At 31.6% G+C, this 57,671-nt stretch carries 50 protein-coding genes and 1 tRNA gene (1 of these 51 running past the window's edge); 32 read left to right on the top strand and 19 right to left on the bottom strand.

Annotation, left to right across the window (positions count from 1 at the left end):
- The 4 genes in view from QVZ41_RS11005 to QVZ41_RS11020 are tightly spaced (at most 20 nt apart) and all read right to left on the bottom strand, a layout consistent with a single transcriptional unit that may run on beyond the window.
- Positions 1-79, bottom strand: the start of a protein-coding gene (locus QVZ41_RS11005; RefSeq protein WP_302884627.1) for an AGE family epimerase/isomerase. Its footprint begins 1,100 nt before the window's first position; the window shows 79 of its 1,179 coding nt (coding positions 1-79); it begins with the start codon at positions 77-79; the stop codon falls past the left edge of the window.
- Positions 80-82: 3 nt separating this feature from the next.
- Positions 83-1,249, bottom strand: coding sequence for a glycoside hydrolase family 130 protein (locus QVZ41_RS11010; protein WP_302884628.1), 1,167 nt, complete (start codon positions 1,247-1,249; stop codon positions 83-85).
- A 20-nt stretch (positions 1,250-1,269) separates the two neighbouring features.
- Positions 1,270-3,108 (bottom strand): sodium:solute symporter family protein, encoded by a 1,839-nt coding sequence (locus QVZ41_RS11015; RefSeq protein ID WP_302884629.1) that lies wholly within the window; start codon positions 3,106-3,108, stop codon positions 1,270-1,272.
- A gap of 10 nt (positions 3,109-3,118) precedes the next feature.
- Positions 3,119-4,207 carry a glycoside hydrolase family 26 protein gene (locus QVZ41_RS11020; protein WP_302884630.1) on the bottom strand — a complete coding sequence of 363 codons (1,089 nt, stop codon included), beginning with the start codon at positions 4,205-4,207 and terminating at the stop codon, positions 3,119-3,121.
- A gap of 210 nt (positions 4,208-4,417) precedes the next feature.
- Between QVZ41_RS11020 and QVZ41_RS11025 the strand changes: the two genes are divergently transcribed.
- The 5 genes from QVZ41_RS11025 to QVZ41_RS11045 all read left to right on the top strand — a co-directional run bounded on the left by QVZ41_RS11025 (position 4,418) and on the right by QVZ41_RS11045 (position 12,820).
- Positions 4,418-5,296 (top strand): AraC family transcriptional regulator, encoded by an 879-nt coding sequence (locus tag QVZ41_RS11025; protein ID WP_302884631.1) that lies wholly within the window; start codon positions 4,418-4,420, stop codon positions 5,294-5,296.
- Positions 5,297-5,673: 377 nt separating this feature from the next.
- Positions 5,674-8,868 carry a SusC/RagA family TonB-linked outer membrane protein gene (locus QVZ41_RS11030; protein WP_302884632.1) on the top strand — a complete coding sequence of 1,065 codons (3,195 nt, stop codon included), beginning with the start codon at positions 5,674-5,676 and terminating at the stop codon, positions 8,866-8,868.
- An 11-nt stretch (positions 8,869-8,879) separates the two neighbouring features.
- The gene (locus tag QVZ41_RS11035) at positions 8,880-10,475 is read left to right on the top strand and encodes a RagB/SusD family nutrient uptake outer membrane protein (protein ID WP_302884633.1); all 1,596 of its coding nucleotides are present in this window, start codon (positions 8,880-8,882) and stop codon (positions 10,473-10,475) included.
- A gap of 13 nt (positions 10,476-10,488) precedes the next feature.
- A complete protein-coding gene (locus QVZ41_RS11040; protein ID WP_302884634.1) occupies positions 10,489-11,544 on the top strand; it encodes an IPT/TIG domain-containing protein in 1,056 nt (351 codons plus the stop codon).
- Positions 11,545-11,617: 73 nt separating this feature from the next.
- The gene (locus tag QVZ41_RS11045) at positions 11,618-12,820 is read left to right on the top strand and encodes a glycoside hydrolase family 27 protein (RefSeq protein ID WP_302884635.1); all 1,203 of its coding nucleotides are present in this window, start codon (positions 11,618-11,620) and stop codon (positions 12,818-12,820) included.
- A gap of 52 nt (positions 12,821-12,872) precedes the next feature.
- Here the strand turns inward: QVZ41_RS11045 and QVZ41_RS11050 are convergent, their stop codons facing one another.
- The gene (locus QVZ41_RS11050) at positions 12,873-13,898 is read right to left on the bottom strand and encodes a LacI family DNA-binding transcriptional regulator (protein ID WP_302884636.1); all 1,026 of its coding nucleotides are present in this window, start codon (positions 13,896-13,898) and stop codon (positions 12,873-12,875) included.
- Positions 13,899-14,080: 182 nt separating this feature from the next.
- Here QVZ41_RS11050 and QVZ41_RS11055 point away from each other — a divergent pair, with 182 nt between their 5' ends.
- The 10 genes from QVZ41_RS11055 (at position 14,081) to dusB (ending at position 24,941) form a co-directional block, all read left to right on the top strand.
- A complete protein-coding gene (locus QVZ41_RS11055; RefSeq protein WP_302884637.1) occupies positions 14,081-15,088 on the top strand; it encodes a zinc-binding alcohol dehydrogenase family protein in 1,008 nt (335 codons plus the stop codon).
- 40 nt (positions 15,089-15,128) lie between these two features.
- Positions 15,129-16,163 carry a sugar kinase gene (locus tag QVZ41_RS11060; protein ID WP_302884638.1) on the top strand — a complete coding sequence of 345 codons (1,035 nt, stop codon included), beginning with the start codon at positions 15,129-15,131 and terminating at the stop codon, positions 16,161-16,163.
- Between the two features lie 92 nt (positions 16,164-16,255).
- Complete coding sequence (locus tag QVZ41_RS11065; RefSeq protein ID WP_302884639.1) at positions 16,256-16,924, top strand: bifunctional 4-hydroxy-2-oxoglutarate aldolase/2-dehydro-3-deoxy-phosphogluconate aldolase; 669 nt, start codon at positions 16,256-16,258, stop codon at positions 16,922-16,924.
- A 23-nt stretch (positions 16,925-16,947) separates the two neighbouring features.
- Complete coding sequence (locus tag QVZ41_RS11070) at positions 16,948-18,600, top strand: UxaA family hydrolase (RefSeq protein ID WP_302884640.1); 1,653 nt, start codon at positions 16,948-16,950, stop codon at positions 18,598-18,600.
- A gap of 129 nt (positions 18,601-18,729) precedes the next feature.
- Complete coding sequence (locus QVZ41_RS11075) at positions 18,730-20,166, top strand: tagaturonate reductase (RefSeq protein WP_302884641.1); 1,437 nt, start codon at positions 18,730-18,732, stop codon at positions 20,164-20,166.
- Positions 20,167-20,433: 267 nt separating this feature from the next.
- Positions 20,434-21,270 (top strand): amidohydrolase family protein, encoded by an 837-nt coding sequence (locus tag QVZ41_RS11080; RefSeq protein WP_302884642.1) that lies wholly within the window; start codon positions 20,434-20,436, stop codon positions 21,268-21,270.
- A gap of 9 nt (positions 21,271-21,279) precedes the next feature.
- Entirely contained in the window at positions 21,280-22,071 is a 792-nt protein-coding gene (locus QVZ41_RS11085; protein ID WP_302884643.1) for an SDR family oxidoreductase, read from the top strand.
- Positions 22,072-22,095: 24 nt separating this feature from the next.
- Positions 22,096-23,430, top strand: coding sequence for an L-fucose:H+ symporter permease (gene fucP / locus QVZ41_RS11090; protein WP_302884644.1), 1,335 nt, complete (start codon positions 22,096-22,098; stop codon positions 23,428-23,430).
- Positions 23,431-23,766: an L-rhamnose mutarotase gene (locus QVZ41_RS11095; protein ID WP_302884645.1), complete on the top strand. Its 336-nt coding sequence runs from the start codon at positions 23,431-23,433 to the stop codon at positions 23,764-23,766. It begins immediately after the preceding gene.
- 170 nt (positions 23,767-23,936) lie between these two features.
- Entirely contained in the window at positions 23,937-24,941 is a 1,005-nt protein-coding gene (gene dusB / locus QVZ41_RS11100; RefSeq protein ID WP_302884646.1) for a tRNA dihydrouridine synthase DusB, read from the top strand.
- 70 nt (positions 24,942-25,011) lie between these two features.
- Here the strand turns inward: dusB and QVZ41_RS11105 are convergent, their stop codons facing one another.
- Together QVZ41_RS11105 and rbfA are read right to left on the bottom strand one after the other, a co-directional pair.
- Positions 25,012-26,211 carry an ABC transporter permease gene (locus QVZ41_RS11105; protein WP_302884647.1) on the bottom strand — a complete coding sequence of 400 codons (1,200 nt, stop codon included), beginning with the start codon at positions 26,209-26,211 and terminating at the stop codon, positions 25,012-25,014.
- 4 nt (positions 26,212-26,215) lie between these two features.
- Positions 26,216-26,611, bottom strand: a complete 396-nt coding sequence (gene rbfA, locus QVZ41_RS11110) for a 30S ribosome-binding factor RbfA (RefSeq protein WP_302884648.1) — start codon at positions 26,609-26,611, stop codon at positions 26,216-26,218.
- A gap of 161 nt (positions 26,612-26,772) precedes the next feature.
- On the opposite strand from rbfA, the gene QVZ41_RS11115 reads away from it, so the two are divergent.
- Genes QVZ41_RS11115 through truB form a run of 4 tightly spaced genes read left to right on the top strand, consistent with a single transcriptional unit; the run spans position 26,773 to position 29,404 of the window.
- Positions 26,773-27,651, top strand: coding sequence for a cell division protein FtsX (locus QVZ41_RS11115; RefSeq protein ID WP_302884649.1), 879 nt, complete (start codon positions 26,773-26,775; stop codon positions 27,649-27,651).
- A gap of 3 nt (positions 27,652-27,654) precedes the next feature.
- Complete coding sequence (locus QVZ41_RS11120; protein WP_302884650.1) at positions 27,655-27,891, top strand: DUF3098 domain-containing protein; 237 nt, start codon at positions 27,655-27,657, stop codon at positions 27,889-27,891.
- A 4-nt stretch (positions 27,892-27,895) separates the two neighbouring features.
- The gene (locus tag QVZ41_RS11125) at positions 27,896-28,690 is read left to right on the top strand and encodes an undecaprenyl-diphosphate phosphatase (RefSeq protein ID WP_302884651.1); all 795 of its coding nucleotides are present in this window, start codon (positions 27,896-27,898) and stop codon (positions 28,688-28,690) included.
- The gene (truB, locus tag QVZ41_RS11130; RefSeq protein ID WP_302884652.1) at positions 28,691-29,404 is read left to right on the top strand and encodes a tRNA pseudouridine(55) synthase TruB; all 714 of its coding nucleotides are present in this window, start codon (positions 28,691-28,693) and stop codon (positions 29,402-29,404) included.
- Between the two features lie 17 nt (positions 29,405-29,421).
- Here truB and QVZ41_RS11135 read toward each other — a convergent pair whose 3' ends face one another.
- Complete coding sequence (locus QVZ41_RS11135; protein ID WP_302884653.1) at positions 29,422-29,898, bottom strand: ABC transporter ATPase; 477 nt, start codon at positions 29,896-29,898, stop codon at positions 29,422-29,424.
- Positions 29,899-30,059: 161 nt separating this feature from the next.
- On the opposite strand from QVZ41_RS11135, the gene QVZ41_RS11140 reads away from it, so the two are divergent.
- Positions 30,060-30,611 (top strand): hypothetical protein, encoded by a 552-nt coding sequence (locus QVZ41_RS11140; protein WP_302884654.1) that lies wholly within the window; start codon positions 30,060-30,062, stop codon positions 30,609-30,611.
- 9 nt (positions 30,612-30,620) lie between these two features.
- Here the strand turns inward: QVZ41_RS11140 and QVZ41_RS11145 are convergent, their stop codons facing one another.
- From QVZ41_RS11145 to QVZ41_RS11170, 6 genes are all read right to left on the bottom strand, one after another.
- Positions 30,621-31,094, bottom strand: a complete 474-nt coding sequence (locus QVZ41_RS11145; protein ID WP_302884655.1) for a regulatory protein RecX — start codon at positions 31,092-31,094, stop codon at positions 30,621-30,623.
- A gap of 74 nt (positions 31,095-31,168) precedes the next feature.
- Positions 31,169-31,759 carry a porin family protein gene (locus QVZ41_RS11150; RefSeq protein WP_302884656.1) on the bottom strand — a complete coding sequence of 197 codons (591 nt, stop codon included), beginning with the start codon at positions 31,757-31,759 and terminating at the stop codon, positions 31,169-31,171.
- 104 nt (positions 31,760-31,863) lie between these two features.
- Positions 31,864-35,316: an efflux RND transporter permease subunit gene (locus QVZ41_RS11155; RefSeq protein ID WP_302884657.1), complete on the bottom strand. Its 3,453-nt coding sequence runs from the start codon at positions 35,314-35,316 to the stop codon at positions 31,864-31,866.
- 7 nt (positions 35,317-35,323) lie between these two features.
- On the bottom strand, positions 35,324-36,457 hold the full coding sequence (locus QVZ41_RS11160) for an efflux RND transporter periplasmic adaptor subunit (RefSeq protein ID WP_302884658.1): 1,134 nt from the start codon (positions 36,455-36,457) through the stop codon (positions 35,324-35,326).
- A 21-nt stretch (positions 36,458-36,478) separates the two neighbouring features.
- Positions 36,479-37,816: a TolC family protein gene (locus QVZ41_RS11165; protein WP_302884659.1), complete on the bottom strand. Its 1,338-nt coding sequence runs from the start codon at positions 37,814-37,816 to the stop codon at positions 36,479-36,481.
- Positions 37,817-37,818: 2 nt separating this feature from the next.
- Complete coding sequence (locus QVZ41_RS11170) at positions 37,819-38,424, bottom strand: TetR/AcrR family transcriptional regulator (RefSeq protein WP_302884660.1); 606 nt, start codon at positions 38,422-38,424, stop codon at positions 37,819-37,821.
- Between the two features lie 145 nt (positions 38,425-38,569).
- Here QVZ41_RS11170 and QVZ41_RS11175 point away from each other — a divergent pair, with 145 nt between their 5' ends.
- Positions 38,570-39,541 (top strand): polyprenyl synthetase family protein, encoded by a 972-nt coding sequence (locus QVZ41_RS11175; protein WP_302884661.1) that lies wholly within the window; start codon positions 38,570-38,572, stop codon positions 39,539-39,541.
- Positions 39,542-39,602: 61 nt separating this feature from the next.
- Positions 39,603-39,676 (top strand) — tRNA-Ile (locus QVZ41_RS11180).
- A gap of 45 nt (positions 39,677-39,721) precedes the next feature.
- On the opposite strand, the gene QVZ41_RS11185 is transcribed toward QVZ41_RS11180, so the two are convergent.
- Positions 39,722-39,883 carry a hypothetical protein gene (locus QVZ41_RS11185; protein WP_302884662.1) on the bottom strand — a complete coding sequence of 54 codons (162 nt, stop codon included), beginning with the start codon at positions 39,881-39,883 and terminating at the stop codon, positions 39,722-39,724.
- 253 nt (positions 39,884-40,136) lie between these two features.
- On the opposite strand from QVZ41_RS11185, the gene QVZ41_RS11190 reads away from it, so the two are divergent.
- From QVZ41_RS11190 to QVZ41_RS11220, 7 genes are read left to right on the top strand one after another with little or no spacing between them, the layout of a single operon-like run.
- The gene (locus QVZ41_RS11190) at positions 40,137-40,550 is read left to right on the top strand and encodes a response regulator (RefSeq protein ID WP_302884663.1); all 414 of its coding nucleotides are present in this window, start codon (positions 40,137-40,139) and stop codon (positions 40,548-40,550) included.
- Positions 40,551-41,093 (top strand): heme NO-binding domain-containing protein, encoded by a 543-nt coding sequence (locus QVZ41_RS11195; RefSeq protein WP_302884664.1) that lies wholly within the window; start codon positions 40,551-40,553, stop codon positions 41,091-41,093.
- A complete protein-coding gene (locus QVZ41_RS11200) occupies positions 41,090-42,682 on the top strand; it encodes a PAS domain-containing sensor histidine kinase (protein WP_302884665.1) in 1,593 nt (530 codons plus the stop codon). The genes QVZ41_RS11195 and QVZ41_RS11200 overlap by 4 nt, the downstream gene beginning before the upstream one ends.
- 7 nt (positions 42,683-42,689) lie before the next feature.
- Positions 42,690-43,823, top strand: a complete 1,134-nt coding sequence (locus QVZ41_RS11205; RefSeq protein ID WP_302884666.1) for an FIST signal transduction protein — start codon at positions 42,690-42,692, stop codon at positions 43,821-43,823.
- Complete coding sequence (locus QVZ41_RS11210; protein ID WP_302884667.1) at positions 43,823-44,875, top strand: sensor histidine kinase; 1,053 nt, start codon at positions 43,823-43,825, stop codon at positions 44,873-44,875. The genes QVZ41_RS11205 and QVZ41_RS11210 overlap by 1 nt, the downstream gene beginning before the upstream one ends.
- Positions 44,876-45,193, top strand: a complete 318-nt coding sequence (locus tag QVZ41_RS11215) for an Hpt domain-containing protein (protein WP_302884668.1) — start codon at positions 44,876-44,878, stop codon at positions 45,191-45,193.
- A 9-nt stretch (positions 45,194-45,202) separates the two neighbouring features.
- Entirely contained in the window at positions 45,203-45,931 is a 729-nt protein-coding gene (locus QVZ41_RS11220) for a LytR/AlgR family response regulator transcription factor (RefSeq protein ID WP_302884669.1), read from the top strand.
- Here QVZ41_RS11220 and QVZ41_RS11225 read toward each other — a convergent pair.
- A complete protein-coding gene (locus QVZ41_RS11225) occupies positions 45,926-47,989 on the bottom strand; it encodes a tetratricopeptide repeat protein (RefSeq protein ID WP_302884670.1) in 2,064 nt (687 codons plus the stop codon). The genes QVZ41_RS11220 and QVZ41_RS11225 overlap by 6 nt on opposite strands.
- A 166-nt stretch (positions 47,990-48,155) precedes the next feature.
- On the opposite strand from QVZ41_RS11225, the gene QVZ41_RS11230 reads away from it, so the two are divergent.
- Positions 48,156-49,415 (top strand): oligosaccharide flippase family protein, encoded by a 1,260-nt coding sequence (locus QVZ41_RS11230; RefSeq protein WP_302884671.1) that lies wholly within the window; start codon positions 48,156-48,158, stop codon positions 49,413-49,415.
- Positions 49,416-49,519: 104 nt separating this feature from the next.
- Positions 49,520-50,719 carry a glycosyltransferase gene (locus QVZ41_RS11235; RefSeq protein ID WP_302884672.1) on the top strand — a complete coding sequence of 400 codons (1,200 nt, stop codon included), beginning with the start codon at positions 49,520-49,522 and terminating at the stop codon, positions 50,717-50,719.
- On the opposite strand, the gene QVZ41_RS11240 is transcribed toward QVZ41_RS11235, so the two are convergent.
- The 3 genes from QVZ41_RS11240 to QVZ41_RS11250 form a co-directional block, all read right to left on the bottom strand.
- Complete coding sequence (locus QVZ41_RS11240; RefSeq protein ID WP_302884673.1) at positions 50,709-52,229, bottom strand: glycoside hydrolase family 2 TIM barrel-domain containing protein; 1,521 nt, start codon at positions 52,227-52,229, stop codon at positions 50,709-50,711. The genes QVZ41_RS11235 and QVZ41_RS11240 overlap by 11 nt on opposite strands.
- The gene (locus QVZ41_RS11245) at positions 52,229-53,350 is read right to left on the bottom strand and encodes a hypothetical protein (RefSeq protein ID WP_302884674.1); all 1,122 of its coding nucleotides are present in this window, start codon (positions 53,348-53,350) and stop codon (positions 52,229-52,231) included. The genes QVZ41_RS11240 and QVZ41_RS11245 overlap by 1 nt, the downstream gene beginning before the upstream one ends.
- Before the next feature lie 78 nt (positions 53,351-53,428).
- Positions 53,429-56,512 carry a hypothetical protein gene (locus tag QVZ41_RS11250; RefSeq protein WP_302884675.1) on the bottom strand — a complete coding sequence of 1,028 codons (3,084 nt, stop codon included), beginning with the start codon at positions 56,510-56,512 and terminating at the stop codon, positions 53,429-53,431.
- A 177-nt stretch (positions 56,513-56,689) separates the two neighbouring features.
- Between QVZ41_RS11250 and QVZ41_RS11255 the strand changes: the two genes are divergently transcribed.
- The gene (locus QVZ41_RS11255) at positions 56,690-57,439 is read left to right on the top strand and encodes a dolichyl-phosphate beta-glucosyltransferase (protein WP_302884676.1); all 750 of its coding nucleotides are present in this window, start codon (positions 56,690-56,692) and stop codon (positions 57,437-57,439) included.
- Positions 57,440-57,671 lie beyond the last annotated feature (232 nt).

Below are 57,671 nucleotides of genomic sequence, written 5' to 3' on the forward strand. Positions count from 1 at the left end.
AAGTATGGCGAGTCCAGTAGTCTAAAACATTTTTTAGTTCTGTTTGTAACTCCGATTTAAGTTGGTTGTATGCGTTCATTTTTTAGTAAAGTCCTTTGTTCTTGTTAATTAGATCAATAATGGTGTTTACGGATCCTGCTGATGTAAATGTGTCTTTTGGTGTGTTTATGCAATAATCCAATAGCAAATCTATGGTTGAGGTGGCTACATGCATTCTAGTGTCTGAGGAAGCGTAATAAATAAAGACTTTTCCATTCTCATCTGCAATCCATCCGTTAGAGAACAATACATTGGATACATCACCTATTCTTTCTTCGTTTTCTGGAGCCATAAAATGTCCAGCTGGCTGATGGATGACTTTAGAAATATCATTTAGATCAGTCATAAACATATACAAAGTATAACGTAGTCCTGCAGCAGTGTTTCTAACTCCATGAGCAAGATGCAACCATCCTTTGTCTGTTTTAATAGGAGCTGGTCCTAACCCGTTCTTTAATTCAAATATGGTGTGATATATTTTATTGTTGATGATTTTTTCATCTTTTACGGTTGGATTTGTCATGTCATCAATATATCCTAAACCAATTCCCCCACCATTTCCTACGCTAATAAAACCATCTTGAGGTCTTGTGTAAATAGCATATTTTCCATTTACGAATTCAGGATGTAGAACCACATTACGTTGTTGTCCTGAATTTGAAATTAAATCAGGTAATCTTTCCCAATTCACTAAATCTTTAGTTCTAACAATTCCTGCATTGGCAATGGCAAAACTTGTGTTTTCTGGCGGAGCATTAGGATCTTTTCTTTCGGTACAAAAAACACCGTAAATCCATCCGTCTTCATGTCTAATTAATCGCATATCATAAGCATTGGTGTCGGGCTCGCCTTCTATTTGAGGAATCACACAAGGTTTGTCCCAAAATTTAAAGCCATCAATACCATTTGTACTTTCTGCAATAGCAAAAAATGATTTTCTATCATTTCCTTCCACACGAACACACATCACATAATTGTTGTTCCATTTAATAGCTCCTGCATTAAACGCTGCATTAAATCCAATACGTTCTAGTCCATTAGGATTTGTTTCTGGATTTAGATCATATCTCCAGTGTAAGGGAACATGTTCGGCAGTAATTACTGGGTTCTTATATCTTTGATAAATACCATTTGATTTTGAAATAGGAGTATTTTTTTTACCAATTAAATCTTGATAATTTTTTTTAATTTGATTTAAATATTGATTCATCTTAATTATTTTCAAAGGGGTTAATTTATTTTTTCTTCAAGTGAATTCCACCAGTATTTTTTTAGTAAGAATAGGCAAGCAGCCAAAACCACTAGAGAAATATATACAGGAGTGTTTTGTCTAAAAACTAAATACATTGGAATGATAACCAAAGCGGTTTGTGCTATAATTCCAATGGTAACATTAAACATGTCTTTACCAAACTCTTTGTTTTTCTCAAAGGTTGGATCTTCTAATTGTAATTTTTCATGAATAGGTTTCCAAAACCCCCAAGGTCTTACGTTTTTGTAGAATTTTTTTAGCACTTCTTCTTCCGTAGGCGGGGCGGAATAAGTTCCGATAATAGAACCAATGATTGAAGCTAACAACAGCAAAGGAAAAAGATATAAACCTAATACGTTTGGAAAAATTTCTGGAATAATGGCTGCTGCCAATAATCCTGATGCCATTCCCCAAAAGAATCCCTCACCATTAAAACGCCACCAGTGCCATTTTAAAATATTGGCTCCAACGTAACTTCCGTATAAAACAGAAACGATCCACTGTAATACTGAGTTTACATCTTTGGCAAATAACCCTAAAACTATACTGATGACAACCACTGCAATTCCTGTGATATAATTCATCATTTTTATTTGTTGAGTTGATGCATTAGGTTTTTGATATTTTAAATAAATATCATTTACCAAATAAGCTTGAGCAGCATTTAAAGTTCCTGCAAAAGTTGACATAAATGCAGCAATCAATCCTGCTAACAACAATCCTAATAAACCAACAGGGACAAATTCTTTAATGGCAGTTGGTAAAATTAATTCAAAATCAATATCACCAGAAACGGTTAACAAATCTAGTCTTTCATAATAAACCAAAGCCAGTGCAGCAAAACCAGCAATCATTAAATATCTAATCGGCATAAGAATTACCGATACAAATCCACTCATTTTAGAAGCTTCGGCAGGAGATTTTGTAGATAATATTTTTTGCATATCATAAGTAGGAGCGGGTCCTGCAACACTTACTAATACTCCTTTAAAAACCATCATCATAAAAAAGATAGAGAATAGGTTAAAACCATCTTCTTGTATTTTCTGATTTACTTCTGGAATAATTTTACTCCAATCCATATTTAACTCCCAATTAAAGAAAGGACTCATCCAGCCATCGGGAACATTTAAAGTGTTTTCTCCTACAGCCATAAAACCTAAGTAACCAATTACCAAAGCAGCAATAGTCATAATGGCAAATTGAACTACATCAGCCCAAACAATTCCAGACATTCCTCCTAGAAGAGAATAAAAAACAGCAAAAAGAGTGAAAATAATTCCGTAAAAATGAGGAACAAACTCAGGAGACACGGCAAAAGGAATATAATTGCTAACGACTTCCCAAGGAATAAAAATTTCGATAAATTTTCCCAATCCTATAAAACCATATGCCAAATAACCCAAGCAGACAATTAAGGCAAAAAAGACGACAATGACATGTGATAGTTTGGCTCCTTTTTTAAATCCAAATCTGGTTCCAATCCATTCTGCTCCAGTAGTTGCGTTAGATTTTCTTAACCATTTAGACAAATAGACCATTAAAAAAATCTGATTAAAAACAGGCCAAAGCCATGGAATCCAGGCACTTTTAATTCCATAAACAAACATAATAGTTACCAACCAGATGGTTCCAGAAATATCAAACATTCCAGAGGCGTTAGACAAACCTAACATGTACCACGGAATGGATTTTCCACCTAACAAATAATCATCTTTGCTTTTGTTTGCACCTTTTCTAAGTAACAAACCAATAACAATAATAGTTATTAAGTAGGCGGCTATGATGAGTAAATCAACAGTGTGAAGTAATTTCATAAAGTCTTATTTATAGTTTTAGTTTGTTAATGTCTTGTAAGAATAGCGTTTTAGGTAGGTTTTTAAATTTTTTAAAATCCTGTTCGCTACTATGTGTTTTGTATGGCATGTAATGATGTGTTTTAGAGTAGTTTCTCCAAAACAAAATCCATGAAATTCCTGAATCTTTAATTTTTGGATATAAAATTTCTGTGTACCAATTATTGGTAGTAATAGCTTCTTGTCCGGTTTCAGTAAAAGCATATAATTTGTTTCTTTTTATAGCTAGTTCTTTCACTATTTTTAAATCATTTACAACTGATTTTGCGTAAGTTTTAGAATCTTTAAAATCATAAATATCAATTCCTAATACATCTACAAACTCATCACCAGGGTAGTAGTCTAAATAATGATCTTTGGGTTCTAATCTGTTGGGTGAATACACGTAAATTAAGTTGTGTAATTGATGTTGGTCTCTTAGAGAAGAGACTGTTTTTTGCCATAATAATTTGTAGTCTTCAGGATTGCAGTTTGGGTTTCCCCACCAAAACCAACTTCCGTTCATTTCGTGTAAGGGTCTAAACACAATAGGGATTTGTTTTCCTTTGTACATAATGGTTTTTAAATAATCTGCAACAAGTTTTAACCATCGGTCGTATTTTAAGGTAACTTCAGGATTGTTTAAAATGTCGGATACAGCAGGAGTTTTGTCCCAAGAATTTCCATCGGTAACAGGGTTGTTAGCATGCCAACTTACGGTAATAATTCCTCCTTTGCTATAAGCATCAATCATTAATTTTCGCATGGTCACAAAAGGAACTGTGTCTATATTGTACTCGTTTTGATATTCAATACCACTAATGTCAAAACCATAAACAGCAGGAAAATCTCCCACTATATCATTTACATCACTTTTAATAGTTTCAGGAAAATCAGATTGTTTCCAACCGATGCCATAAGAGGTGCCGTCTTGATGTCCAACGGCAAAACCAGTTTTAGAAATATAAAATAGTTTTTTATGTAGTTTTTTTAATTCTTTAGAAGGTTTGTAATCTACCAAGTTTGGTTTTGTATACACAGAATTGTAAAAAGGTTTACAAGAATGTAAAAATATTACCATAAGCAAAAAGGAGAACTGTTTATATGTGGGTAATATTTTATTTATAAAAATCATTTGCTTTATTTTTTAATTATTTGATAGTTTTGTATCGTTAAAGGTATTAAATATGTATTTTTGTAAAGCAATATTGTGAATTTCAAAAATAGCAATTACCTGTTGTATAAATATGATATTATTTTATCATTATATTAAAATATAATTACATCTATTATGAGTTTGTTAGATAAAGTCCATAGAGAAATCACCCCATTATCTCCAGAAGATAGTTTTTTGGTTTTTGACAGGGTTAAAAAAGAATTTGATTTTCCTATCCATTTTCATCCTGAATATGAGTTGAATTGCATTATTAATGGAAAAGGGGTAAAGAGGGTTGTTGGAGATCATATAGAAGAGATAGATCAGGTAGAATTGGTATTTGTTGGGCCAAATTTACACCATGGCTGGTTGAATCATAATTGTAAGAGTGAAGAGATTAGAGAGATTACAATTCAGTTTCACGAAGGACTTTTTAATGATGAGTTTTTGTCCAGAAAAATTATGAAGCCAATAAAAGATATGTTTGAAAGGTCTATACATGGAGTGCTGTTTTCTAAAAAAACGAGTTTAGAGATATGTGATAGAATTTCTAGTTTATCAAAGTTAGATAGCATGGATTATTTTTTAGAGATTATGTCAATCTTGTTTGATTTGGCTAATTCTAGAAATCAAAAATTGCTTTCAACCTATACAAATAATAGGGATAGTTTTGAAAATAGTGATAAGATTAAAAAAATATATGAGTATGTTCAGGAGAATTATGATCAAAAAATAACATTGGCAGAAGCTTCTGAATTGGTAAATATGAGTCAGGTTTCTTTTAATAGATTTATGAAAAAGAGAACTGGGAAAACTTTTGTGGATTATGTGAATGATGTAAGAATTGGTTATGCGGCTATGAGGTTAGTGGAGAAAGATGTGAGTATTTCTGAGATTGCTTTTAGTTGTGGTTTTAATAATATAGCCAACTTTAATAGGGTTTTTAAAAAAGCTAAAAACTGTACCCCTAGTCAGTACAAGAGTGATTTTTCAGGGATCAAAAGGATTCTGTAGTTGTCTTAAATTTTTGTCTTGTTGGTTTAAGTGTTGTACTGAATCTAATCTAATCTTTTTTGAAATATTTTACCTTAAGATTGCTTTCAGTGCTTTAATTAATATGATTTATATAGTAATAATAATTTGTCTTTTTTGTTACATATAAATCTGTATTTTTTCTTTTAGTAAGTTCTTTTTTTAGTGATGAGCTGTGTTTAAGTATGTAAAAATCAATACTTCGAAAAAATTTTATTGGTAAATGACAAAATACTATTAACGTAAAATTAACAATTCACTTAATTTCGAATATTGTAATAAAACTTATTTTTTTTAGCAAAATGTTAAATAAAACACTTTAAATACAAATAAATTAATACTATTTAAACTAAAAGAACATGCGAAAGACAATTTTAAAAAATATCCATAGCGGTTTAAAATACAACTACTGTATACCGTTATTGATGTTTTTCTTAGTAAGCCAAGTTGCTTTAGCTCAAGTTGAGGTAAAAGGAACTGTAAAAGATTCTAAGGGAACAACATTACCAGGGGTTAATGTACTTCAAAAAGGGACTAATATTGGTACGATGACTGATTTTGATGGTAATTATACCCTAACAGTTGCTGACAATGCAGTATTAAGTTTTACTTATTTAGGTTTTGAATCTCAAGATATTAAAGTGGGAAGTAAAACAACAGTTAATGTTGTTTTAAAAGCTAGTAGTGAATCTTTAGATGAAGTAGTTATTATTGGTTACGGATCTCAAAAAAGGAGTGATGTAAATAGTGCGATTTCTTCTATAAAAGCTGAAGATATTCAAAACAGTAAGGCTACTTCTTTTGATCAAATGATGCAAGGAAAAGCTGCTGGGGTAACTATTAATAGTAATTCAGGTCAGCCAGGAGGGAATGTGTCGGTTAAAATTAGAGGTATTTCTTCTTTAACAGGAACCAATGAACCTTTATATGTTATTGATGGTATACCAATGTCTGGAGATGCTAGAAACTCTTCTACTTCGGGAAGAAGTGCTACTGGAGAATCTAATTTTTCTAATGCGGGAAATATTTCTATCAGTCCATTGTCAATGATAAATCCTAGTGATATTGAGTCTATTGATATTTTAAAAGATGCATCGGCAACAGCTATTTATGGATCAAGAGGAGCTAATGGAGTTATTATTGTAACTACCAAATCTGGAAAACAAGGAACGGGAAAAATTAGTTATGATAAATCTTATGCAATTAGCAATTTACCAAAAATGTTAGATGCGATGAACTTGAGAGAGTATGCTGCGCATCAAAATGCATTGGCTGATGTGTATGATCCTACTCAGAAAAGACCTGAGTTTGCAATTCCGTCCTTACTTGGAGAGGGAACCAACTGGCAAAAAGAAATTTTTAGAACAGGTATTATGGAATCTGATCAAATCTCTTTTTCAGGAGGTAAAGATGGTATAAATTATTACTTGTCTGGAGGTAGAGTTCAACAAGATGGAATTGTTATAGAATCTAGATTTAAAAGATATAACCTAAGAGCTAATATTGATGCTAGACTTAATAAATCTATCAAGGTTGGGTTGATTGCAACGGGATCTATGACAGATGAAAAATTAACATTAAATGGTCAGTTTGATGGTGTAGTTGCTAGGTCTTTATTAAGTACCCCAGATGTTCCTGTAAGAGAATTTAATGGTGATTTTGCAGGTCCTAAATTAGGGACTGTAACATTTGTAAATCCAGTAGCAGAAACTCTTTTAGGGTCTAATAAACTAGAAAGGAAAAATTATTCTGCTAACTTTTACACAGATATTAAATTGTTTAAAGGTTTAGAATATCGTTTTGAAGTTGGGGGATATAAGTCTGACAATTTAGGTCGACAATTTGTACCTATGTATTCTTTGGGGAATGCAGTTAAAAACTTTGCTAATTTATATTACAGACCTCAGACATCTTATTCATGGAACTTAAAAAACATGCTTACTTATAGGAATACTATTGGTAAACACAATTTTACTTTATTGGCAGTTCAAGAAGCTAACAAAGCGCATTGGGAAGGACATTCTTTAACGGCTAATGGATATAAGGATAATTCAGATAAAAGCTTATCAGGTTCAGATCTTTCTAAAGCTGAATTAAGTGGTGTTTTTATAGGTACACAAGCTTTGTCATCATATTTGGGTAGGGCAGTGTATGATTATGATAACAAATATGGTTTTACAGCTGCCATCAGAACAGATGGTTCTTCTAAGTTTTTTAAAGGGAATAAATGGAGTGTGTTTAGATCTATAGGTGCTTCTTGGAAAGTATCTAACGAAAGTTTTATGGAGAGTTTTAAGCCTTTTGTTGATAATGTTAAAATTAGATTTGGTTATGGAGAGACAGGAAACAATCAAATTGGAAACAATTTATATGATTCTAACTTAGCATTAACTAATAGTTCAATGGGAACTTCATTTTTGCCAGCAAATGAATCAAATCAATTGTTGACATGGGAAACTCAAAAACAAACCAACTTAGGTTTAGACTTTGCTTTGTTTAATTCTAAATTGTCCACTTCTATTGATGTATATAGAAAAGTTTCAGAATCTTTTTTATATAAATTACCGCTTCCAAACTTTTTATCTGGAGGAGCTTCTTACGAAGGAGGAGTTGATCCACCATTCTTCAACCTAGGAAGTATGGTTAACAAAGGAGTTGAAATATCTGTTAACTACAATACAAATATCACAGATGACTTTTCTTGGAATTCAAGTTTAAACTTCACTAAATATGTAAACGAAGTAACAGATATGCTTGGATTAAATATCGATAGATCGGTTAATAATTTAGCATACCAGTCATTGTCTGTTTCTAGAACTCAAGAAGGGGTTTCAATAGGTTCTTTTTATGGATATGAAGCTTTAGGGATTTATAGAACTGATGAAGATTTAATCAAGTATGGTCATACAAATGATACCGGTACTAAGGAAGTTTTAAAAGATGGAACCAATTCATTATTACCAGATTTTCAAAAAGGAGATGTAATTTATAAAGATCAAAATGGAGACGGTATTATTAATACTAAAGATAAAACCAATATAGGAAATCCAAATCCAGATTTCACTTATGGATTTACAAATTCTTTTAAGTATAAAAATTTAGAGTTATCGGTATTTATTCAAGGTTCATATGGAAATAAGTTGATGAACATAACGCGTTTGTCGGGAACTTTAAATAGTTATTTAGGAACAAATTATCTAAATGAAGCCTCAGATTTTTATTCTGCGACCAATTTAGATGCTAAATTACCAAGACCATCAGATTATAGTCATATAAACAATGGTATTTCCTCTCGACTTGTTGAAGATGGTTCTTATTTAAGAATACAAAATGTAACCTTAGGATATTCAATTCCTAAAGAGTTATTATCAAGCATTCATTTGTCTAAACTTAGAGTATACGTAACAGGGCAAAACCTTTTCACATTTACTAATTATTCTGGATACGATCCAGAGGTAGGATCTTTTAATCAAGATGCATTGTTAACGGGAGTAGATAGTGGACGTTACCCAACACCGAGAGTTTTGTCGTTAGGACTTAATGTTGAATTTTAAAAATTAGAAAAATGAAAAAAATAATAAACATAAAATTTGTTGTAATACTAATTTCAGTATTTACATTTACAACATCATGTTCGGAAGATTTTATTGATATTCCAGCTGAAGGAGCTCCAACATTAGGGAATTATTACGATTCTGATGAAAAATTAGACAACGCAGCCAATGGTTTGTATGGTTTGGTATGGTTTAATATTAATAAGTCTGGTTTTTACGGTATTACAGATGTAATTTCTGGGAATATGTACGCCGGACCTTATAACGAATTTGGGAAATTTACAGATTTAAGTTTCACAAATTCTCAAGCTTATATATCAGATTCTTGGAAATCTTGTTATGCGGGTGTTGCAAATGCCAATATCTATATTAATAACTTGCCTTTAGTTGTAGGGCCAAATGTGAGTGAAGAGGCATTAAATAATGCATTGGGAGAGTGTCATTTTATTAGAGCATTTTCCTATTTCATGCTAGTAAGATTATGGGGGAATGTACCTATTATAGAAGATGCCTCTAAATACACACAGAACTTTGTGGTGCCTAGTAACCCTATTGCTGATGTTTATAAATTTATAGAAAATGATTTATTATTTGCAATTGATAATTTAAGATCAAAAACAAGAGGATCTAATTATGCAGAAAATGCACATGTGTCAAGTGGTTCTGCAAAAGCAATGTTAGCAAAAGTGTACTTGTATCAAAAAAAATACGATGAGGCTAGAATTTTAGCTAAAGAAGTTATTGATAGTAAGGAATTCAAATTGATGGATAACTTTTCTGATTTGTTTTTACAGGTAAATAACAATAACGAGGAATCTATTTTTGCTTGGCAATGGAATGGATCTGGAACTTATTTTGATGGGAACTTTTGTAATACTTTGTTTGCTCCAGAGAACAGATTGGTAGAAACTACATACTCTGGTCAAATGGCTCCATCACAAGATTTAATTAACAATGTTTTTGAACCAAGTGATTTAAGAAGAAAGGAAACTTTTATGTTGCCAGGAGATTTTTATCCTAATTTAACTTTTGCAGAAACATTAGATGTAGATTCTCCGTTGTCTTTAGGGTATACATTTGAAATCAATAATGGTTTTATAGAAAACGGAGTTCAAAACTCTGGAGCAGGATTAAAAAAATATGTAATTGGAAAAGAAAATCTTCCAATTACAGGTAAAATGAATCAACAGTTTAACGGAGCTTGTTCCATGAATAGTTATATGATGAGATATGCAGAGTTATTGTTAATTCATGCAGAGGCAACTATTGGTTCTCAGTCAGGTTCAACCTCCGATCCAGATGCTTTAGCTTCCTACAATGCAGTTCGTATCAGAGCAGGTTTACAGCCTAAAGCTTCAATCACTTTTGAGGATGTATTTAAAGAAAGACGTGCTGAATTAGCTTGTGAAGGAGATTATTATTTTGATTTGGGAAGATTACCTTTTAGTCAAGCAAAAGCTATTTTAGAAGCTCAAAATAGAGGAGATGCTACCACAGAAAAACACATAACAATTTCTGCTACAAACCTTTTCTTACCCTATCCAGAAGATGATTTAATTAAAAACCCAAAATTAACTGAAGTTGAACCTTATGATTTTAATCAATAAAATAGTTATTAACATGAAAAATTTAAAAAGAATATACTCGTTGAGTCTCGCTGTGGTGAGTTCGGTAGTTTTCAGTTTTGTGTCTTCATGTAGCAATGATGATAATGATATTTCTTCATCTTCTTCAGCTACGCCAGAAATTACAAAGGTGTTTGAGGCAGGAGATGTTGATTTTACTCCTGTAGATTTAGGGTATCCAAATAAAACCTATGTAATTCAAGGATCTGGATTGTCAGGAATTAATAAAATTTATTTTAATGGGGTTGATACTTATTTTAATCAAACTTTTGTAACCGATAACAATGTATTTGTAACCATAGATTTAGATACGCCTTATGCGGGTGATGAAATTACCAATGAGTTAAAAATTGTAAGTGCTAACGGAAAAGAAGCAAAAATTCCGTTTGTAATAGCTCCTCCTGCACCACTTATCATAAAAGGATTTAATCCTATTAATGCAGCAGAAGGGGATGAGATTACCATTTATGGTAATTTTTTCCTGAATCCTGAAGTTGCAATTGGAGATGTTGATGTACCTGTAGTGTCAAGTACTTTAACGGAAATTGTGGTAAAGGCTCCAGCAAATTCAGAAGACAAGAAAATTACTGTAACTACAATTTCTGGAGAGGCTGTTTCTACTCAAGCCATAGGATCTGCATTGTATGACGATGAATTAAGAGGAGATGCTGGACATTGGACATGGGATGGTTCTGCAATTATAAAAGATTATTCAGAAGATAGTGCTCAAGGGGTTAATAGTATGAAATTTGAATTAGGAGGATGGAGTGGTGCTGACTTCAAGTTTAATTCAAGAGATGTCTCAAAGTACAAAGCGTTTAGGTTAAGAGTAAAAAGTCTTACAGATAATGCAGGAGCTAGTGTCAACCTTGTTTTTGGAGGTTGGGCTTATCAAATTCCAACAGCTATGACATCAGCTTGGACATATTTAGAGGTTCCTTTTTCTGCAATTGGAAATCCAACTACTTTTGACCAACTAACCATTCAAGAATCTGGTAATTTCGGAGGAAATACTTTCTTGTTTGATGATATGGGATTTGTATTAAAGTAATAGTTGAGTTAGTTAATAGTAATCAAGGCCCTATTTTTGTTTGTTTAAATAGGGCCTTTTTAAATGTTAAAAAATGAATAAAAAAATCGTTTTATTTTTGTTTCTATTATCATTAAATATCAATGCACAAAAGTTTGATGGTTTGGCAGAAACTCCTCCAATGGGATGGAATAGCTGGAATACCTTTGGTACGGATATAAATGAAAAATTGGTAAAAGACATTGCTGATCAATTTATAGAATTAGGACTTAAAGATGCAGGATATGAATATATTGTTTTAGATGATGGTTGGATGTCTAAAGAACGCGATGTTAATGGTGATTTGGTAGCAGATCCAATAAAGTTTCCTAGCGGTATGAAAGTCTTAGCAGATTACATTCATTCAAAAGGTTTAAAATTTGGTTTATATAATTGTGCAGGTTCTAAAACTTGTGCAGGTTATCCAGGAAGTCGTGGACATGAGTATCAAGACGCAAAATTGTATGCATCGTGGGAAGTAGACTATTTAAAATATGATTGGTGTAATACAGGGAAAATTAATGCAGAAAGTGCTTACATAACTATGAGAGATGCTTTGAAAGCTGCTGGGAGGCCTGTGGTATTTAGTATTTGTGAGTGGGGTGATAATGAACCATGGAAATGGGGGAAAGAAGTTGGCCATTTATGGAGAGCTACTGGAGATATTATTAATTGTTGGGATTGTGAAATAGGACATGGTTCTTGGAGTTCTTCGGGTGTTTGGACAATTATCAATATGAGAAAAGACATCAGAGAATCGGCGGGTCCTGGACATTGGAATGATTTTGATATGATGGAAGTTGGAAATGGAATGACTGCTGCTGAAGATAGAAGTCATTTTGTAATGTGGTCTATGTTGGCTTCTCCTTTAATTATGGGGAATGATTTAAGAGAAATGTCTAAAGAAACTTTATCAACGCTTATTAATAAAGAAGTGATTTCTGTGAATCAAGATAAATTAGGGATTCAAGGGTTTAGATTTTCTAATGAAAATAAGATGGAAATCTGGATAAAACCTTTAGATAATAATCAATGGGCATTGTCTTTTGTTAATATGTCAGATGATGCTGTAGATTTTGTTTTTGATTGGCAAAAACATCCTTTGTCAGATGATGTGAATGGAAGGTATTTAGATTTAAATAAAGAGGTGTATGAGGTTAGAGATTTAACTCACCATCAAAACTTAGGAGATACTTCTAAAAAATTAAAAGCAAAAATTGCTTCACATGATGTTGTAGTGGTTAGAATTGGTAAGTAAATTTAGTATTTATATAAACAAAAACAGCATCAATTTATTGATGCTGTTTTTGTTATTTTCTTTTAGAAGAGTCTCTAACAATAAGTTCTGCTTTTAAAATAGTTTTATTTAGAACAGGTTTCCAGTTTTTGTCATTCACTCTTTTTAAAAATTGTTGAGCTACTAATTTTCCAATTTCTTTGTTATGTTGAGAAATGGTGGTAATTGTTGGTCTTATTAATGAGGTAAAAGGTTCGTTACTAAATCCAACCAAAGCAATTTCTTCGGGAACTTTAATATTGTTTTCTTGTAATATTTGTAAAGCTCCTAAGGCAGCATAATCACCAGCAGCATAAATAGCATCGGGTCTATTAGGTAGTTTTAGTAATTCTTTAGTTTTTTCTCTTCCATTTTCAAGAGTAAGATTACTTTCTTTAATAAGATTGGTGTCTAAAGGTAGATGATGCTTTTCTAAAGCATCAACATATCCTCTAATTCGATTCTTGTAGATCCTTGTTTGACTCAAACCTGCTAAATGAGCAATTCTTTTACATCCTTGTTCCACCAAATGTTCTACAACCAAGTGACTACTTTCATAATCATCAATACCAATATAATCTACCCCAATGTCATTTTCACCTCTATCATATAGTATTAAAGGGATTCCTTTTGATTTTATTTTTTCATAATGACTAAAGTCAATGGTTTCATTAGCCAAAGAAGCAATAATTCCATCTACTTGTGTTTGAAGTAAGGTTTGAATATTTCTACATTCTTTATCATAAGATTCGTTTGATTGAGTAATGATGACATTATATCCTTCCTTGTTTAGTTCGTTTTCTATGCTTTCTACCACCGTAGAAAAGAAATAACTATTTGTTTTAGGCACAATAATTCCAACCAAATTACTTTTACCACTTCTTAAAGCAGAGGCTAGTTGATTGGGTTGGTATTCTAACTCCAAAGCTACTTTTTTAACAGCTTCTTTGGTTTTGTCGCTAATTCTGGGATTATCGTTTAAAGCTCTAGAGACTGCTGATGGGGTAATCTTCAAAACGTTAGCAATATCTTTTATGGTAGTTTTTCTTTTGTTTTTCAAAATATTACTTATATTTGTTCAATCGTTTGAGCAAATGTAAATATAAATACGTTTTTATTCAATATTTACAAGTTTTATTTTTAAATTTCTAACTTTATGACAATCAGTGGGTTTTTGAGGTTAGATTTTTTAATTAGAACCTGTTCAATCGTTTGAACAATAGTGAGAAATTTTAATATTGAATGAAATATATAGTTTGTGAAGAACCTGGTGTTTTTCTGTTAAAAGAAAAGCAAGTGCCTGTTCCAGAAGAGAATGAGGCTTTGTTAAGAGTTAAAAAAGTAGGGATCTGTGGTACAGATTTACATGCATACTCTGGAAATCAAGCTTTTTTTACATATCCAAGAATTTTGGGGCATGAATTGGCTTCTGAAATTGTAGAAATTGGAGAGAATGATAAAGGATTAAAATCTGGAGACAGAGTTGTGATTATGCCATATGTAAGTTGTGGAAAATGTGTAGCCTGTCGTAACGGAAAAACCAATTGTTGTACCGATATTAGTGTTTTAGGAGTTCATTCCGACGGAGGAATGCAAGAGTACATTACGGTTCGTAAGGATTTGCTATTGCCTGCTAATCAATTAAGTTATGATCAAATGGCTATTGTAGAGCCTTTAGCTATTGGAGCGCATGCCATTCGAAGGGCTAATGTGCAAAAAGGAGAAACAGTTGTGGTAGTAGGTTGTGGTCCTATTGGAATTGGAATGGTAAAATTAGCACAAATTGCCGGAGCAAAAGTTATTGTTTTAGATGTAAATGATGACCGATTAAAATATACCAAAGAGGAAATAGGAGCAGATTATGTTATTAATGTGAATGATCAACCTGTTGAGAAAATTATTGAAATTACGAACGGAGACATGGCAACTGCTGTTTTTGATGCCACAGGTTTTAAAGGAGCTTTAGAAGTAGGAGTTGATTATATGTCGCATGGAGGAAGGTATGTTTTGGTGGGGTTGTCTAAAGGAGATTTAAATTTTAATCATCCAAAAATTCATGCCAAAGAAACAACTATTATGTGTAGTAGAAATGCAACTACTGAAGATTTTGAACATGTTATCAATGTTTTAAATCAATTTCCAACAGAGTCATTTATTACTCATAATGTTCCGTTTACAGAAATGATATCACATTTTGATAGTTGGACAAAGCCAGCTACAGGAGTAATCAAAGCAACGGTAGATTTTTAATAAAAAATAATATAATAGAAATAAGATTCAAATCATAAACATGAAGAAAAAGGATCACAAAGTCATCACCTTTGGTGAAATTTTAGGAAGATTGTCTCCTCAAAATAATTTAAGATTTAGTCAGGCTACAAATCTTGAAGTTAATTACGGAGGAGGTGAGTTTAATGTTGCTGCATCATTAGCAAACTACGGGATTAGGACTCAATTTATTACAGCTATTCCAGATAACGCTATTGGAGATTGTGTTATTCAAAGCATTAGAAGTAGAAATGTGGGGGCTAAGCATATTCTTAGACAAGGAAAAAGATTAGGTCTTTACTTTTTAGAAAATGGAGCCTCTGGTCGTAATAGTAGCGTGGTTTATGATCGAGAAAATTCTTCTATTTCTGAAGTACAATTAGGACAATTTGATTGGGATATTATTTTTAAAGATGCTACAATTTTTCATTGGAGTGGAATTACACCAGCTTTGTCTCAAACAGCAGCGGACGTTTGTTTGGAAGCAATTAAAGCAGCATCAGAAAGAGGTTTAACCATTTCTACAGACTTAAATTATAGAAGTAAACTTTGGAAATATGGTAAACAACCTAAAGAGGTGATGCCAGAATTATTAAAATATAGTAATATTCTTTTGGCTGACGTAGATACGGCGATGTTTATGTTAGGAAAAGAAAAAATTAACCCTGATTATAGTAAAGATGAAGAGATCAAACTTCAGTTTGATAAAATCATGGAAATGTTACCTAAAGTCCATACTATTGGAATGACTTTTAGAAATTCAGTAAACGCATCACACCAAAGAATAGGTGGTTTGTTATATAAAAATAATGAACTTTATAGAGCTCGTATTAAAGAAATTACACCTGTGGTAGATAGGGTAGGAACTGGAGATGCTTTTATGGGAGGATTGCTTTATGGATTAATTGGTTATGAGGATAATTTACAAAAAGCAGTAGCTTTTGCAACAGCAGCATGTGTTATTAAACATACCATTTTTGGAGATGTAAACAGAGCATCAAAACAAGAAGTAATTGATTTTATGGAAAGTGATGGATCTGCTTTGGTAGATAGGTAGAGAGATGTTGAATTGGTTCATCGATGATCTGATAAACAAACGATTAAACAGCTAAGCAAACAAACAATAAAAAGAATAAACGTTAAATAAAAATGGCACAATATTCAAGAATAGAAGTAGCTCAGGTGATGAAAGAAACAGGAATGGTTCCTTTGTTTTATCATCCAGATGTAGAATTAGGAAAAAAAGTATTAAAAGCGTGTTATGATGGTGGAGCACGTTTGTTAGAATTTACAGCAAGGGGAGATTTTGCTCACGAGGTTTTTGCAGCATTAACCAAATATGCCATTGCTGAATTACCAGGAATGATTATGGGAGTAGGATCTATTACAGATGCTGCTGCTGCTTCATTATATATGTCTTTGGGGGCAAACTTTATTGTGACTCCAGTTTTTAGAGAAGATATTGCCATTGCTTGTAACAGACGTAAAGTAGCTTGGAATCCAGGATGTGGAACCTTAACAGAAATTGCTAGAGCGGAAGAACTAGGGTGTGAAATCGTAAAATTATTCCCAGGAAATTTATACGGACCAGATTTTGTAAAAGGAATTGTAGGACCACAACCATGGACATCAATTATGCCAACAGGAGGAGTTACTACAGAAGAAACTAACTTAAAAGAATGGTTTGATGCTGGAGTGGTTTGTGTTGGAATGGGATCTCAATTAATCAGTAAAAAAGTATTGGCTGATAGAGATTTTGAAGGATTAAAAAAGACAGTCGCTAAAGCATTAGAGACAATTAAAAAAGTTAGAGGTTAAAAAATAATTAATATTTATATCATATGTCAGTTCAATACGCTCAAATAGATCCAAGAGATAATATTATTGTAGCTATTCAAGCCTTAGCAAAAGATACTTTTGTAGAGGTGGCAGGTAAAAGTTTAATGTTAAAAGAAGATATTAAACAAAAACATAAATTTGCTTTAAATGATTTTGCTGTTGGTGATGAAATTATCATGTACGGTGTTTTAATTGGTAAAGCGGTAAAAGAAATTCCTGCAGGGTGTGCCATTACGATTGATAACGTAAAACATGCTTCTTCAGAATTTAAAGAAACTAGTGAGAAGTTTACATGGAAAGCTCCAGATGTATCAAAGTTTAAAGACAGAACTTTTAACGGTTACCACAGAAAAGATGGTAAAGTTGGTACAGGTAACTATTGGTTAGTCATTCCATTAACTTTTTGTGAAAATAGAAATGTAGATGTTTTAGAAGGGGCACTTTCTGAAAAGTTAGGATATGAAACTAAAAAAGATTTTGCTGTTGATACTGATGCTTTAATTCAACAATACAAATCGGGAGCAAGTGCAGACGATATTTTTAATACTCCTATTATTACTACTAAAGAAGAAATGTCTAAAAACAGAGTATTCCCAAATGTAGATGGTATTAAATTTTTAAAACACGATGGAGGTTGTGGAGGTATCCGTCAGGATTCTGAAACTTTATGTAGATTGTTAGCAGGTTACATTACAAACCCTAACGTAGCAGGAGCAACTGTGTTTAGTTTAGGATGTCAAAATGCACAGATAGAAATGTTACAAAATGCGATCAAAGCCATTGATCCTAATTGTGAAAAAACAGTTCACTATTTAGAGCAACAACAAAGTGAAAGCGAACGTGCTTTGATAGAGGAAGCGGTAAAACATACTTTTATTGGTTTAACTGAAGCAAATAAAGTGACTCGTCAACCAGCTCCATTAAGTAAATTGGTTCTAGGTTTAGAGTGTGGTGGTTCTGATGGATTCTCAGGAATTTCAGCAAACCCAGGTTTAGGATATGCATCAGATTTATTAGTGGCTTTAGGAGGGTCGCCAGTATTGTCAGAATTTCCGGAATTAAACGGAGTAGAGCAAGAAATCATCAACAGATGTGTAACTGAGCACGATGCTAAAAAATTCTATGATTTAATGAGAGCTTATTCTGCAGCAGCAGTTGCGGTAGGATCAGGATTTGAAAACAATCCATCTCCAGGAAACATTAAAGATGGTTTAATTACAGATGCTATGAAATCTGCCGGAGCAGCAAAAAAAGGAGGGACTTCTCCAGTAGTTGCTGTGTTAGATTATACTGAGCAAGTAACTAAGCCAGGATTAAACTTATTGTGTACACCAGGAAACGATGTTGAATCTACTACAGGTTTGGTAGGATCAGGATGTAATGTGGTGGTGTTTACTACAGGTTTAGGAACGCCAACAGGAAATCCAGTAGCTCCAGTATTAAAGATGTCTAGTAACACAAATTTATACGAGCGCATGAATGATATCATCGATATCAACGCTGGAACCGTTATTACTGGTGAAGATACTATTGAAAGTATGGGAGAAAAAATCTTAGATCATGTAATTAAAGTAGCGAGCGGAGAAGTAGCTTCAAAAGCGGTTTTACATGGTAATAATGACTTTATTCCATGGAAAAGAGGGGTTTCTTTATAATATAGTGTCAAGTACAAAGTATTGAGTACAGAGTATTCAGTATTTTGTATAAACAATAAATAATTAAAATTAAAATAAAAGAATGAGTAGTACTCCGTACTTAATACTCATTACTCAATACTAAAAAAAATGAATTCATTAAATAGAAAAACAGCAGACGTAAAAACGTACACAGAAAGAATTATCCAATTTGGTGAAGGTAACTTTTTAAGAGCCTTTGTAAACTGGATGTTTCATGAAATGAATCAAAAAGCGGGATTTAACGCAGGGGTAGTTGCGGTTCAGCCAATTGATCAAGGGTTAATTAAAATGTTAAACGATCAAGATGGATTGTATACATTATACTTAAATGGTATTAAGAATGGTAAAGCCATTAGCGAGCACCAAATTATTGATTGTATTCAAAGAGGAATCAATCCTTATGAGAATTATGCTGATTATTTGGCTGTTGCAGAAAATCCTGAATTACGTTTTGTGATTTCTAATACTACAGAAGCAGGTATTTCTTACAATGCTAATGATAAATTAGACGATGCACCTCAATCTAGCTATCCTGGGAAATTAACCGCTTTATTGTATAAAAGATTTCAAACTTTTGATGGAGCATCAGACAAAGGATTGATTTTGATTCCTTGTGAGTTAATCGACAAAAACGGAGATAACTTAAAGAGAATTATTTTACAATATGCAGCTGACTGGAATTTAGGAGATGCTTTTGTTGATTGGATTAACAATGACAATATTTTCTGTAATTCTTTAGTGGATAGAATTGTACCAGGATATCCAAGAGATAAAATGGATGCGATTACTGCAGAATTAGGATACAAAGATAACTTGGTTGTTGAAGGAGAGCAATTCCATTTATGGGTAATTGAAGGACCAGCATCTGTAAAAGAAGAAATTCCTGCAGAAGCTTGTGGATTAAATATTGTGTTTACAGACAATATGGAACCTTACAGAACTCGTAAAGTAAGAATCTTAAACGGAGCGCATACAACTTTAGTGCCTGTGGGTTATTTATATGGAATTGATAAAGTACGTGAGTCTTTAGAGGATGAAGTAGTAGGAACATATTTAAAAAATACAATTTTTAATGAAATTTGTCCAACTTTAGATTTGCCAGAGGCTGAATTAAATCAATTCTCAAACGATGTTTTAGATCGTTTTAGAAATCCTTATTTAGAACATGCTTTAATGAGTATTTCATTAAACTCAACCTCTAAGTTTAAAACAAGGGTTTTACCATCAGTATTAGAGTATATCAAAAGAAAGAATGAGTTGCCAAAAGGTTTGTTATTCTCTTTAGCATCTTTAATAGCTTTTTACAAAGGAGATAGAGATGGTGAAAAAATTGCTTTAAATGATGATCAATCTGCTTTAGACTTTTTTGCAGCACAATGGGCAACAGGTGATATTGTAGAAATTGTAAAAGCAACTTTATCTAACACAGATTTTTGGGGTACAGATTTATCAACTATTGATGGTTTACAAACAACAGTGACTACTTATTTACAGGCAATTGTTGATAATGGAATGAAAGCTAGTTTAGAAGCTTTTATCAAATAAGAATCCTTAACATAAAAATTAAAAAAGGCTCTTAATGTAACAATTAAGAGTCTTTTTTGTATCTATACGTTAAATATTAAAAAGATAAATTTGGAGTTTGAATTTTATTAATTATGTATTTATTTACCAATAAATGTATAATATTTATCATTTGTTCCAAAAAAAGTATCATAAAAAAAAGTTCTATATGATTAGTTTTAAAAATTAAGAATATAGAGTATTTACTTACAAGTAAAGAGGTCTAACGTTATATGTTTGTAGTTTAAAATGAAAGATTTAGTAATAGATTCACATCAGCATTTTTGGAATTACAATTCCGAAAAACACAGTTGGATAGATGATGAAATGGCAATCATCAGGAAAGATTTTTTACCAGAAGATTTAAAAGTCGTTTATCAAGAAAATAAGGTTGATGGCTGTGTGGCAGTTCAAGCAGATCAAACATTAGAGGAAACAAATTTTTTGATAGACTTAGCTTCCCAAAACAATTTTATCAAAGGAGTTGTTGGGTGGGTAGATTTTAGGGCTGATGATATTGAGGAGGTTTTAAAACATTACAGTCAATATAATATTGTTAAAGGATTCCGCCATATAGTACAAGGAGAATTAGATCATAATTTTTTATTAAGACCTGATTTTATCAACGGAATTTCTAAACTAGAAAAGCATCATTTTACTTATGATATATTGGTGTTTCCACATCAGCTAGGAGCCGTTTTAGAATTTGTAAAACAATTCCCAAACATTAAATTTGTGATAGATCATATTGCCAAACCTTATATAAAAGATGGTTTTTATGAGGGTTGGGCAGCTTTAATGACTGAAATAGGAAAATGCCCAAATGTGTATTGCAAAATTTCGGGAATGATTACAGAAGCTGATTATAAAACATGGACTTACAATCAATTAGAACCATATATGCAATTGGTTTTAAATGCTTTTGGATCAAATAAAATCATGTTTGGTTCTGATTGGCCAGTTTGTTTGGTCGCTGGGAATTACACAAGAGTAAAAGAAATTGTAACCACATTTATTTCAAAATTAAGCACTCAAGAACAAGCAGCAATTATGGGAAATAATGCTGCAAATTTTTACAATTTATAATTAAGAAAAATGGATTTAAAACTAACAAATAAAGTAGTTGTAGTAACAGGAGCAGCTGGAGCAAAAGGAAGTATTGGTGAAACCATTGCACAGGCTTTGGCAAATGAAGGAGCGATTCCAGTAATTGTAGATAGAAACGATAGAGGTTTTACTTATGTTGAAGAGTTTCAAAAAAGAGGAATTGATTCCATATTTATCAAAACAGATTTGTCAGATTATACACAAATAGAAAAAGCAGCTAAAATTATTGAGGAAAAATATGGTAGAGTAGATGCTTTAATCAATAATGTTGGAATTAATGATGGGGTAGATTTAGATGGCTCTATGGAAGATTTTATGTACTCTTTAAAAATAAACATGGTTAGCTTTTTTGCGATGACTAAATATTGCTTGCCAATGATTAAAAAGGCAAAGGGTAATATTCTAAATATTGGTTCTAAAGTAGCCTTAACAGGTCAAGGAGGAACTTCTGGTTATGCAGCTGCTAAAGGGGGCGTGTTTGGATTGACTCGTGAATGGGCGGTAGATTTAATAAAATTTGGAATTCGTTCAAATGCTATTGTAATTGCAGAAAGTTGGACCCCAGCTTACGATACATGGATTAAAACTTTAGATAATGCCGAAGAAAAATTAAAATCTATTGTAGAAAAAATTCCATTGGAACATAGAATGACTACTCCACAAGAAATAGCAGATCAATGTTTATTTACCATTTCTTCAAAATCATCTCATACAACAGGACAATTTATTACGGTGGATGGTGGATATGTACATTTAGATAGATCGTTACTTACCGAATAATCTTCATCATCCTAAAAAACAGATATGAGTCAAACTATAAAAAAGCCCATAGTTAGTAAGGAATTATTATTTCCTTTTATCATTATTACTTCTTTGTTTGCTCTTTGGGGTGTTGCAAATGATTTAACCAATCCAATGGTTTCAGCATTCAAAAAAGTAATGCCAGAATTATCTAATATGCAAGCATCATTAGTGCAGTTTGCCTTTTATTTTGGATACTTTTTTATGGCTTTACCAGCAGCACTGTTTATTAGAAAATATAGTTATAAATCAGGAATTATATTAGGATTAACATTGTATGCTATCGGAGCTTTTTTGTTTTATCCTGCAGCAGCATTTCAAGAGTTTAATTATTTTCTAGTGTCTTTATGGGTAATTACCTGTGGTTTAGCATTTTTAGAAACCACTTCTAATCCTTTAATATTAGCTTTAGGAGATGCCGAAACAGCAACGCAACGTTTAAATTTAGCACAAGCTTTTAATCCTGTTGGGTCTTTAATGGGAATGATTGTAGCTCAGCAATTTGTAATCTCAGCCTTAAAATCCGATGACAAAGATGAGACAGGTACATTGGTTTATGATACTTTATCGGAAACTGCAAAAGCCGCTGTTCGTGAGAATGATTTAGGGGTAATTAGTGTGCCTTATATTGTTTTAGGATTGGTAGTTTTGGCTATTATGGTGATTATTATGGCAACCAAAATTCCTAAAACCGATGATAAAGATAAAATGGAGCTAGGAGCTTCATTTAAAAAATTATTTGCAAATAAAAATTATGTTCAAGGAGTTGTTGCTCAGGCTTTTTATGTAGGAGCACAAATTATGTGTTGGACGTTTATATTCCAGTATGTAGACAATATCAATGCAGGGTTGCCAGAAAGTGAAGCCTTAACAGCAACATGGTATAATGTAGCGGCCATGATTATCTTTTTGTCAGGAAGATGGATAGGAACAGGTTTGATGAGAACCATGAATCCATCAAAAGTATTAATGATGTTTGGAATTGGTGGCGTTGTTTTTTGTACCGGAGCTATTTTATTGCCAGGAATGATTGGTTTGTATTCTTTGGTAGGGGTTTCTATGTTTATGTCCATCATGTTCCCTACTATTTATGGAATCGCTTTAAAAGATATGGGTGATGAAGCCAAAATTGGTTCAGCTGGTTTGGTTATGGCTATTGTCGGTGGTGCTTTAATGCCAGTTTTACAAGGAAGTATTTTAGATTGGGGAGGTGAGGGTTTTTCTGATGTAGAAATATTAGGATACATTCCAGAAGTGAATTTCTCATTTATTTTACCTTTAATTTGTTTGGCAGTAGTGGCTAAATATGGACACACAACTTATAAAAAATCAATGTAAATGACTATAACAAGATATTGTTTCACTTGTGATTTAAAAGATGATGACGTGTTAATAGCAGAATATAAAGCGCATCATAAAAACGTTTGGCCAGAAATTATCGCAAGTATCAAAGAGGCAGGAATTGTAGATATGCAAATCTATCTATCAGGAAACAGAATGTTTATGATTATGGAATGTGATGAAACTTTTGATCCTGTTCAGAGAGCTAAAAAGGATGCAAACAATCCAAAAGTGCAAGAATGGGAACAATTGATGTGGAAATATCAACAAGCCATTCCTTGGGCAAAACCAGGAGAAAAATGGATAGCATTAGAGAAAATATTTCAATTGTAAGATTGTTGAGCCTATATAAATTAAAACCTGTGATTTTTTAATTACGGTTTTTTTTGTTTTTAGGTAGTTATTATAATGACTAAAATTTCTTGATTTGTTATGGCAAATTGCTAATTCTTATGTTGTATCTTTGCAGTCCAAATTTTTTGGAACTTTAAAATCAGTACGTTATGGTGAAAATTGGTGATATAGAATTGTGTGACTTTCCTTTATTATTGGCTCCTATGGAAGATGTTAGTGACCCTCCGTTTAGAGCATTGTGTAAAGAGCAAGGAGCAGATTTGGTGTATACTGAATTTATATCATCAGAAGGATTGATTCGTGATGCAGCCAAAAGTGTAAAAAAACTAGACATTTACGAAAAAGAACGTCCGGTTGGAATTCAAATTTTTGGTGCAAACTTAGAATCTATGCTACGTACGGTGGAGATTGTTGAGCAATCTAAGCCTGATATTATTGATATCAATTTTGGATGTCCAGTTAAAAAAGTAGTAAGTAAAGGTGCTGGTGCGGGGATTTTAAAAGATATTGATTTGATGGTTTCTTTAACCAAAGAAATGGTAAAACATACCAAATTACCAGTGACTGTGAAAACACGTTTGGGTTGGGATGAAAGTTCTATTATGATTGAAGAAGTTGCAGAACGTTTACAAGATGTTGGGTGTGCCGCTATTTCTATACATGGACGAACTCGTGCTCAAATGTATAAAGGGGATGCAGATTGGACCAGAATTGCTGCGGTAAAAAACAATCCAAGAATGCACATCCCTGTTTTTGGAAATGGAGATGTTACTTCTCCAGAACGTGCCATTGAAATGAGAGACGATTACGGTTTAGATGGTTGTATGATTGGTCGTGCTGCGATTGGAAATCCTTGGTTTTTTAAAGAAGTAAAACATTTTATGGCTACAGGGGAACATTTGCCAATAGCTTCAATTGAAGATAGAGTAGAAGTTGCTCGTAGACATTTAGAAATGGAAATTGCTTGGAAAGAAAATGAAGTACAAGCGGTGATGGAAACACGTAGACATTACGCAAACTACTTTAAAGGGATTAAAGATTTTAAAGATTATAGAATTCGCTTAGTGACTGAAGAATCAGCTCAAGGCGTGTATGATGTCATGAATGAGATTTTAGACAGGTTTGCAGGAGTAGAAAACTTGATGCAAAAATAGAGTCAATTAAGAATTAAAAATTAGGAATTACGAATTCGTAATTCTTCACTCGTAATTTGAAATTGAAAAGTTATCTTTTCTTAACAAATCTTTCAGAAATCCTTCCGCTAGCCAATAAACTAGCCAAGGCACCAAAAAGGATAATGGTAATGCAAACCACCCAAATGTTTTCCCATTCAAAAGCAATAGGATAAGCAATGCTAGGAGTAATCATTACGAGTTCGTAATGAAGTTGTGCAAATACGATGGTGATTCCAATTCCTAAACCAACAAACATTCCTATGACATTTAATAAAAATCCGTAAGTAGCAAAAATACGTCTTACACTTTTTAAAGGAGCTCCTAGATTTAAAAGTGTTTTGATGTCATTTTTTTTATCTACAATTACCATAATAATGGTTCCACTGGTGTTAGATAAAACCATCATAACCACTAATAAAGAAACCAAGTAGGCAATTAATTTTTCGGAATTTAAAATCTTATAAAAAGAACCGTTGATTTCTTCTCGTTTGGAAATTCTATAATCAGGAAAGTTTTCTTTTAAATACTCAATCGTATTACTAGGGTTTATGTCGTTTCTAAGTGCTACATCCACATAACTTACTTCGTTAGGAGCTTTACTTAACAGTTGCTGACTTAAACTTAAAGGAACGTATACAAACTTATTTTCTTCTTGGTTTTGATTAGAAATTACACCAACAACTTGTGGTTTTATGGTGGTAAAAGCATTATTAGGATTAGAAATATATCCTTTTCCAGCTTTGGGTACGTAAATTTGGAGTAAATCTGTATAAACGTTTAAATCTAATTTTCTAGTTAATTGATATTCTGTAATACAGGTATTGGTACTATTAGCAGCAAACCATTCACCAACCATGACCAAAGAATCTAAAGGTGTTACTTTGTTAAAAAGGCTATCTACTCCTTTTATGTAAGCAATTTCTTCTTTGTCTTTGTTTTTAAAAAAAGCACGTTCCTCCAGTATTTTAGTATAAAAAATGGAATCTGGAGTTTTTTGTATTTTTTGGATGAAGGTATCATCAACCAAAAAAGTTTTTCCTTGTATAGGACTGATACGAATATCAGGAGTATCAACATCTAAAATGCTTAAACTATAGTCTTTAATTCCGGAAAAAACTGAAAGAACTATAAATAGCGCTGTGGTTCCAGCCATCACTCCCAAACATGCCAAAATGGTAACAAGATTTATAATGTTGTTACCGCTTTTAGATTTTAAATAGCGTTTGGCAATGTATAGTGGAAACCTCAAAAGCTTAAGATTTTTTTCTTTTGTCTAAAATTTCAGGATTGTAAATAGGGTTTACATCTTTTCCTTTTAAAGAATCATCTATGTTTTCTATATAATCCAAAGAGTCATCACCAAAAAACAATAAATTAGGCATACGTCTTAATTGGTGTTTGGTACGTTGAGCCAATTCGTGACGAATTCCCACTACGTTTGCATTTACTGCTTTAATAATTTCCGCTCTTTTTTCTGATGGAAATACACTTAAGTAAGCTTTTGCTTGACCTAAATCTGCAGTTACATTTACTTTAGATACAGAAATAATTACTCCTCTTAAACCATTTCTTGCATCAGCTTGTAAAACTTCGGCTAAATCTTTCTGAATAACGCCTGCTATTTTCTTTTGTCTATTTGTTTCTTCCATATGGCAAAGATACGATTATGAATTACGATTTTACAATTACGTATTAAGAATTATTAGTCTGATAAACTTATGACTCCATACTTAATGCTTTATACTGATAACAAAATTTTTAATAATCATTTTTTGATAGTACCTTGCAGACAAATTATTGAAAATATACCATGTCAAAATCTTTTGAAAAGTATCAAAAAAGACGTTTACAAGCCTCTTACTTATCGGTAGTGTTAAGTATTACAATGGTTTTGTTAATGATTGGTTTTTTAGGATTAACGGTGTTAAAATACCGTAATTTAAGTGGTTATTTTAAAGAAAAAGTAAGTATTACTTTGTATTTAAAAAACAACATGTCTGACAAGCAACAAACGGAATTAAAAAAGTTTTTGGCAGATAAAGACTATACCAACAAAATTAGATTTGTCTCTAAAAAACAAGCTGCTGAAGAGTTTAGTAAAGATATAGGAGAAGATTTTTTAAGCTTTTTAGGAGATAATCCTTTAAAAAGTTATTACGAAATTAGGTTAAAAGCTGATTTTGTAAATCCAGCGCAATTAGTATACATCAAAAAAGAATTAGAAAAAAATGAGTTTATTGAAGAAGCAGCTTACGATGCTCCTTTGGTAGATTTGTTGACTAAAAATATCAAAACCATTGGTTTCTGGTTAATTGTTGGGGCATCGGTATTGGCATTTATATCGGTATTGTTGTTAAATAGTTCTATTAGATTATCTATTTACTCTAAAAGATTTACGATCAAAACCATGCAAATGGTTGGAGCTACAAAATCATTTATTAGAAAACCATTTATTTTAGGAAGTGTGCGTTTAGGATTGGCAGGAGCATTTTTTGCTTCAGCTATTTTATTAGGGATTTGTTATAAAATAAATCATAAATTACCTGCTTTGGCGTTGTTAGAAGATGTTAAAGTATTGGTTTTAGTAGTTGGAGGAATTTTTGCTTCAGCAATAGTTATTACTGCTGCGAGTGCTTTTATGGCTACTCAAAGATTTTTACGTTTAAAAACAGATCAACTTTATTTTTAAGTTATGAAACAAAAATTTGCATCAGACTTTGTGTTTGGAAAAAGAAATTATCAACTGATGTTGATTGGTTTGGCTTTTATTGCTGTTGGATTTATTTTAATGTCGGGTGGAGGCTCTGACAATCCAGAAGTATTTAACGAGTCGATTTACAATTTTAGAAGAATTAGAGTTGCACCTACTTTGGTGTTGATAGGATTTGGAATTGAAATTTGGGCCATTTTAGCAAAACCATCAAAATAATAACATGGGAATATTAGAAGCAATTATTTTAGGTATTATTCAAGGATTAACTGAATTTTTACCTGTATCCTCTAGTGGGCATTTAGAAATAGCAAAATTTATATTAGGAGACAATTCTGTGCCAGAAGAAAGTTTAACTTATACGGTTGTATTGCATTTTGCAACAGCTTTAAGTACCATTGTTATTTTTAGAAAAGAAGTTTTTCAAATTTTAAAAGGATTATTTCAGTTTAAAATAAATGATGAATTTATGTTTTCTTTAAAAATAGTCTTATCGATGATCCCTGCTGTTGCTATTGGACTATTATTTGAAAAAGAATTAGAATCTTTTTTTGGAGGAAAAATACTTTTTGTTGGAGCCATGTTATTGGTAACGGCAGTACTTTTGTTGTTGGCCGATAGAGCTAAAACAACCAATAAAGATGTAACCGTAGCAGGTTCAATTATTATTGGAATTTCTCAAGCCATTGCTATGTTACCTGGTATTTCTAGATCTGGGGCAACCATTTCTACTTCAGTAATTTTAGGAGTAGATAGAAATAAAGCAGCAAGGTTTTCTTTTCTAATGGTAGTGCCATTGATTTTTGGGAAAATAGCGAAGGATCTTTTAGGAGGAGATATTCATGTTGCTTCACAAGAAATGATTCCCATGGGAGCTGGTTTTGCAGCTGCATTTGTTGCAGGATTAATTGCTTGTCAGTGGATGATTGCTTTGGTTAAAAAAAGTAAGTTAATTTATTTTTCTATTTACTGTGCAGTTGTTGGAGTGATAGCAATTACTTATACCTTTTTATCTTAAATGAATACATTAGAGGCGTATAAGGAAGGGCAGGTGTTGTTGATTGACAAACCGCTACATTGGACATCTTTTCAGGTAGTGAATAAATTACGATGGGTCATTAAACAACATTTTGGACTTAAAAACATCAAGGTTGGCCATGCAGGAACGTTAGATCCTTTGGCTACGGGTTTGTTAATTTTGTGTACAGGAAAGTTCACTAAAAAAATAGAAAGCTACCAAGCGCAACATAAAGAATATACAGGAACCATTGTTTTAGGAGCAACGACTCCAAGTTATGACTTGGAAACAGAGATTGACGAAACATTTCCTACAGATCATATTACTTCTGAAATGATTTATGAAACCACGAAGCAATTTGTGGGAGAAATAGATCAAGTGCCACCCATTTTTTCTGCTATTAAAAAAGAAGGAAAGCGTTTATACGAGCTAGCTCGTGAAGGAAAAACGACTGAAATAAAATCAAGAAAAATAACCATATCTGACTTTGAAATTACAGGAATAGATTTTCCAAATGTACATTTTAGAGTAGCGTGTAGTAAAGGAACTTATATACGTTCTTTGGCGTATGATTTTGGAAAAGCTATCAATACAGGTTCTCATTTATCAGCTTTAAGAAGAACCAAAATTGGAGATTTTAAGGTAGACGATGCTATTACCGTAGAAGAATTTCTGCAAGATTTTGGATTAGAACTAAAAGAAGAAAAATTATAACTTGATGTTTTATTAATTTAAAACATCCTAGAATACCAAGTGTCCTCGGCAGGTAATTCCCAATCAGACTCTAGTTCTTCTTTGGTGTTGATAAGGTTGTCAAAAACAATGGTGTTTTTATTTACACTTTTGTTTTTAATCAATTTTTTAAATTCTTTGACATCTTTGTATTGAACAAATTCACCTTGTTTAAAACAAACATTTAGTTTGTCTAGCAATTCAATTTCATGTTCCAGTTGTAGTGTAAAAATAAAGCTTACCAATTCATCAATAATGGTGGTGGTAATTGGTTTGGTGTTGTTAATGGCAATAATAATAAAACGTTGATATTTGATGTCAAATCCAGCTTCAATGTCATTTTTATCACACCATTGTGTTACAAAATTATTTACTTTGGTTTCAATTTCGGAAAAAAGGTCAGCATGAAACTTTTTATTGCTAGGATATAAAAAGACTTTGGCGTTGTTTTCAAGCTGATTAAAATCTACTAACATAAATTAATTTTGTTTATTGCAAATATATTAGCTATCCCTAAAATAATCGTTTATTTTTTTAATTATTTAAATTTTGATTTTTAGAGGATTAACTTTTTTAAAATGATATAAATTTTGATGCGGTCTATCATCATCCATAAGATTCTTATATATTTGTGTCTATGAAATACATCACCTTATTTGTAACGTTTTGTGCCGTTTTCATTGCTTGTGAGCAAAAGAAAACCGAGACAGCTGTGAAGGCAGAAAATGATGAAAAATATTTAAGTGCTAAAGATGAAACCATTATTTTTGATTCTGTTGCTCCAGTAAAAGTGATTTATAAAGACTCTATTTTGGATTGGAAAGGCTATTTTAAAGTTACCGAAGATTTAAAACGTTTAAAAAAAACAACACCGAACGAAGTTTTAAGTGTAGCAGAAGAATTGGTGAAAGATGTAGCATTAATGAGAGATTCTATCACGGTAAAAGTTTTAGATGAAAGAGGCATGAGAGCAAGAATGAATGCCTTGTACAATCAATCTTTAAGGTTGCAAGAAATGAAAGATATTCCAGCCATTACCGTTCCAGAAATTACCAAACAAACCCAAGGTCTTTTTACCATTTTTAGAATGATCAATACCAAAATTAATGCGATATATGAGCAAAATGATTTTGAACAAGAGTTGCTTGATGATAATTTTTTCTTTTCTAAAATAGATTCTATTCAGTAGTTTGATATATTATTGGTTGTACTCGGACAATGCTTCGTATATCAAGTTAGATTCATAACCTTTTCTAAGTAAAAAATCAGCTACCTTTTTTTTCTTTTTATAGAAGTTACTTTCTTTGGTGTTTTCCCATTTTTGAGAGGATAAAGTATATAGTGTTTCTATATATTCTTTTTCATCAATTTCTTTTAGCGCTGTTTTGATATTATATTCTGAAATGTTTCTGAATGTTAGTTCTTGGATAATTCTAACTTTTCCGTATTTTTTTATTCTGAATTTACCTCTGGCAAAACTTTTAGAAAATCGTTCTTCGTTTAAAAAGTTGTGTTCCATTAAATGCAAAATAATCACTTCACAAGCCTGTGGTATCATTCCCATTTTGTAGAGTTTTTCTTCCACTTCTTTATGACATCTATCTTGGTATACACAATAGTTTTCTAGCGCTCTTTTAGCTTCTTCTACAGTATATGTTTTTTTATGTTGCATACCACTAAAATAAAAAGAAAGCTACAGATGTTTAAAATATCTGTAGCTTTATATAAAATGTTTATGTGTTAAGTTTAAAAGTTGTATGCCAATCCTATATTAAAAAAGTTTTGTTTTAAGGTAGCATTGATATCAGTTCCTAGTCCATTAGATATATCATCATCATATTCATCACCTAAACTATCAGATAATTGAATCGAATAGTTTGCGATAAGATCTAATTTTTCGGAAAGTTCAAACCCAATCCCTAATCCTAATGCGAATGAAATTTTTCTATAACCATCTACATCTTCCTCTTCTAAAAGATAATCTATTTTTGGTCCAACAGTAAGGAAAACTTTTTCATTAGGATAATAATTAAATAATAATGGAATTTGTAAATATTCCAATTTGTCATCCCCTTCAGAGTCTTCAGGTGTCAATTGAGTATATAAGATACCGGGTTTAAAACTGTATTTTGAATTGATGTTGACTTCTCTGGTCAAACCAACAAAAAAACCATTTCCGTTAACAGACTCTGAATTACTTTCATCAAATTCAGAAGCACTAATTTTAACTTTTAGTTTAACAGTACTATAACCAGCAGTAATACTTGTTTTACTTTCTTGGGCTTTCGCAAAATTTGTACCTAGTACCAATAATGCTAACAATAACAATTTTTTCATCCGCCAAAAATACTTAAATAATTGTTAAGTGATGTTCTGTAAAAACTAAAAAACGGACTGTGTATAAACACAGTCCGTTTTTAATAAGTCTCCTGAAATAATACTTATTTATTTTTAACTCTCACTTTAATTTTATGTAGCAAGTAAAACATTACCGGTACAATAATTAACGTAAGAAAAGTAGCAAAGGTCAATCCAAAAATTACAGTCCATGCCAATGGTCCCCAGAAAATAACGTTATCACCTCCCATATAAATATTAGGGTTTCCGGTACTGAACAAAGCAAAGAAATCAATGTTAAAACCTATGGCCAATGGCACCAATCCTAATACGGTAGTAATGGCTGTTAAAATTACAGGTCTTAAACGAGCTTTACCTCCTTGCACAATGGCATCATAAGCATGTTCTATAGAAATAACTTGTCCCTCAGGAAGGTCTATTTCTTCCGCTTTTCTATCAAATAATAACTGTGTATAATCTAGTAAAACTACTCCGTTGTTTACTACAATTCCAGCCAGTGATATAATTCCCATCATGGTCATCATAATTACAAAACTCATTCCTATTCCAATAATTCCAAAGAATACCCCAGTAAAACTTAAAAATATAGCCACCATAATAATAGCAGGTTTTGTTACTGAGTTGAATTGGAAAACCAAAATGAACATAATTAATCCTAATCCTGTAATTAAAGCTCCCATTAAGAAACTCATTTGTTTGTTTTGTTCTTCAATTTGTCCAGTAAAATCAAAAGAAATTCCTTTTGGAGAATCAAAATCAGCCATTTCTAATTCAATTTGTTTTACCACTGCACCCGCATCTTTATAACCAGGAGCTAAAGCAGAATAAACAGTTACAGTTCTTTCCCCGTTGATATGTTTAATAGCGCTAAAAGAGGCTGTGTTTCTACGAGATATTAATGCAGAAATAGGCACTTCTTTTAATTGTCCATCATTTTGATCACGGAATACTATATTTTGGTTGAATAATAAACTAGTGTTGGTTCTGTCTTCTTTTTTAAAACGAACATACATGTCGTAATCATCACCATCTTCTTTGTAAACACTTGCTTTTTCTCCAAAAATAGATCGTCTAAGTTGATTGGCAACTGAAGCAACAGGTACTCCTAAAGCACCCGCTTTTTTTCTATCAACATAAACCTCCATTGCAGGTTTTGCTTTGTTTACATCTACTTTAAGTTCGTCAATTCCGGCAATGCTACGCTCAGAAATAAACTTTTGCATTCTTTGTGCTACAGAAATCAACTCATTGTAATCTTTTCCTTGTATTTCTATGTTAATAGGATATCCTGCAGGAGGTCCCGCTGCATCTTTTTCTACAGAAACACTAAGACCAGGATATTTGTTTTTTAAATCTTCTTGAACTTTAAGTCTCAATTCTTCGGAATCTGCACCTCTACGGTATTTATACTCACGCATGGTAGCGGTAATTTTACCTCTGTGTGGCATTTCAGAATCTCCACTATCAGTTTGTGGATTTCCAGCTCCCATTCCTACTTGTGAAACAGCAGATTCAACCAAGAAATTGTAGCCATTATCTACATACTCATCACTGTTTAATATTTTATAAACACGTTGTTCGATGTCTTTCGTGATCTTGTTGGTTTTTTCAATATCTGTTCCTTGTGGATATTCTAAATACACAATGATCTGATTCGGCTTATTGTCTGGGAAAAACTCTACTTGCGTTTTTCCAGAACCTACAGAGGCACCAAAAACCATAAAAGAGGCAATTAATAAAACAAAAGTACCACCTAAAAATACATAGGGTCTCCAGCTACTTAAAGAAAAACGTAAGGCTTTTTCATAAGCATCTTCAAAATAGGTTAGCATTTTTTCTTGGAAGAAAATAGCTCCGTTTTTGATAAATAATCTGTACAACCAAAATAAGATACAGGTAACTACCATTAAGCTACCTAGTCCTCTCACAACACCACCAAACAACATAATTGGAATTCCAAATCCACAAAGAACAATAGTTAATCTTGTTAATTGTTTATAGGTTAATTTTTTTTCTCCAATAGTCATGAATTGAGAAACCAAAACTGAGTTAAAGAAAATAGCCACAAATAAAGAAGACCCTAATACAATAGATAGTGTGATAGGAAAATACTTCATAAATTGTCCCATAATTCCTGGCCATAAACCAAGCGGGATAAAGGCTGCTACCGTAGTTGCTGTAGAAATAATAATAGGATAAGCAATTTCACCAATTCCTTTTTTAGCAGCTTCGGTTCTAGACATTCCCTCTTCATCCATCAAACGGAATACGTTTTCAACCACAACAATACCGTTATCAACCAACATTCCTAATCCCATAATCAACCCAAAAAGAATCATGGTATTCATGGTGTATCCTAATAAATCAATAATCCAAAAGGACATAAACATAGACATTGGAATGGCAAAACCAACAAACAATGCATTTCTAAATCCTAAGAAAAACATTAGTACCATTACTACTAATAAAATACCAAAAATGATGTTGTTTACTAAATCATCTACCTGATTTAAGGTATTAGAAGATTGGTCGTTACTAATGGTAACGGTTAAATCACTTGGCAACTCATCTATTTGAGCTTTTTTGATAATTTCTTTGATTTTATCAGCAGCTTCTACCATGTTTTTACCAGCACGTTTTTTAACATCTAGCATGACCACGGTTTTACCCCATTCACGAGCATAGGTTGTTTTTTCTTTTTCTTTAAAGAAAACCTCTGCTACATCTTTAAGATAAACAATACCTCCTTGTCTTTTAATTACAAAGTCTTTAAGCTCTTTAGGATCTTCAACTTCACCTAAAATTCTAATAGTTCTACGTTGTCCACTGGTAATTAAGTTTCCAGCAGACATGGTTACATTTTCTTGTTTAATAGCATTGATAATGTCGTCAAAACTAACTTTAGCGGCAGACATTTTATAAACATCCACAGCAATTTCAACTTCTTTTTCTTGAGCTCCACGGATGTCTACCTTTTTAATTTCAGGTAATTCTTCAATTTCATCTTGTAATAGTTCCCCAAAAGTTTTTAACTTTTCTACAGTATAATCTCCAGTAAGGTTAATGTTTAAGATGGGCATTTCCTCTGAAATGTTTAAATCAAAAACAGAAGGATCTACCTTAGCTCCGTTAAATGTTGGCCAATCTTCTCCAGATTTTACAGCATCAACCTTATCTTTTACTTTTTGTTTGGCAGCTTCTACGGTAATTTTTTCATCAAACTCAACAATAATAATTCCGTAATCTTCTTGTGAAGTTGAGGTTACTTTGTTTACGTTACTAATGTTTTTTAGTTCGTCTTCTAGTGGGTCTACAATTAAACGCTCTATATCTTCGGCAGTGTTACCAGGATACATTGCATTTACATATATTTTAGTTTCCTTTACTTCTGGAAAACTTTCTCTAGGCAGATTGTTGTAAGCAGTAATTCCTAAAATTAGGATAACTGCAGCCAACACATACATGGTGGTTCTATTGTTGATAGCCCATGATGACCATGCAAATTCTTTAATGGTGCTTTTTTTCTTTTCAGACATGATCAGCTTAGTTTAAAATAGTTACTTCTTGACCTTCTTTAACAGATCTTGCTCCTTCTACAATAATTAATGTATTTGGTTTTAGTCCTTTGGTAACTTCGATATCATTTTTATTAGTTTTACCCAGTTCAATAAATGTTTTGTGAGCAATGTATTGGTTTCCTTTCTTTACCGCTGTAAAAATATACTCTTCATTGTTTTCATTTTCTGAAATAATACTTTGAGGAATTAAAATAGCAGCTTCGTTATGGTAATCGTTAATATTTAAACGAACAGACATATTTGGTTTTGCTTCAATAGTACTAGGAATATTCATTTCTACCTTAAATTTTCTGTTGTTAGGGTTGATGAAATTTCCTGCTTGTGTAATAGTAGTTTCAGCCGAAGCATCTAACACAGGAATATAAATATCAACTTTTTTTCCTTTTTTAACATTAGCGATAAATGTTTCAGGAACTTCAGCACTAATAGTCATATCGCTTAAGTTAACCAAACGTACAATAGGAGATTGTCCAGGCATAACATAAGACCCTTCTTCAGTAATAATATCATCAATAATACCACTATAAGGTGCTTTTAAATAGGTTTTATCTATTTGTGCTTTTAAGTTATCAACCGCTTTAGATTTAGCAGCATAAGCAGTTTTAGCTTGTAAGAACTGAATTTCAGAACCAATTTTTTGATTCCATAAACGTTCTTGTCTTTCAAAAGTAGTTTTAGCTAATTCAGCATCAGCTTCTAACTGTGCCAATTGATCTTTTAAACCAGAATCATCAATAATAGCAAGGGTTTGTCCTTTCTCAACTCTTTGACCTTCTTTTACCAGAATAGATTTAAGAGCTCCATTGATTTCTGGATAAAGAATTAAGTTTTGTTTGGTTTCTACATTTCCTTGTATTTCTACATAGTGATAAAAATCTGTAGTACTTGTTAATAAAGTAGATACTAAAACAGTCTTTTTAACAGTATCTAATTTAGAAATTGCAATTTCTAATTCTTTTACTTCGCTAACAAGCGCATTTCTTTTTGCTTTAAGTTCTTTTATATTTTTAGATGCAATTAAATCATCAATTGTTTGTTCTTTTTTGGTTCCACACGCAATCATGGTAGTTGCGGCAATGACGAATAATATTTTTTTCATAATTCTATTTTTGAGAGCGGTTTAGTTTTGTAATGCGTTTAATTCTGCTTTTTTGTTGATAACATCAACCATGGCTTGTAAATATTCTTGTTGACTACTATATAATTGCATTTGTGCTTGTCTTAATTCAAAGCTACTAGCAATTCCTTCTTTGTACTTAATGTTGTTTTTGTTTTCAATACGTTCCGCCAGTTTTAAATTTTGCTTTTTGTTTTCTAACGTACTGATAGCCAAATCTAAATCAGATTGAATGGTTTGGTAATTGATTTGTATTTGTTCTTCGGCATCTATCAAATTGTTTTGTGATTTTAACCACTCTATTTTAGCTCTTTTTCGTTTCGCTGTGCTGGAAAAAGAAGAAAAGATTGGGATGTCTACGGTTACACCAAACATTGCAGTTGGAATCCATGACTGACTACTTTGTAAAAATGTAAAGCTGTTACTGTTACCAATATAATTTCCAGTTAAAAAACCACTAATACTTGGTAATAATTTAGCTTGCTCTAATTTGTATAATAGTTTTTTAGAGGTGGTTTCGTTCTCTGCAATTTTATAATCGATATTGTTAAATACAGAAAAATCAGTAAAGGTTGTTGGTTGATTTTTGGTTTCTGCAATTAACGTTTGTAAATCTTGAGTAAGCGTAAGGGGTACATCCTCTGTAAAACCTAAAGTTAATCTTAATAATTTTATAGAAATGTTATGCATTCTTTCTAAACTTTCTAGGTTGCTTTTAAGGTTGTTTAGAGTGATTTGAAGTTGTTCTATGTCTTCTTCTTCAGCAAATCCATTTTGTAACATTGCTTTAGATTCATTTAAATTGTCTTCTATGCTTTTAATGTTTTTCTGAATCAGTTTTATACTTTCTTCAGTTAATAAAACATTGCCATAAGCACTGGTTACTCCTTTGGTAATTTCTTGATCTGTTTTTGCTTTGGCATTTTCAGAAATGGCTAAAAATACTTTAGCAGATTGTAAACCAACAATGTAAGAACCATCAAAAATAAGTTGTGTTAAGGTAATACTAGGCGTAACGTTTTGTTTTGCACCAAAGTCAATTGTACCGTCACCATTAAAATCGACTCCTGGGAATTGTTGTTTTAGTGCATTTGTATACTCAATTTCACCATTAATTTGTGGCAATCCTATAGCCGTGGTTTCCCACTTTTGTTGTTTTGCAGCCTCAATATCATAGTTAGCATTTTTAGAGGTTCTGCTGTTTGTTAAAGCATAATCAATAGCTTCTTGCAAAGAAAAATCTGTTTTAATGCTATCTAGCACTTGCGTTTGCACTTTTTCTTGAGCAGGAACTATTAAGTATGTTAAAAAACATAGATAAATAATAAAGTTCTTTTTCATAATTAATCTTTATAATTGTTTAGTATTTGGTTTAATGTTTCTAGGCCTTTTTCTGTAGCAATGGCCCTTGTGTGGTATTCTAAATATTCTGTGGCTAAATTAAATTTGTAATTGATATCATTATTTTGATGTTCCATTTCTTTAATACTTTCAATTCCTGCAAAATGGATTTTAACAATAAAGTCGATATTTAAATTTTTTCTATAAAACCCCTCTTCAATCCCTCTTTCAATATTTTTAGTAAAGCACTTTGTCATTGCTTCTCTGTGCTTTTTTTTCATACAGCTATGAATTTCGGGAAAAAACTTTTGAAGTTGACAAATAGATGAAGGATTTTGTTGTTTTACATTGTTAATCATTAGCTCTTTAATTTGAAACAATTCTTCTATTGAGTTTTGTTTCTTATTTTCTATAGCATTAATCCCTTGTAAAATATTGTTAAAAATATTTAAGGTTGTTGCTTCTACCAGTTTATTTTTATTTTTAAAATGAGAGTAAACTGTTTTTTTAGAAATCCCTAATGTGTTTGAAATGTCATCCATAGTTACGCTTTTAAATCCAAGATCTAAAAACATGCTAGTGGCGGTTGTTAATATTTTATCTTTCATTTACATTAAAATTTGCTTGCAAAGATAGTGTTGGAAACTTAAAAAACAAATTTAGTTTCCGCAGTTTTTAAAAATATAAATATTTGTTAACATTCCTTTTTCATAAAGTCATACATTATATTACTTTTACTACAAAAAATACCCATTGGATTTATCAGTATACAGAAATTCGTTCCTTTCTTTTTTAGAAGAAAATACAAAGTTAAAAGAACCTCAAAGTTTATATGATCCTATAAGTTACATACTACAACTAGGAGGAAAGCGTATGAGACCTTTATTAGCACTAATGAGTGTTGATGCTTTTGGAAAAGATTATAAAATAGGATTGCATGCAGCTTTGGCTATTGAAGTGTTTCATAACTTTACTTTATTGCACGATGATATTATGGATGATGCTCCTTTAAGAAGAGGAAAAGCAACTGTTCATGAAAAATGGGATGTAAATACGGCTATTCTTTCTGGTGATGCCATGATGATTTTAGCCAATCAATATTTAGAAGTTTACAAAGGAGATGTTTATAAAAAACTAATGCAGTTGTTTCAAAAAACAGCTTTAGAAGTTTGTGAAGGTCAGCAATTTGATATGGATTTTGAAAACAGAAACGATGTTTCTATTCCAGAATATATTGAAATGATTAGATTAAAAACATCAGTATTAGTTGCGGCAGCCTTAAAAATGGGTGCTATTATAGCAGAAGCTTCAGAAGAAGATGCAAATGCGATGTATGAATATGGGTTAAATTTAGGTTTGGCATTTCAGTTACAAGATGATTATTTAGATGCTTTTGGAGATCCTGAAACTTTTGGAAAGCAAGTCGGAGGGGATATTATAGAGAACAAAAAAACATTTTTATATTTAAAAGCACTTGAAAATCTTGAAGGTTCTGAAAAAAAACAGTTGTTAACTTTGTTTACAACTCCTCAAGAAAATGTGTTGTTAAAAATAGAAACTACAAAAAAACTGTTTATTAAATCATTAGCCGTGAGTGCTATAGAGCAAGAAATTAAAGACTATACTCAAAAAGCTTTTAATGTTTTAGATGGGGTATCTATTTCAGTATCAACCAAGGAGAACTTAGTAGCTTTTGGTCATTATTTAATGAGTAGAAAAGTATAGGGAGAAAACTCGTATTTTATTTGTGAGAAAATAAAAATATATTAAATTTGCCACCGCTTTAGGTCTCATAGCTCAGCTGGTTAGAGCACCTGACTCATAATCAGGGGGTCCATGGTTCGAGCCCATGTGGGACCACTACTTAAAGCAAAAAACCACTTCAGTCCGAGGTGGTTTTTTTATTTAACAGGTTTTCGTCATGGCTAGCTTTTGTTGTAAAAGCTTAAATTCTTCGGGAGTAAGATTTTTTTTAGCATCATCATAAACCGAAGTGTACAAATACGGATCACTTTTAATTCTGTTTATAAACTCAAAATAATTTAATTTGGGTGATGTATTTTTCATGATAATAGTTTTTATAAGTTTCTATATTTCAAAATTATTAATGGGATGAGTCTTTATTTTAAAAAATTAGATGAGATTATTTTTACTGTAGACGAATTGCTGCTTTTGAGATAGAAGGACCAAATTTATTTAGCAAAAAATCACTTATCGATGAAAAAGAACCATTCATCTATAGATATTTAGTATTTTAACGATATAAAAAATTGTTGTTGAGTAGATTGACTATTTTTATTTACATTTAAAGTTGTATATAATGAACACGTCCCTTAAAATATTGCTAATAGAAGATGATGCTATTGAAGTTATGAAATTTAATAGAGCTGTTTCTTCATTAAACATGTCTCATAAAATGGTCAATGCTGATAATGGAGAAGAGGCTTTAAAAATTTTAGAGCAAAAAGATAGATTGCCTAATATTATTCTATTAGATTTAAATATGCCTAAAATAAATGGGATTGAGTTTTTATCAATTTTAAAAAAAGATCCTGACTTAAGACATATTCCAACCGTTATTTTAAGTACTTCTAACAATCAAAAAGATTTATTAGAATGTTATAAAATTGGGGTTGCTGGTTACGTTTTAAAACCATTAAAGTACGAGGAATATGTGTCTAAAATAGATAAATTGTTATCTTATTGGAGCATCAATCAATTAATTACTTTATAAATGAAAGGAATTGTATTTACAGATTTTTTAGAGCTAGTTGAAGAAAAATATGGATTGGCAATGGTTGATGAAATTATCAATCAATCTAAATTAAGTTCAAATGGAGCCTATACCTCTATAGGAACTTATGAATTTTCTGAAATGTTACAATTAATTTCTAACCTCAGTAAAAACACTTCTGTTTCGGTAGATGATCTTTTAATGGTTTTTGCTCAACATTTTTTTAAGACATTAATCAAGTCTCACCCAAACTTAGTACAACATTATAAAAGTCCAATGGACTTGTTAGCTTCCATAGAAAATCATATTCATTTAGAAGTTCAAAAAATTTATCCAGATGCACAATTACCAACTTTTGAATTGATATTGCACGAGGAAAATAAAATGATTATGATATATAAATCAGACAAAGCTTTATATATTTTAGGTAAAGGTTTAATGGAAGAAACCTTTAAATTGTTTGGAGAACATGCAATTATAGAATACGAAAAATTGAAAGAAGATGGTACCGAAGTAAAGTTTACCATTGTTAAAACATCATGAGTCAACATGAAGTTGAAATATTAAAACGCGCTTTGGCCAGAGAGCGATCTGCTAGAAAACAGGCCGAAGAAATCTTAGAGAAAAAATCTGAGGAACTTTACCTATTAAATCAAAAAAACAAAAAAGCCAAAGATCAATTAGAGGCATTATTAAAAGTAAAAAATTCAGAATTAAACGGGTTTTATGAAAACTTAGTAGATCCATATATTATGATGGATTTATCTGGAAATGCCATTAAGATGAACAAAGCTGCTGAAAAGTTACTTGCTTATAATTTATCTGATGGTGTGTTAAATTTGATGAAATTAACACTGCCCGAAGACCTTGATTATGTTTCTAATTCTTTTAAAATTTTATCAGATACAGGTAAGATTTCAGATTTTGAAATAAAAATTAAGACCAATGCTTCTGAAATCAAATTAGTACAAGTAAATGCAAGTATTATTTATGATGGAAACAATCAACCTATTGCAGCACAAGGAATTTTAAGAGACATCACTTTAAACAAGTTATATGAAAAAAGACTAGAGGCAGAAAAGCAAAAGTATAGTAGTATTATTGCGAACATGAATCTTGGGTTGCTTGAAGTTGATAATGATGATAAAATTCTTTTTGTCAATCAAAGCTTTGAGGAAATGTGTGGCTATTCAAGCAAAGAATTAATAGGAAAAGTGGCTTCAAGTATTTTTTTAAGAGAAGAATATAAAGAAAAATTAGCCATTGAACACGAAAAAAGAAAAGAAGGAAGTTCTAATTCATATGAGATACAAGTAATGACCAAAACTGATGAAATAAGGTATTGGTTAATTAGTGGTGCTCCAAACTATAATCTTAATGGAGAAATTACAGGATCTATAGGAATTCATTTAGACATTACAAACCTTAAGAAATTAGAGAAACAAAAAGAAGAACTTTTAGAGGAATTGGCAAAAAGTAACGAAAGTTTACAAGAGTATGCTCATATAGTTTCTCATGATTTAAAATCACCTTTACGTAGCATTAATGCTTTAATTAGCTGGATTAAAGAAGACAATTTAGGAAATTTAGATGAAATAAGTAATCAGAACATACTGATGATTGAAAAAACATTAGAAAAAATGGAACTTTTAATTTCTGATGTTTTAGAATATTCTCGTGTGGGAGCAGATTTACACTTGGATCAAAAAGTAAATATTAATGATTTACTTACAGAATTGTTACAGGTAATATATGTGCCAGAAAATATTCATGTTTCTGTAGAAAATAATTTGCCAATTATACTGGGAGATAAAGTGAAATTAGAACAGCTTTTTCAGAATTTATTGAGCAACGCTGTTAAATTTTCGAACAAAGAAATAGGAGAGATTAAAGTAGGTTGTGTAGATGTTGGAACTCATTTTCAATTCTCAGTTTCCGATAATGGTATGGGGATAGAAAAGCAATATTTTGATAAAATTTTTAAAATATTTCAATCTCTACACAAAAGAAAAGACTCTTCAGGGATTGGACTTTCAATTGTTAAAAAAATTGTAGAACTTCATCATGGAAGTATATGGTTAGAAAGTAAGGTAGGAGAGGGCACAATATTTTACTTTACCGTAAAAAAATAAAACAGCTATGAAAAGAGTACAGTTAACCAGGAATAAAAAAGGGAAATGGGATTTTATAAGTAAAAAAAAATCTCTTAAAAAACCATTAATTCTGGTATTTGGAAATAGATTAGTGTTAGAGTCTATTCCTGTATATCAAGAACTAAAAAAACTTTTTGAAAATGCCCATATTGTCATAGGTTCTAGCTGTGGTAATGTAACTTCAGAATATGTAGAAGACAGTAGTGTTACTGCAACTGCTATCGATTTTGAAAAAAGCGATTATTTGATTAAGACTAGTAATGTTTTAAATACAGATTTAGACAGTTTTAAAACAGGGAAAGAATTAATAGAACAATTTCCTTTAGAAGGCTTAAAGTTTGTTTTTGTAATTTCTGAGGGAAGCTTTATTAATGGAAGTAAATTAACAGAAGGAATGAAAAGTGTTGCTCCAGAAAATGTCTTAATTACAGGAGGCTTATGTGGAGATTCTGAAAGGTTTGAAAGAACCATTGCTTCATATAATGAAGAACCTAAAGAAGGAGAAATTGTAGCTATTGGCTTGTATGGAGAGAGTTTAGAGGTATCTTTTTCTATATTTGGAGGATGGACTCCTTTTGGACCCGAAAGAATTGTGACCAAATCAGAAGGAAATCTACTTTTTGAGTTAGATGAAAAGCCTGCTTTAGATTTGTATAAACAATATTTAGGAGATAAATCTAAAGAGTTGCCAAGTGCCGCCTTGTTATATCCTTTAAATGTACAAATTGAAGGAGAGGAACAATCTATTGTAAGAAGTATATTAAACATAGATAATGATAAAAACGCCATGATTTTGGCTGGAGATATTCCGGAAGGCTCTAAAGTTCAACTCATGATGACCAATATTGATAATATAGCGAATGCTTCAGAAATGGCAGTAAAAGGAGCTAGTAAAAACAGAATAAAAGATTCAGAACTAGCGTTGTTTGTTAGTTGTATTGGTCGTAAATTGGTGTTAGATCAAAGAGTAGAAGAGGAAGTAGAAGAAGTGGTAAATATTATTGGCGATGTTCCAACAGTTTGCGGTTTTTATTCCTATGGAGAAATCGCTCCTTTTAACGGAGAAAATACTTGTAGATTACACAATCAAACTATTACAGTTACATTAATTAGCGAATAATGAATTCATTGCTGCAAAGACAAATCAGAAAATATTTGTCAGAGGAACTAACAAATCATCCAGATATTAAGGTGTTTTTAGATGCTGTAGATAGATCTTATGATAATTATGATGAACAATTTTTAATGTTACAACGTGCCATGAAAATTAGTTCTGACGAGTTGTTTGAAGCTAATGGATTGTTAAAAAAAGACACGGATAGGCAACAAGAAATTATTGAGCAACTTAAAAATGTAGTTGATACTTTAAGAGGAGGTGATAAGTTAGAGGATGTAGTGGCTAATGAGGTAAAAAAAGAAAATAAAAAGTTTATTGATTTGTTGACTTTAAAAACACAAGAAATTGTGGATATGAACAAACAAAGAGAAAAACTGTTAAAAGAACTGGAGTATCAAAACAATGAATTGAGTGAGTATGCTCATATGGTATCTCACGATTTAAAATCTCCTTTAAGAAGTATTGATGCTTTAACAGCATGGCTAAAAGAAGATTATGGGAGTTTAGTAGATGAACAAGGAAAGCAAACTATTGAACTAATTAGAGCCAATGTAGAAAAAATGGATGCCCTTGTCACGGGTATTCTAGAGTATTCAACTTTGGGTAAAAAAGAAGAAATCATTTATCCTATAGATTTAAATTTGTTGTTAAAAGAAATCATAGAATACATAGAAATTCCAGATCATATCGAAGTAAGGATCAAAGGAAAATTGCCAATTGTAAATGGAGATAAACATAGATTACAACAGCTTTTTCAAAATTTAATAGTTAACGCTATTTCTTACAATGATAAAGAAAAAGGTTGGGTAGAAGTAGGGTATCAACCCAAAGGTGATATGTTACAGTTTTACGTAAAAGACAATGGTAAAGGAATTGATAAAAATTATTTTGAGAAGGTATTCAAAGCCTTTTTTAAGTTAGAAAACAGTCAAAAATCAATTGGAATTGGATTGTCAATAGTGAAAAAAATTGTAGAAATTTATAAAGGAAAAATCTGGGTAGACTCAGAAGTATCAAAAGGTACCACGTTCAATTTCCTAATTAAAAATAAATAGATGGAAAAGCCCAATTTTGACTACATTAAAGAACTTGCTGGAGGTGATGAGGTATTTGAGAAAAAACTCTTAGCAATTATGGTTGATGAGTTTCCAAAAGAGAAAGAAAAGTATTATAATAGCTTAGCTTTAGGAGATCAAAAGTTAATTATAGAAATAGTTCATAAACTTAAACATAAAATTAGTATTTTGGGACTGAAAAAGAGTTATGAAACTGCGGTGGAGTATGAAAACAATCTAAGAGTGAATAGTTCGGATTTGGAGAATGAATTTAAAGAAACCTTATCCGTAATGACTCAGTTCTTAGCATCGCTATAAATTGTGAATATGAATTGTATTATTGTTGATGATGAAGCAACTTCAAGATTGGTAATTAACCAACTATGTAGTCAAGCAGGAGGATTAGAAATAGACGGAGAGTTTTCTAATGCTATTCAAGCTATAAAACACTTAAATCAAAACGAAGTAGATTTGATTTTTCTGGACATACATATGCCAGATTTTACGGGTTTTGATTTTATCCAAACGTTAAAAAATCCACCTAAAATTGTACTAATTACGTCTGATACTCAATTTGCTATTGATGCTTTTGAGTATGATTGTATTGTGGATTATATGGTAAAACCTATTGCATTGCCTCGTTTTTTAAAAGCGGTTAAAAAGGTTGAAAATGCAATTTTATCAAATGAACCTGTTCAAGAAAGTACACCTACCAAAAACTCAAAAAAAGAAGCTGTTTCTTCAGGAAAAGACTTGTATGTAAACATCGATAGGAGGTTGGTAAAAATTAATATTCCTGATATTTATTTAATTGAGGCCAAAGGAGACTATATTCAAATAAAAACAGAGGCAAAAAATTATGTAGTTCATTCTACACTAAAGAAAATAGAAGATAAACTTCCAGAGGATTTGTTCTTAAAAGTCCACAGATCATATGTTATCAATATTAAAATGATTATTGATATTGAAGACAATAGTGTTTTGATTAAAAAAGACGTGGTACCTGTTAGTAGATCTAACCGTCCTGAATTAATGAAACGTTTAAATCTTTTATAAGGTTTTAAACACTGGTTTTTTAAGGAAATGCCAGATAAATTTAACGCCAAATTCTGTAAAAGTAAATCCACTAGCTGCAGCTGAGGCAATGTTACTATGGTTGGCAAATCCTTCTAAATAACATTGGTCTGTAAATTTATAACCTATATTACTTTGAATTCTATAAGTACTTTGTTTAGGGTCTTTTTCAATGTATTGGTAACCAATAGCGGCCGTTAAACCATAGTACCAATTGTTGCTTTTTGCAATTCCTCGGTCTTTTATAAGGTTTACGAAAATTTCTACAGCTTTAAATTCAGCGGGACTAAAATAAATAGTAGGCACTTGATTTTTAAAAGTTAAGTACTGAAAATTAATCCCAGTTTTTAAAGCTGGTTTTGGAATTAAATTATAATACAACGAAGTGAATAATAAGTTTCTGGTATTGTCATCATTTTGGGTAGTATAATAATATTGAGTAAACCATCCTAAATTAAAGTTGGTACTTAAGTTGTAATTTCCATAAAAATTATTCTGAATAATTTCTCTATTTAACAATTCGGCGTTAAAGTTTTGTAGCTCTCTTTTGTAACCAATATCTAGATTCTGTAATTTATAAGGTTTGGTTTTAAAGAGAATATCAGTATAGAACTGATCATAACTGCTTTTGTTTCCGTTAATTTTGTTGATTCCTACAGTTCCTATAAAGTTTATTTTAGGATGTACTAAATATCCCAATCCAGCTCCAATTAAGTTAGAAGTACTGTTATTGTCTGTAACATCATTGATGGCTTTTTTGTATTGATATTGAGTAGACAAAGTAAGTTTTGTGCTCATAGGAAATACAACATGAGAAGTGGAGGTATAAGCTTTACTGTCTCCATTGTCAAAACTATATCTGGCATCGGATTCAAAAATTGGAATATAACTACTGTTTAAATTGTTGATAAAATTTAAAGCATCTTTTTGGTTTGGAAAATGTACCAAAGTTTCTCTAGCAGCCAAATAAGCATTGTTAATTTGTCCGTTGGCTTTTAATGCATTTGCTTTTCCTAAGTTTCCATCAAAAGAAGTTTCATCGTTATTTAAAATAGCATTATAGGTTTTAAGACTTTTGTTAAAATCACCAGTGTAAGTATAAAGAGTTGCTTTTAAACCTAAAATCCAATTTTCATTTTCTTTCCCTTTTGCAATTTCATCAATATACTTTTTAGCGGTTTTGTATTTTTTATTCCAAATTAAAGCCTGAGCATATCTTTCTTGTGTGTTTTTGATATCTTTTTCAGCTGTATGATCATTAATTTCTGATAGTGTTTGAGTACTAATTTCAAGTGCTTTTTTCTCTTTTTCTTGTAAATGAGCGTTTAAAGCCAATCCGTTTTTAGCATGAAAATACAATGTTGAATCCTGTTGCATTTCTATAAACAAATCTTCGGCTTCTTGATGTTTTTTTGCAATGATATAAGTATTGGCCAAATTCAAATAGATATCTCTGTCTTTAGGAAACAATTCCATATCTGTTTTTAAAGTAGCGATGGCTTCTTCGTATTGTTGATTTTGTTGTTGCTGATTGGCCAATCCCAAATAAATATATTTTTTAGAAACCATGGCATTCGGGTTGTTTGGCAATACCACCAAAGCTTTGTTTACATACTCTAGGGCTTTATTGTATTCCTTTAAATTAGATAAGGTGTTGGCATACCCCAATAAAGCCGCAAAACTTTTTGGGTTGGTATTGGTTAATGTTATATAATAGTCTTTGGCTTGATTGTATTTTTTACTCCATAGTAAAGACTCTGCATAATTTAATTGAATTTCAAAATCACTTGGATAAGTATTTAATAATTCTGTAAAAATGGTCACTGCTTGTTCTGGTTTTCCATTCAACCCAACAGCCCTACCATAACATAGTTTTGCTGTTTTGTTTTCTGGATATTCTTTTAGAATGTTTTCAAAAAAAGTTTCTGCGTTTTTATAATCACCAGTTTCTAGGTAGGTAAAACCAGTTTGCATTTGTTGTGCACAAACAACAGTTGTAGTAAAAAATAATAGGAAAATAACAAAAGATAAATTCTTCATCGATAGCGTTTTATTAGTGATTACAAGTTAAGGATAATATGGTGTTTATTCACCGTTAGCAAAATGCACTTCAACGAAATATAAGAGGTTTTGAAGGAGTATTGATGGAATTTTGTGTCAGATTAAATGAGGATCTATTTAATTTTTAACTAAAAATACCAAAGCTATGTTGTCTATTTCAATCACTAAAAAGCCAGTAATTACCGAAGAACAATTATTTATGTTAAGTGTTTTAACGGTTAACGGAGGAAACTATTTGTATAACCTTTTATTAGGTAGAATATTAGGGCCTGAACAATTTTCTGATGCAGCTATTTTAATTACCATGTTGTTGGTGTTGTCTTTTGTGGCCATGACTTTTCAGTTAGCAGCAGCAAAGTTTACGGTTACTTTGTCCGAAACTATTTTGGGAGCTTTTGTAAAAAAGATTTATAAGAACGCAATTATGGTCGGAATATTTTTTGGAGCCATGGTAGTGGTGTTTGCAAAAGATTTACAAGAAATTTTTCACACTTCGTCTTCTATGATGTTTACTATTTTTGGAATTGGAGTGCCTTTGTATTTTTTAATGAGTGTAAATAGAGGCTTTTTTCAAGGGAAAAAACAATTCAAATTACTTTCTGTTACTTACCAAGCAGAAATGTTTACTAGATTAGGACTTACTTTAATTTTAGTATTGTTGTTTCATTCTCAATCATCGGTAGTAATTGCTGTGGGAGTTTTGGTGTCTCTTATTGTTGGGTTGTTTCCTTTAAACTATGAAAAGAAGCAGTTTACAAGCAAAGTAGTATTTCCTAAAAAAGAATTAACGCAAGTAAAAAAGTTTTTTGTGATTACTGCTTTTTATGAGTTGTCTCAAATCATTATTAATAACAGTGATATCTTATTGGTGAAACATTACTTTGAGGCTTACGATGCTGGACTATATGCTTCATTGGCTTTGATAGGGCGTATTGTATATTTTGTAGCTTGGATGTTTGTAATGTTGTTATTGCCAACGGTAGTTCAGCTTAAAAAAGAAGGAAAAGATACCACCAAAGTATTGATGAAATACGTTTCTTATATCGCAATTATTGCTACCACTATTATTTTGGCTTGTGCCATGTTTCCAACCATTATTGTACAAATGTTATTTGGAAATGATTATGTTCAAATTGCTTCATTGTTATGGAAATATGCATTTGCTACTGGAGTTTTTGCCGTGGCTAATATCTTTGCTTATTATTTTCTGTCTTTAGATAAATATGTGCCGGTATTGGTGTCTGCAATTTTTGGAGCTTTGCAAGTTCTATTAGTGGTTTTTTATCACACTTCTTTAGAGCAAGTGGTTCATGTACAAATGATTGCCATGACGTTTTTACTATTCACCCAAGTTATTTTCTTTTTCATCGATGCTAAGAAAGTATCGATGAATGGTAAAAAATAAATCATCCTTCCGTTCACCTAAAGGAACCCGCTAACTACCTAAAATGCTAGAGTTTACCTTTAATTATGTTGCAATTTTACATCATAATTAAAACACAAAGCATTATGAAATTAGCAATCGTAACATCGTATCCACCAAGTAAAGTAACCTTAAATGAGTATGCATATCACTTGGTAAAAAACTTCAGACAAAAACAAGAAATCTCTGAAATCATCTTATTAACAGATGAAACTCCTGAAGCAAAAGATTTAAATTTTGAAGAGCAAGGATGTAAAATCACTGTAAAAGAGTGTTGGAAATTTAATAGTTATACGAACATTGTAAATGTAAGTAATGCGATTAGCGAAGTACAACCAGATGCAGTATTGTTCAACTTACAGTTTATGAAGTTTGGAGATAAAAAAGTAGCGGCAGCTCTTGGGTTAATGTTACCATTGGTTTGTAGAATTAAAAGAATTCCAACCATTGTTTTATTGCATAATATTTTAGAAGAAGTAGATTTAGGAACTGCTGGATTTACCTCGAACAAAATCATGCAAAAAATATATGGTTTCATAGGGACTAGCTTGACTAAATTAATTTTACAAGCGGATACCGTTGCGGTAACCATGCAAAAATATGTTGATATTTTAGAATCTAAATACAACGCAAAAAATGTAGTTTTAATTCCACACGGAACTTTTGAAGTATCGGAAAGACCAAGTTTTAAAACACCTGATGGACCTTTAAAAGTAATGACTTTTGGAAAGTTTGGAACTTATAAAAAAGTTGAGTCTATGATAGAAGCTGTTGAGAAAGTAAGAAATACAACAGGATTAGATTTAGAAGTAGTAATTGCAGGAACAGACAATCCAAATGTACCAGGATATTTAGCTGGTGTGCAAGAACAATATAAGCACGTGTCTGGAGTTCGTTTTACAGGATATGTAGAAGAAGAAGAGGTAGCTCCTTTGTTTCAAGAGAGTGCAGTAGTTGTGTTTCCATATACTTCTACAACAGGTAGTTCTGGAGTGTTACACCAAGCAGGTAGTTATGGTAAGGCAGTGGTAATGCCAGACTTAGGAGATTTGGCTTTGTTAGTACAAGATGAAGGATATAAAGGAGAGTTTTTTAATCCAACTTGTGTAGATAGTTTGGCAACTGCCATTGAAAACATTGTCATCAATGAAGCTTATAGAACTTCTTTAGGACGAGCAAATTATAGAGCAGCAACTGCTTTTCCTATGAGTACTATTGCAGATATGTACATCAATAGTTTTGAGTCTATTTTCTTAAGAAAAGCTCCACAAACAGTTACGGCTTAGAGATATATTGGAAAGATGCTTTTCTTTCTCCAGCCTGATTAATAAAACCAAAATGCTTTTGATTATATTTTCTCCAAGGAAGTTGTCCAACAACTTCTTTGGGGATTTTTTTAAAATCATATAAGGTCCAAGAAACAAAAGGAATCTTGTTTTTAGAAGCTATTTCCTGAAATTTTTGATGATATTCAGCTTGATTTTCTTCTGAATTTCCAAACGGATTCCAAATTCCTCTATAAGAAGACAAACCATATTCCCCTAACACAATTTCTTTATTTGGGATTTCTTTTTTTAATTGTAGATAAGCTTTTTCTAGTTGATCTAAATTTTCGTAATAATGAAAGCTCACAAAATCTACCATGTCTTTTAAATTTGTCGCACTTTTTGTGTTAGACCACCCAATGGTAACAGGATGTTTTTTATCAATGGTTTTTACACGATAAATCATTTGTTTTAACCAAGCCAATACTTTTTCCTTTCCTCTTGATTCAAAATCTAAATTTGGTTCATTTTTAATGTCCCAAGCAAACAAAGCAGGATGTTCTTTACAATGATTGATGATTTTAGTGGCATGCTGATTATTTAATGTCCAATCTAATACTTGGTAATCTCCATAGAAATCAAACAGTGTAATGATGACTTTTAAATGATTTTTTTGAGCCAAATTTAAAACACTTGTTAGTTTTTCTAACTTTTCTGGTTTTACTTCAGATTTCCCAAAATCTTCATATTGAATAAAAATTCTAATCGTATTTAGTCCAGCTTTTTGAATAATGTTAAAATCTTGGTTGATTACTTTTTTATCAAAATCATTACCAAACATATCCCAAGGACTGTCTTGTGGATAATAATTGATTCCTTTAATTTGTTGAGAAACACTGGTAGCGGTTGTTTGTAAATCTGCCTTTTTAGTAGGCTCTATTTTTAAAATTTGCCTAATTCTCCAAAAACCATCTTCTAATAAAAGTAAAAACTGATAAGTGTTTACTTCTGTAGTTTCAAGTAACAAAGTCTCGTTTTTATAAATACGCTTGTATTCTTTAATGTTTTCATCTGTAATTACAATCAATTGTCCGTCTTCACTAAAAAAATCAATAGAAGGATGATGGTCTAAAGAAGTTCCTTTGATAGAAATATGGTTGTCAGTATTTGCTTTAATTGATTTTAAAATGGTTTCTAAAGCACTTTTTGTATAGTAATCTTTTAATCCTTTTTGCGTGTTTTTTTCAAAAGCCACTTGTTTCACATACCAAGCATTTAAATAATCTTTTTCAATATTTTGTAAAGCTGTTTGCGTGATTTCTCTACCTTCTACATGACTGATATCCCAAGTGATTTTTGGCTGATAATGTACGGTTTCGTGAATTTTATTGTGAAGCATTAAATTTCTATCAGCTCCAGTGTTTAAATAAGTAAATACAGCACTTAGTCCAAAAATAACAAGGAGCGTTACACTTATGTAAATAACAATAAGTGTGGTTTTTAATATATTTTTATGGATGCTAAGAGTCATTAGATTTTAATTTCTAGTTGTTTGTTAATTTGTGCTGCGTTAATTTTAATGATATACTTTTTGTCTTTTTTGATAAAGGTGTGTAAATCAAAAATAGCAAAGCCGTTTTCAGTTTGTAGGTTTATTTTTTGAATTTGTTCGTTATCATCAAACAATTCTAAAGTCACCATCAATCCGTCTGGTAAAGTTTGGTTCATAAAACTTTTAAAAGGACCCACAACTAAATGTTTTTCATCGTTTTTAAAATCAATATTAAAATTTTTGACAGCGTTTTTATAAGTTAAAGTGATGAGGTTGCTTTCAGAAAATCCATCAATAAACGCTTTTATATTCCAGGTATCTTCATGATCAGGATGTACCATTTGTGCCGTAGCGACTCCATTAATGGTGGTTCCAAAAGTTTGTAAGTATATTCCTTTGTTGTTTTCTATTCTAAAAGTAACAGAAGTTCCATCGGCAACAACATTATCATATCTATCTTTAATAATGGAGGTGTAAAATTTAGTGATCTGATTTCCATCCCCATAATCGTGAACCCTTTCAAAATCAATGTTAAAATTTGTTGGGCCAGCAGGAACAATTTCTAAGGTATATTCTTTAGAAGTCTCGTTTAAACATTCAGAACTAATAAATGTTCTACCAGCTTTACGATTGGTATAAATAATTTTGTGAGCAATCATTCCGTTAAAAGGAAGGGTGTTTTGTTCAAAAGTATTCAGGTGTTTTTTCTGAATCAAAACAGGAGTGTTTTTTGCCACAGGATTGTTATAATCATCCAAAGGAATTACAACCAACATGGCGTAATCTTTATCTCCAACTTCTATACTTGGTGGCCCTAAATAGGTTTCTATCTTGCTGATGTTTTGGGTGGGATGAATGTAAAAATCACCTTTTATGTTTTTGTATTTTTGTGTTAATTGCCAATGGTTCCATCCAGATTTTTGACTCATAAATTCAGGAACTTCATATACAATTTGTTTTTTATTTGCTGTAGGAGTAATGATGATATTTCCATAACTATTGCTGTAATACATATCTGGAATGGAATCAGATATTTTATTAAAAACAAGCTTGATTTTGTTTCCTGCAACAAACTCCTCCTTAGCATTTTGCAATTTCATGCCCAAGTTGCTGTTTTGTGCATAAGAGCTCAAAGCAATAAAAAAAGTAGCTATAATATGTAGTACAAAGTTTTTCATTTAATAAGGAACGCCTGTATAATTGTTGATTTCTATTTTAACGTAAGAAAAGTAAGGATGATTTATTTTGATTAATGGGTTGTGAATAGCACTTTTTCTCTGATCTATAATTTTACTTGCAATGGATTTGTTTGGCAATCCATTAACAAAACAATTTTCCATACTGCTATTAATAACAACTGATGAGGTTTGAGGAATATGATACTCAAAAGGATGTTTTCTTTGTTGCCTGATTCCTTCTATAACATAAGTGTCATCTACATATATTGGATTTTTATTTTCATCATAAAAAGTAAAAATCAACTGAGGAATGGTAGTTTGTGCAGTACCACTATTAAACAGTAAACCGCTTATTTCTGAGGAGGTAATGTTTAATTTAGAAATGGCTACTTTTTTATATAAGTCAGCTCCAGAAACATTTCCCGCTATTTGTAAATCGAATTTTGTTGGTTTATCACTCAAGTCTATTTCCGTAAATTCATCAGGATTAAAAGTTGTAGGTGATTTTTCGTTGATGTTTAACCAAGCAATTCCTTCAAAATCTATTTTAAAAGAAGTAATTTCTTTGGGTAATAATTTATGCTTTACTTGGTCTTTTGCGTTAAAAGTCGCTAAAAGTTCATTGTTGTTATTGTATAAAGTTCCTTTTAAAACAATATCAGCAGGAACATTGTCAATATTTTGAACTTCTCCAATAACAGAAAATTGTCCATTATGTTCAATAAGTTTTGCGGTTAATATTTCTAATACAGGTTGTTTTAAAACATCTTCATGGTAGGTTTGTTCAGTTGTAATTCTCCTTCTTCCTTGGTTAAAATAAGTCGGTTTATTTTCTACAAACAATTGGTCAGGAGGTAAGTCTTTATTAATGGTTTCTGGGTTGATGTACCAATTTCCATTTTTCTTTACCAAAGTTTTAAAACAACTATCATTTACTTTTTCTAGAGCGGTAATCCACGCTGTTTTTATATTGGCAACAGCGGAACTATCTGTTTGTTCAGTAATGTTAATATTGATACTGTCCAATTTTGCATAAGAACTTAATAATCCATCTGTAACGGAAACTTGTAACATATATTGAGCAATAGGCAAATCGCTATCAGGATTAATAAGGCTATGTGCTTTTTCAAAACGTTTAAAGTCTAAAGCATCGTAATAAGTTAAGATGGCGTTTTCAGGAGATCTTTGAGAATCGTTTTTGATGTAAAAAGAATAACAGGTAAAACCTACAATAATTAATAAAAACAATACCCATGCGTGTAACAATAGTACCAACTTCCAAGGAAATTTTTTATAATGATAGCTATCTTTTATATAAGCAATAGTCTGATCTTTTTTAGTTTTAAAAGTTCTGGTTAGTAAACTTCTAGAATTGATTAAAAAAGCAAGAATAACGGTGAGTAAAGGAACGGTTCCCCAATGTATTTTTTGCCAAGTAGCCACATCAACTCTTGGTAAGATGACACTAATTGGCGGAACGTTTAGTTTTTCCCAAACCATAATTCCGTTTTCTAGTTGACGTAATCTTTGCCATCCACAGAAATATAGAATAGGATCGTAAAATTTATCATTAGAAAAAATATACTTTAAATTGTATTTCTCTGGTACGGTTAAAAATTGTTGTAAAGAACCAATTCCTTCAATTCCTTTAAATTTTGAGTTTTCCAATCGTTCAATAGCTCTGGTGGTTAACTCAGGTAATCTTCTGGCTGAATGATAATTTCCATCAACAGTTAATGCTTTTGTATTTGCAGATAGCCATGCCATTTGGTCGCCAAACCCTAAAGTTAAATATCTCCATTGGTCATGTTGATCTTGATTTAAGAAGTTTACAATTGGGAGGATTTTTATTTTTTGAGGTTGAGAGGGTCTAAAATATCCTAAACTGATGGTAAAAACACTCATGAATAAAAAAGAAAAAGCTAAGAATCCGCCTATAATTCTATGATAAATAGGACCAAACCTTTTCTGAATGATTTGTTTTAAATCTCCTTCCGAAAATCTAAGGGCAAATTCTCCCACCATAGGAATAGACATAATAGCTGCCCACAAGGTAAATCTATCGAGGGTTAAAATATTAAACGCATTTTCACCAAGAATCATTTTAGGTAGTGGAGTGGTTCCTCCAGTTCCTAGCAAAGTCAACATAGATAATGAGATTCCAAAGAAAATATATCGTTTGTGATAGTATCTATAAAAGATGTAAGGCAGTAAAAATAAGACCACTCCCCACGGAATTAAAAAGAAAACCAACCCTGATGAGGTGATTTCTATAAAATTATCTCTAGATCCGTGTGGAATAGGAACTTGCGTGATGGGGTTGTTCTTGGAATTAATCCAATAAGGCAATAAACAGGTTACGATAATGGTTAAAGCAAGCACAACAAATGGTATGATTCTTTTTAACAATTCTTTAAAGCTTAGTAGAAAAATACGAATCGTTACTTTTTTTAAAGTACCTGCCTTTTGGGTAGCGTGATCCATAATGGCTGTCCCGATTAATGGAGAGATAAAAAACACCATTCCAAATATGGGTGTTACATGGTGAGAGGTTACTGTAACTGAAATTAAAGAAAGGGAGGTGAATAAATATTTTAGTTTTCCCTCTTTAATCCACAGGTAAATTTCTGGCATGGCATGTAAAAGAACAGAAACACCAATAATACTAGGGAGTTGCCCAAATAAATGTAAAGTTTCTATAAAGGTTGAAGACAACGTGGCTAAGATCGCTGCATATCCCGCAGCACTTCTGTTTGAAGTAATAAGCAGGGAAAAACGATAGGTTCCTGTTATAAATAAAACAACAGCAATTAAAGCGGTGGCAAATAATCCAAATTTTAAACCTCCTATGAAAGATAACAAAGCAATGGTTTGATGTACCAAAGGAGGGTAACTCATTACTGTAAAACCAGTATACCATTTAAAATTCCATGGTTCAAACCAACTATTTACATAATGATCAGCAAAAAATAAGTGAATCAAAGCATCATAAGTAGTTTCTAAAGTAAAAAACATAGCAGTGCCATGAAAAACCAATCCTATTAATAAAGCGGTAATCAGATATTTATTGGTGCTTTGCTTCATTTATAAATCAATGCTTTGAGTTTTTATCATAAATATAGGGTAAAGTTTTGTGAAGTTAAACGGTTGTGGACTGATGTTTTTTTTCATTCACCGATAGTAACGGGTACTTAAACTAATTCTCTAAAAATAACTTTCAATGTGTCTGTACTTTTGATGTATAATTTAAAACAAACTATTATGAAAACTGGAATTATTATCCCTTGTTATAATGAAGCAAATAGATTAGATGTAAATGAATTCATCCGTTTTGCTAAAGAAAATAAAAATTACCACATCTGTTTTGTAAACGATGGAAGTAAAGATCATACTTTAGAAGTTTTAGAAAATCTTCAGCAACAATCATCAGACAATGTAACGGTGATTGATGTAAAAATAAATGCTGGAAAAGCAGCTGCTGTAAGAACTGGAGTAAAGTACTTAAGCAGAATGGAAGAAATTGCATATATCGGTTTTATGGATGCAGATTTGTCTACAGATTTTAATGATTTTGAAAAATTAGTAAGAACCTTAAAGTTTAGAGAAGAATTGACTTTTGTCTACGGATCAAGAGGTAAAGGAGAAGGACAGATAGAGAGAAGTTTCTTCAGAAGTCTTTTTTCTAAAATGGTAAAAATGATTGTATTGATGATTTTAGGTTTGCCAATTGAAGATACACAATGTGGAGCCAAAGTTTTTAAGAAAGAAATTATTGGAGTTGCATATAAAGATAAATTTTTAACTCGTTGGTTGTTTGATGTAGAGATTTTTATCAGACTAAAAAAATACTACGGAAAACAAGTTGTTATGAATAAAATTTATGAGCAACCATTAACAAGGTGGGTGCATGTAGATGATTCTAAACTAGGTGTAAAAGATGCTATTCAAATTCCTTATATGTTACTTTCTATATGGTTTTCATATAGTGTAGGTAAAGTTATAAGTAATTAATCAAATGGTAAGTATCTAAAAATATAAGGTTTTATAAGTAAATATTAATCAAGGCAATAAGTTTGTTAAATTACTTAACCTTTAGAAATGATCCATTCGTCGACAGTAAACGACCACTCACCTAATGTTGGACTCAATATTAATGATATAAGATTATTTTTGAAGTATGTTTAAAGGTATTGATAGCAGTTTTTTTTACTGTGTAATTTGTGTGAGTTAAAAATGAACCTTT

This window comes from Wenyingzhuangia gilva, assembly GCF_030519655.1.
In the GTDB taxonomy this organism is placed as follows: Bacteria; Bacteroidota; Bacteroidia; order Flavobacteriales; family Flavobacteriaceae; genus Wenyingzhuangia; species Wenyingzhuangia gilva.

Bases quoted from the DNA above. Each gene is read 5' to 3' on its own strand.
- QVZ41_RS11125 (WP_302884651.1), top strand. From the start codon at position 27,896: ATGGGAATATTAGAAGCAATTATTTTAGGTATTATTCAAGGATTAACT.
- fucP (WP_302884644.1), top strand. From the start codon at position 22,096: ATGAGTCAAACTATAAAAAAGCCCATAGTTAGTAAGGAATTATTATTT.
- QVZ41_RS11235 (WP_302884672.1), top strand. From the start codon at position 49,520: ATGAAATTAGCAATCGTAACATCGTATCCACCAAGTAAAGTAACCTTA.
- QVZ41_RS11055 (WP_302884637.1), top strand. From the start codon at position 14,081: ATGAAATATATAGTTTGTGAAGAACCTGGTGTTTTTCTGTTAAAAGAA.
- QVZ41_RS11115 (WP_302884649.1), top strand. From the start codon at position 26,773: ATGTCAAAATCTTTTGAAAAGTATCAAAAAAGACGTTTACAAGCCTCT.
- QVZ41_RS11045 (WP_302884635.1), top strand. From the start codon at position 11,618: ATGAATAAAAAAATCGTTTTATTTTTGTTTCTATTATCATTAAATATC.
- QVZ41_RS11220 (WP_302884669.1), top strand. From the start codon at position 45,203: ATGAATTGTATTATTGTTGATGATGAAGCAACTTCAAGATTGGTAATT.
- dusB (WP_302884646.1), top strand. From the start codon at position 23,937: ATGGTGAAAATTGGTGATATAGAATTGTGTGACTTTCCTTTATTATTG.
- QVZ41_RS11015 (WP_302884629.1), bottom strand. From the start codon at position 3,108: ATGAAATTACTTCACACTGTTGATTTACTCATCATAGCCGCCTACTTA.
- QVZ41_RS11140 (WP_302884654.1), top strand. From the start codon at position 30,060: ATGAAATACATCACCTTATTTGTAACGTTTTGTGCCGTTTTCATTGCT.
- QVZ41_RS11080 (WP_302884642.1), top strand. From the start codon at position 20,434: ATGAAAGATTTAGTAATAGATTCACATCAGCATTTTTGGAATTACAAT.
- QVZ41_RS11040 (WP_302884634.1), top strand. From the start codon at position 10,489: ATGAAAAATTTAAAAAGAATATACTCGTTGAGTCTCGCTGTGGTGAGT.
- QVZ41_RS11075 (WP_302884641.1), top strand. From the start codon at position 18,730: ATGAATTCATTAAATAGAAAAACAGCAGACGTAAAAACGTACACAGAA.
- QVZ41_RS11010 (WP_302884628.1), bottom strand. From the start codon at position 1,249: ATGAATCAATATTTAAATCAAATTAAAAAAAATTATCAAGATTTAATT.
- QVZ41_RS11225 (WP_302884670.1), bottom strand. From the start codon at position 47,989: ATGAAGAATTTATCTTTTGTTATTTTCCTATTATTTTTTACTACAACT.
- QVZ41_RS11020 (WP_302884630.1), bottom strand. From the start codon at position 4,207: ATGGTAATATTTTTACATTCTTGTAAACCTTTTTACAATTCTGTGTAT.
- QVZ41_RS11230 (WP_302884671.1), top strand. From the start codon at position 48,156: ATGTTGTCTATTTCAATCACTAAAAAGCCAGTAATTACCGAAGAACAA.
- QVZ41_RS11250 (WP_302884675.1), bottom strand. From the start codon at position 56,512: ATGAAGCAAAGCACCAATAAATATCTGATTACCGCTTTATTAATAGGA.
- QVZ41_RS11240 (WP_302884673.1), bottom strand. From the start codon at position 52,229: ATGACTCTTAGCATCCATAAAAATATATTAAAAACCACACTTATTGTT.
- QVZ41_RS11185 (WP_302884662.1), bottom strand. From the start codon at position 39,883: ATGAAAAATACATCACCCAAATTAAATTATTTTGAGTTTATAAACAGA.
- QVZ41_RS11035 (WP_302884633.1), top strand. From the start codon at position 8,880: ATGAAAAAAATAATAAACATAAAATTTGTTGTAATACTAATTTCAGTA.
- QVZ41_RS11025 (WP_302884631.1), top strand. From the start codon at position 4,418: ATGAGTTTGTTAGATAAAGTCCATAGAGAAATCACCCCATTATCTCCA.
- QVZ41_RS11065 (WP_302884639.1), top strand. From the start codon at position 16,256: ATGGCACAATATTCAAGAATAGAAGTAGCTCAGGTGATGAAAGAAACA.
- QVZ41_RS11145 (WP_302884655.1), bottom strand. From the start codon at position 31,094: ATGCAACATAAAAAAACATATACTGTAGAAGAAGCTAAAAGAGCGCTA.
- QVZ41_RS11135 (WP_302884653.1), bottom strand. From the start codon at position 29,898: ATGTTAGTAGATTTTAATCAGCTTGAAAACAACGCCAAAGTCTTTTTA.
- QVZ41_RS11070 (WP_302884640.1), top strand. From the start codon at position 16,948: ATGTCAGTTCAATACGCTCAAATAGATCCAAGAGATAATATTATTGTA.
- QVZ41_RS11160 (WP_302884658.1), bottom strand. From the start codon at position 36,457: ATGAAAAAAATATTATTCGTCATTGCCGCAACTACCATGATTGCGTGT.
- QVZ41_RS11120 (WP_302884650.1), top strand. From the start codon at position 27,655: ATGAAACAAAAATTTGCATCAGACTTTGTGTTTGGAAAAAGAAATTAT.
- QVZ41_RS11030 (WP_302884632.1), top strand. From the start codon at position 5,674: ATGCGAAAGACAATTTTAAAAAATATCCATAGCGGTTTAAAATACAAC.
- QVZ41_RS11060 (WP_302884638.1), top strand. From the start codon at position 15,129: ATGAAGAAAAAGGATCACAAAGTCATCACCTTTGGTGAAATTTTAGGA.
- truB (WP_302884652.1), top strand. From the start codon at position 28,691: ATGAATACATTAGAGGCGTATAAGGAAGGGCAGGTGTTGTTGATTGAC.
- QVZ41_RS11150 (WP_302884656.1), bottom strand. From the start codon at position 31,759: ATGAAAAAATTGTTATTGTTAGCATTATTGGTACTAGGTACAAATTTT.
- QVZ41_RS11215 (WP_302884668.1), top strand. From the start codon at position 44,876: ATGGAAAAGCCCAATTTTGACTACATTAAAGAACTTGCTGGAGGTGAT.
- QVZ41_RS11210 (WP_302884667.1), top strand. From the start codon at position 43,823: ATGAATTCATTGCTGCAAAGACAAATCAGAAAATATTTGTCAGAGGAA.
- QVZ41_RS11165 (WP_302884659.1), bottom strand. From the start codon at position 37,816: ATGAAAAAGAACTTTATTATTTATCTATGTTTTTTAACATACTTAATA.
- rbfA (WP_302884648.1), bottom strand. From the start codon at position 26,611: ATGGAAGAAACAAATAGACAAAAGAAAATAGCAGGCGTTATTCAGAAA.
- QVZ41_RS11095 (WP_302884645.1), top strand. From the start codon at position 23,431: ATGACTATAACAAGATATTGTTTCACTTGTGATTTAAAAGATGATGAC.
- QVZ41_RS11200 (WP_302884665.1), top strand. From the start codon at position 41,090: ATGAGTCAACATGAAGTTGAAATATTAAAACGCGCTTTGGCCAGAGAG.
- QVZ41_RS11170 (WP_302884660.1), bottom strand. From the start codon at position 38,424: ATGAAAGATAAAATATTAACAACCGCCACTAGCATGTTTTTAGATCTT.
- QVZ41_RS11190 (WP_302884663.1), top strand. From the start codon at position 40,137: ATGAACACGTCCCTTAAAATATTGCTAATAGAAGATGATGCTATTGAA.
- QVZ41_RS11255 (WP_302884676.1), top strand. From the start codon at position 56,690: ATGAAAACTGGAATTATTATCCCTTGTTATAATGAAGCAAATAGATTA.
- QVZ41_RS11195 (WP_302884664.1), top strand. From the start codon at position 40,551: ATGAAAGGAATTGTATTTACAGATTTTTTAGAGCTAGTTGAAGAAAAA.
- QVZ41_RS11205 (WP_302884666.1), top strand. From the start codon at position 42,690: ATGAAAAGAGTACAGTTAACCAGGAATAAAAAAGGGAAATGGGATTTT.
- QVZ41_RS11085 (WP_302884643.1), top strand. From the start codon at position 21,280: ATGGATTTAAAACTAACAAATAAAGTAGTTGTAGTAACAGGAGCAGCT.
- QVZ41_RS11155 (WP_302884657.1), bottom strand. From the start codon at position 35,316: ATGTCTGAAAAGAAAAAAAGCACCATTAAAGAATTTGCATGGTCATCA.
- QVZ41_RS11245 (WP_302884674.1), bottom strand. From the start codon at position 53,350: ATGAAATTGCAAAATGCTAAGGAGGAGTTTGTTGCAGGAAACAAAATC.